This is a genomic window from Chlorobium sp. KB01, from assembly GCF_001975465.1.
Lineage (GTDB): Bacteria > Bacteroidota > Chlorobiia > Chlorobiales > Chlorobiaceae > Chlorobium.
Map to the genome: position 1 here is coordinate 1 of NZ_MPJE01000068.1, position 57,671 is coordinate 57,671.

Sequence of the window (57,671 nt, forward strand, 5' to 3'; positions counted from 1 at the left end):
CTAGCAGCCTGTCGGACTAACGATAGAGAAGCTTACAGCAAACCAGCCGTCGAACTCCCTTTTTATGTGCATTTTGGTCATAGAAAACCATTGTTGGTACATATTACGCCAAAATGCGGACAATTGGTTGCCTTGTACTCCTGATTTTGCTTTACATGCGGCCATTACTGGCATTTTTATGCGTGGCTTCGCCAAGACATGCATCCTTTTCAGATTCCAGGCAAGGCTTATCAGCGTCCATTCTGCATGGGCATTTTCCAACCCTCGGCGCTTAAATTGTCGATACCCCAGCACTGATTTGATAATTCCAAATACTGGCTCTACGGTGCTCTTGCGCTGGCCATAAATGGCTTTCCCTTCCGGGGTTTTCAATCGGTATTTCATTTTGGTAACACTGTCTGCATCTTCCGCTACGGGTGCCGGTTTATTGAATCGAACTTCGAGGCTTTGATTATGCTTGTCTCTGCCAACTGCTATAAGCGGATTGATTCCCGCCTCTTCACATGCATCCACGTTTGCTTTACTGAAATATCCGGTATCCGCTATGATTTCATTGACTTGACCGAGTTTTTCGGGCAGCTTTTCCAGTGCTTCAATTGCCGTTTCTATTTGCTGCTTATCATTGGGCTGTTGGGTCGTATGAACGGCGACAATGAGCATGGTTGCGATATCGACGCAGGCCTGAGCATTGAACGCCTGCACGAATCCGCCTCCGCTTGTCGGCATGATCCGTGATTCTTCATCGGTCAGGTTTATCTGGTCGTGCGGTTTTGGACCTGGTTCCGGTGGTTTTGGCGGTTTGCCTCCTGGTTTTTTGCCACTTTCCTTTGCTTTCTTTTCCCGTTCGGCAAGCTTGTTTTCGTAGGTTTGCTTTTCCTGATCATACCGTTCTGCTGCTCTTGCTTCAATTTTTTTCTTGGCTTCCGCTATGGTTGCAAGACGTTTTTCTCGCCGCTCAAGTTCTTCTGGAATCTTCATTCCATCAGGTATTATTGCTTGATCGGCTTGATCTGCCAGCAGCCATAATTGCTTGACTTCTTCTTTGAGTTGCGTTTCGATTTTACACGCGTACTGCCAGCTTAACGCCTGATGCTTCGAGGCATTGGCCTTGATTTTCGTACCATCAAGGCTCACGGTTTCAAGCTTCAGTATCCCCATTTCATGGGCAATGGTTAGTATCTGAACAAACAGTCCTTGTAACTCCTCAGAAAACCGTTTCCTGAACGTTGCTATGGTATCGTGATCCGGATGTTGATTGCCGGTAATGTAGCGGAATGCAACAGAATCATAGCTCGCCTGTTCAAGTTTTCTGCTTGAAAACACTCCCGTTGAATATCCGTAAAAAAGCATACTCAGCAGGATCGTCGGATCATAAGCCCTTGAGCCTTTACCGGTATAGGTTCCCCTCAGGGATGATAAGTCGAGTTGGCTCACCATATCTACCACAAATCGGGCCAGATGGTCTTTTGGCAACCACTCCTGTACTGACGGTGGAAAAAGAAACGGGGTATCACGATCTGCTATGATAAAGTCGATGTTCATAGTGTGAAATCAGGAAATGAATGCTGCGGCTCCAGCCTCTGAAATAAGTAATTATCTTACGCTAAGATAATGCTTTACAGACATTTTTCCAATGTATTACGCGGCTTTGTTAGTCCGACAGGCTGCTAGACGAACAGTGTGTGCGTCGTATCCTTGGGCAAGAAGTTCTGCAGCTGCCGCTTTTCCGGCTTGTTCGTCCCGCGCCGAGAGAACCACCGTATATCCAAGCGCGCCCAATTGCCTCCCAATCTCCTTACCCAACCCTTTGTTCGCCCCTGTGATGAGCACCACCTTACCGTTTTTTGTTGCCATGGAATATCTCCTGAATGCCGCCTAAAATTGTTTCCCCGTCGGGCGAGAAGTGGCAGCAACCCTCACGCACGGGTCTGGAATATGGGTACAAAGCTAGTCCGCCTAACGGCAAGGTAACCTGCGCTGCGCGGCTTTATCGCGCAGCGACTGAAAGGAGCGAGGTTGAGCGCCGGGTTAGCCGTCATTGGTGACTAACTCCCCCAAGCCAGCAACCAACACTTCAACTTGATGATCGTCGAGGATGAACCTTGGTGTATAGATCATGCCGCTGGCTTCTAAACTACCGGGCCTATCAATAAGTACGCCGCGGCCACTACCAAAAGTAGACAGCACAAAGGACTTGAGATGACTCGGACCTTGAATTGAATATGCCGTGCGGAAGATCGATACGTCTCCAACATAGCCATCAATTTCTATCCAGCAATGCCCGTCCCATTCGTGAGTTGTAACCTGCCCCGCGGCGCCGTTGGTAGGAACGTTGCTCTCGCACTTGAACACAAGAACCCCGTTTACCTGTAGGTCACCAGCAACGACTACAGCGGGAACGTCGTGATGATTTCTCAGATAAGACACCCAGCCGGCACTGAGCATTGCACATGCGCCAAACGAACGTGGGACATACTTTAGAAGATCAATGGCCGTATCGGCAAGCACCTTTGTATCAACCAGGGAGAAACCGGCGTATGCCTGAGCTTCTGCTTCCCCACGATGGATAGCGATTAGCGGCAAGATGGGGCGTGAAGGCATAAATGGCTGCTAACAATAATCAGATGGATCCGCCTAAACTGCGGATTTTTGAGTTGTAATCCATGTAAGACGCAACATACCAACAGTTTAAAATGCCGCTAACTTCACGTATGAAATGCAGTTGTTGCATATAGTCATCAACCTCTGGTTTGTCACTGTTTTGCAGCTCCATCAACCAGTGTTCCATTAATGAACTTGTGAATAATACTTGCTACATAAGTCTGGTAAGGCAAACCTTCTTTGATGGCCTTTCTTTGTAACTCAGTGAGGTCTCTTTCAGAAATCCGAATATTCAGCCTCTTATCCTTTTTTAAAGAATTACCAGCGTACTCGGCCAACTCTTTTCTTCTTTTTGAAAGGTCGGAAACAGGAACCCATTCACCTTTTTCAAAACTATCCAGTATTTCCTTCTCTTCTTTGGTCAGTTTAGCTTTCATGTTTTTCTCCAAAATATTGCTGAGTGGCCTTCCTGCTCGGGATAATGGTTTTCAGAAACAACTCTTCCTCATTCTCTATGTAAGGTACGAGATATGCGTAATTGGCCATACCGATGACCATGATTCGTTGTCCAGGGTATACCTCCTGGTTTGGATGGAGATAATCGTCCAATATTTCACCCCTTTCAACAAAAAAAACTACATCTTCGAAACAGATTCCCCGTGATGCTTTGAGTACCACGCTCTTTTCCGTGTTCCAATTGATTCTTTTCATCTCGACAATTTATCACAATGTGTGCATTTTGGCAATGGCACACAACTTGTATTTGCATGTGGTAACGTTCAAATTGAGTGTGCAAACTTGGCAAACTTGGGGACGTTGTTTTGCAACACAAGTAAATTAAAAGAGGAGATACCTGTCTCTCTATGCAACCTATTTCGAACGCACTCATCAACATGCGAAACCAGAGGAAAAACGGGGGTTGGCGGTGCATTTTTTTTGCTACCGATATCGCGTCCCCACGGGACTTGAAAATATTGGTGTGCAACAGCCTCCCTCTTTTCTCTGTCCTGTAAATCACATAAAAGGGGGAAAAAGATTCCTCACCCGAGAGGTCCCTCTGCCGACAGATCGGCGTCGGGATGCATTCGGCAATGACATGCGAAGAGATGGATGCAAAAACATCAGCATTGAGTGGCTTTCTGTTTTTTGACAGCTCTGGCTATCAGTGGGGCATTTTCTTCAAGACCCTCAATGCTCAACCGCCCGTTCAGATACATGTTGTACCATGCCTGACGTTGCCTGATGATAGTTTCACTGTCGCGAAGGTGCAGAACGATTTAGGGTATATTCTGCAAGTTGTCGTTGTTCAGAAGAAACTGTAGTAGTGAGCACTAGCTGGAGTGATGGCAGAATAATCTCAAACCAGCCGTCCTGAACCTGAAATGGATCAAGCTCTTCAGCACTTTTTTTACTGCTATTTATCCAGGCTGAAGCATAACGGTAGTTACTCCATTCATAAACCAAATGAGGATGGGTGCTTTGACTGTGAAAATGATCGACAGTGCCAACCAGATCAAGCATTGCTGAATAGGCGCAAAGATTACGGAATCCGGCGGCCAAATCAGATTTGCAATCGTTCCAGTAATCTGGTGCTCTGCCAGCGGAGCCGCCAGAAAACCATGTTCCACCTCGTCTACGGACTTTGCATTCAAAATCATGCGGTTCCGAAGGGGGAATAAAATGTATCACTTTGTTTCCTCCATACCTTCAACAATCCATCTCGGCCAGAAGGGATCATGGCCAGCGAGTAAGCGCAAGAGTTCGTGATGAATCTGATCTTTGGTCTTGAGATTGCCGGGTAAGTTCTGCGTATCAAATCTCATGAATGCTTCAGCGGCTTCGATAGCGATCTCTGCTTCTTTCGATCTTGCCTGTTTAAGTTCGAAAACTTCGGAAGTTAACCAGCCAACAACATCGCCCTGCTTTGCCCATAAAATCTCGTCAAGCTTGACGCTGGTACCATCAAGAGTAAAGAGGAAAAGCTTGTCTTTGTTTTCATCGAAGAACGGCTCTATGGAGGCCAGAGCAAGAGGGGAATGCGTGGAAGCAATGACCTGGGTTTTGATCTTCTCATTCAACCCTGTTGCAACATTGAGCATTGCGGGCAGGATTGTCCTTTGCCATTGTGGATGGAGATGGGACTCGACCTCGTCCATCAGCAGGATAATAGTATCGGTAGGAGGCTGATTCAGCAGGATTGAAGCCTGGGAATGCTCGTACCATGTCCACACAAGGAGATAGGCTAATCCAAGAATGCGCTTCATGCCCGCCGAGGCCTGGGTCACAGGAATACTTCCATATGGCAACTCTACGGTGGGAATATCGCGAACATCTTCAATTGATACACGAGTTGGTTTACCCGGCCTCATCCATTCCGACGGATGCGGGGAAAGCTTCTCAATTACTTTAGAAAGGAGATTGAATGGCGAAGAGTCATCCTGTTCTGGTTGATTCTGCCATGACACCCAGTCACGAATCAAACCATTACAGAGCACTTTTCTCTCTTCTTCAAGGCCATTCCAGATATTTTCCGGCTTAAAATGGTAAGCACTTGGCCGATCAGGTTGGTCAACACCCTTGACTTGCATCGCTTTCCAGTAGTTACGCGCCGGATCCCATACAGAAAAACTGCCATCAACCCGCACGTAAATAACAAGCCCTGGCATAACTGGACGAGCTTTGGAGCGTGGCCAGACCTGATGAGCAAAATCGAAACGACTGATTGTTGGCTCTTTGGTCAAACCTGTTTTCCCTTCCAGGTGGTAGCTGATTTCGGATGGCACGCCGTTACCTCGTTGGGGCCAGGCGGGATCTCCAGCCCATGTATTTGTGAGCGCCCACCAGGCAATGTCAAGCAGGAACGTCTTTCCAAGTCCGTTGTCACCGGTAAACAAATTCAACCTGTCGGCAAATTCAACGTTAAATTCCGGGGCAGGTCCAACTCTTTTAAGGTGAAGTTCTCGAATCATAATGGGCGTTGTTGGCTGTCGGAATGCTCTTTATTGAAACTTATACAATAAACTGATTATTTCGTCTTTCCTCAAACAAACGTTATGTCTGACTGTTGAGTAAAGTTATCCTGTTCGACATTTGCGTTCAGATGCGCAAACAGTATCTGGATACATAGTCTTTGAGCTTCTTGTCCCGATCAGTCAGGATTGGCTCAAATGCAGGATAGAGAGATTCCTCACCCGAGAGGTACCTCTACCGACAGATCGGCGTCGGGATGCATTCGGCAATGACACGAATAATAGGGGGCATAAAAAAAGGGTGACCGCAGTCACCCTTTTGTATTGCTGTTCAAACCGAAAAATGGAGTTTAGCTAACCTGATGCGCTTCTTTAGCGAGGCGGGCTTTTTCGATGTAGGTTTTCTGGATGTCGCGTGAAACGTTGTATGCCTTCGAGAGGCTGTCGGAGCTCCAGAGCCTTGCGTCAAATGCCATGCAGATGTTGCGGAGGAAGGGTATGCCGACCTCGGTGACGCGAACGCTTTTATCACCCAGCACAACCAGACCGTCGTTCTCCATATCTTCAAGGCGGTAGAGGGCGATATCAAGTTCCCCGGTGTAGAGCTTCGGATCAGCCCATGAGGTCTCCTGTTTGCACATCAGATTGAGGATGTGACGGCGGAGTACCAGATCCTCGTCAGTCAGAAGATGACCACGGTGGAGCGGGAAACGACCTTCGTTCACAGCCTTGATGTAGGAAGTGTCGTCACGCTCGTTCTGCGCAAAGGCATACCAGGTATCGCTGATGGATGATGAGCCGAGCGCAAGCATCATCTGGGTTGTGTTTTCGGTATAGCCCATGAAGTTACGGTGCAGGGTGCCGTTTCTGGCCGCCAAGTAGAGCGCATCACCCTCAATGGCGAAGTGGTCCATACCAATCTCATGGTAACCGATGGACTCAAGCATCGCACTTCCCTTGTCGTAAAGCTCCTGCTTGACGTCGCCAACCGGCAGATCCTCCTCCTTGAACTTCCGCTGGCCTTCGTACATGTGCGGGTTGTGGCCGTATGCATAAAAGGCAAGGCGATCAGGCTTCAGCTGCATAACCTTCTGGATGGTATCAGTAATGGTGGCAAGTGTCTGCTTTGGAAGGCCGTAGACAAGGTCAAAATTGATTGAGGTGAATCCGATTTCACGAGCCAGGTCGATCTTCTCCTTGACCAGTTCAAATGACTGGAGACGGTTGATCTCTTGCTGTACAATCGGGTCAAAATCCTGAATTCCGAAACTCATGCGGCGGAAGCCGACACTGTAGAGTGCTTCAAGATGCTCCCTTGTCGTTGACTTGGGATTGGTCTCAAAGCTGAACATGTAGTTGTCCATCTTGTTGACGTTCTTGCAGATACCGTCAATAAGGCGAATGAGGTTCTCGGGGCTGAAAAAGGTGGGTGTACCGCCGCCGATGTGCAGCTCCTTGACGTTAAGGCGTCCGGGAAAAACATCGGTGTACATCTGCCACTCCTTGAGCAGGGCCTCAAGGTAGGGTGTTTCGTAGGAGTGATCCTGGGTGCGGTGGGCATTGCAGCCGCAGAAATAACAGTGGTTCTCACAGTAGGGAATATGAATATACAGACTGATTCCTGTGGTCTCGTTGCTGTCATTGAACCCTTTTACCATCGCCTCTTTCCACTCTTCCTGGGTTACACCGTCGGTGCTCCATGAGGGAATGGTTGGATAACTGGTGTAACGGGGACCGGGATTGCTGTATTTTACTGCGAGATTAGTTGCCATTGTTATCTTCCTCAACAAGTATTATTTTTTTAAATTCACTCTCGTGAAAATACATAAAACTCGGCAATTTCATAAATCAATAGCCATCATTTGGCCTATAAAACAGGCGGCACAGGACCGGTCGTCAACTATCCTTTTTTTATGACTATAGATCCAGCAAAATATTCTTCAGCCCCGGTTGTCGGCATATTGATGGGTTCGGACTCCGATTTCGAAATCATGAGGGAGGCCTCACTGGTTTTTGACGAGTTCGAAGTCTCTTCGGAGATCTCCGTCATTTCAGCCCACCGCACTCCCCACGACCTCGAGGAGTATGCAACCTCTGCCATGGAGCGCGGCCTGAAAGTCATTATTGCCGGAGCCAGCGGCGCAGCGCACCTGCCCGGTGTAACGGCTGCCATGACCGTACTTCCGGTAATCGGAGTGCCGATTTTCAGCAAAAAGCTGAACGGACAGGACTCACTCTACTCTATCGTGCAGATGCCTGCCGGCATTCCGGTTGCAACTGTCGGGATCGACAATGCCCGTAACGCCGCACTGCTTGCCATCCAGATTCTGGCACTCTCCGATGCATCGCTTATGGCAGCACTGACTGCGTTCCGCAATAAACTTGCCGATGCTTCGCGCCAGAAAACCGCGAAAATCAGGGAAAAACTGCATGCAAAAGGCTGAGTACTGGATAGATCGCCTTCAGCTTCTCCCCCACCCTGAAGGCGGTTTCTACCGCGAAACCTACCGGAGCAGCGCCTCTTACTCCTTCACCGGTAACGCCCCGTTCGAGGGTTCCCGCTTCTTTGCGACGGCAATCTACTATCTGCTGAGAAACAGCGAGTGCTCAAAGCTGCACCGGATTCACTCCGATGAGCTCTGGTTCTTCCATGCCGGTGATCCGCTGAAGGTGCATCTGTTTCCCGAAAGAGGAGAGCCCTCCTCGTTTACGCTTGGCACTTCTGCTGATGAAGGTCAGGTATTTCAGGAGTTTGTCCCGGCCGGAATCTGGTTCGGAGCCGCTCTTGCCCACCCTGAAAAAGAAAGCTATGCGCTGGTAAGCTGCGTTGTAGCACCCGGATTTGATTTCCGTGACTTCTCATTTGCTGACAGAGCGGCACTGCTGCAGCAATTCCCCGGCAACAAACCGCTCATCGAACGCCTCACCTGACCACGCTACCAGCTTTTGCGCAAGGCAACGTTCAACTGGTACTCCCGCGATCCCGAGTTGCCAATACCGGCCATCATGCCTGTCTTTACAGAATACTCGATACCACTCCGCTTTGCATTCCGGCTGATGATTCCTATAGCTCCCCCGACATGAACCCGTTCAGCATCCACCCTCAGGCTTCGGCCGCTCTCTTTATAAGTAACTTGTGAGGATGCACCGGAATTCCGCTCGGTATTGATCTCGAAAAATGGAGAGAATGAGAGCCCTTCGGGTTCGAATTTCCCTGTCAAACCTGCGCGGGCAAGCAAGCTACTCTCTTCATGAAGCTGCACTCCCCCTGAAGGTGTTTGCATCTCGAAGCCGCCAAGACGCATCCAGATCAGCTGAGCCTGGGGCTCAAGAAAAAATGATCCGGCAATGCCAATCCTTAACCCGCTTTCAAGCGAGGCACTAAACCCCCAGAATCTCCCGCTGCTCTTTGCTTCCCCTTTGAAGGACGCATCAATATCATATCTGGTCGCCTGCACAACCCCTTCAAGAAACATTGTTCCGGAGAGTTCAACACACGAATATCCGCCAATATTCATCGTAAACGCATCGACTCTTCCGGCACTCACTCCACCCTCTTCCATGATATCCGACTTCACATACCCGGTTCCGGCATAGAGACCGTGTCGCATCATACCGTTACTGAATCTGAACGCCTTAAGATCGCTGCCTATCTGCATGGCACTGCGATAGCCACCCGTCTCTGCTGGCTGACCGCCGCTCTCTGCACGAAAGAGAAATCGGCTTCCGGTTGTGCGAATCCACCATGATTCCTGCCCTCCATGATCCCCCCGAGACCAGTAATAGAGCTGACGGTCACGGAACCGTGGAACCGACTCCGCTCCATGACGCTCAAGCATCGGGAGAATTGTCTGGAGTACCCGGTGCTCTTCCGGAATCCCGGAACTCTCGATAGCCTCAACAGAGGTGTCAAGGGAATAATCGGATACCTCTTCATCTGAAAGATCGGTGGTCGTATCAACACTCGGAGCACTCAGAATCTGCAGATACCAGTCTCTGCCGACCTTAACCACTCTTACATTGGCACCGCGAAAAACCGGGGATGAACCATCCACATAAAAGGCATTCGAACTGCTTGTTCCATAGACCTTTGCAACAAGAATACCATTGCCTCCTGTTGTTGTTTTTATTTTTCCTTTCCCGGAGATATTTCGCACCAGAAGAGCGGTTGTACCAAGTACCGTTCCGCTTCCAGCCACACTCACCCGGCCAACCGAGAGCAGATCAAGCGCATCCTGGTTGTTCTGGCTTCCGCCTCCCAATGCCAGATCAAGCCCAAGCGAACCTCCACCTCCGGTATAGGTTGCACTTACCGTCACCCGATCATTAGCCTCACCATCGCGCAGATCGAGCAGTCCGCTGTTTTCAAGATTACCGACAATCTCATACCTTCCCGGGGAGTTTCCGGTAGCCATTACGGTTGAACCGGCTTCGATCATAAAGGTAAGCTGCTGACCGTAAGAGGGTGCAAGACGCAGAAGATCATCAAGGTCCAGATTGACACAGGATGCTCCAGCCACTTCAATCCGTTCCCATCCTTTGAACGCATCGGTGATAACCCCGTTCCAGGAGGAGAGCACAATCCTGTCACCTGCGGACTCATCTCCGCTCCCGCCATCGATGAGTGGTGATCGGGAAATATCGACATCACCGCTCAGTTCAATCCTGTCATCCCCTTTGTCGAACCTGACCGTTGAAGCCAGAACAGTGCCATTGTCCAGCCTCAGCGTATCATCTCCTGTCCCGAAATCAATATCCCCCGTTACCCTTGCGTTCTCCATAAGATGCAGCAGATCACTGTCTGCGCCGAAATTGATCGCTCCGTTTACCATTGAGCCTCCCGTCATGATCAGGGAATCACTGCCTGACCCCATAACAATACTCCCCGTTACTGAAGAGAAGCCGCTCATCAGCAAAGCATCATCGTTCTCCCCAAAATCCAGATCCCCCATTACACTTCCCGAATCACGCATCGTCATCATATCACTTCCCGCACCAAGAGCGATGTTACCAACAAGCATACCGCTTTCAGCCACAACAACGCGGTCGTCAGAAGCAATGGAGTCCGAAAACTCCCCGCTTCCGGCAAACCCTCCCGAATAGATGGCATACCCGAGAGTCCCGTTTTTGTTATCGACACCGGAGAGTGTACCGGAGACAAAAATATTCATCGGACCTTCACTCATAATACCCGCAGCAGCTCCTTTTGCCACAGCCGTCACCATCCCTGAAACGGTCAATGCATCGCTTTCTGTTGCTCCATAAATACCTGCTTTTGCATAGATCCCGGCGGCATTATTACTGCCGGTTGTCGCACTCACTTCGCCTGAAACCACTCCTCTGACTGAAATTGCGCCGCTACCGGCGTAAAGAGCATAGGCTTCTGTCGTGGCTGCTGAAGCAATGATCTTTGCAGATTCGGCGATATTGCCGGTAATGATCAGTGATGAACCTGCATGCAGGGCATGTGCTTTTGATCCTTTCCTGGAAAAAACATCGATCCTGCCGGAGAGATCACCGGCAAGGGTGAGCGATGAGCCGGAATAGATACCATAGGCTCCCGAGGTGCCTGCTGTGGCACACAGCTCTCCTCCGACTGATCCCCTGATTGTCAGATCACCTCCCTCAGCATAGAGAGCAGCCGCTTTCGTTGTCCCTGTTGAAGCTGAAATTGAGGATGAAGCAGCAATATCTCCATTGACTTCAAGGGTGGAGGCTGAATAGATACCCCTGGCTCCCGACTCTGCCGCATCAGCTCTTATACTTCCTGTCGCGCCTACTCCTCCGTAGAGTGTAACCGCATTCCCGCTGATTCCGTACGCATCGTCCAGGGCCGCCTCCGCAACTATCGATCCGCTGACTCCTGTCGTACCGCCACTCCGGCCTATCGTCACGCTTCCTGCTGAATAAATACCACAGGCTGTCGATCCGCTGAGACCCACAGCCATGATACTTCCGCTTTCAGCGATTCCTCCAATTATGGTGAGGCTGTTCCCCTCATCACTCCCCCCATACAATCCGTATACCCGGCCGCCGCTCTTCGTTGTTTTCGCAATAACCTCACCGCCGATTCCACCACCAATCGTCAATCCTGCAGCGCCATGCAGACCATACGCGATACCGGTTCCTGCACTCGCCGCCACGGTCGAACCTACCGATATATCTCCCGTGATATCGAGTGAAGAGCCCGCAGAGATACCATACGCACTTGTCGTCCCTGTTGTAGCTGAGAGCGTACCGATCACGGATCCGTTTATAACAACCGGACCATCCTCAGCAAAGATCGCATACGCTTTTGAACTCCCGGCTGAGGCTGTAACAGTTGATGATGCCGCAATATCGCCGGTAATGGTGAGCGCACTCCCGGCATAAAGGGCATAAGCTGTTCCACCGGTCATGGCCGTAGCACTGATATCGCCACATAGATCACCGACCATATCAAGCGTTGTGGTAGCATCCAGAGCAAAAGCATTATTCCGGCCCGCCGATGCGGTTATTCTGCCCGTCCGGGTGACTCCTCCATGAACGGTAACCGTATTACCCCGAACTCCATAAGCCGTATCATATCCTGCCGTTGCAGATACCACACCACTGATTCCTGTTGTTTGGCCACGTTGACCGATAGTGATCGTGCCACCGGAATAGAGACCATAAACAGTGCTGTCCGTATTATTTACGGTGTTGACTGCCGTTGCCGTAATAGTGGCTGATGAGGTGACTCCGCCGCCGAGATGCATCGTTGTTGTTTTCGACATTCCGCTCCTGATCCCGTAAGCGGTTCCGCCGCTCGTTGCGTTTGCCGAGACAGAACCGGAAAGCTCGCCACTTACTGAAATATTTCCAACCGAATAGAGCGCGTAGACGCTGCCGGCGGCTTGTGAAGAGATCGTTGTTTGTGCAGAAACCGCCCCGGATACTGAGAGTGATCCACCGGCATATACTCCATAAGCCGAACTGCCGGTTGATGTGTTGAGCAGATTACTGCCAAGATTTCCTGAAATGATGAGATTGTCGGCAGAGTAGAGTGTGACACTTCCGGTACTACTGCTCTGCATACCAAGGGTCAACAGCTCATCCGCCAGAGAAACCTGCACGTTCGTAGTCACCTTCAGGGTTCTGGCATTTGCTGTCGAAGTCACGTGGTTTACCTGTAAGGGAGCCCCGCCATTGTTGGTCATGATCACCGCCGGTTTTTTTATAAATTCCGGCGTTGAAAAAAGAGTTATTTCAGGATCAGCTGCAGTAAATTCGATTGCATTCGCTCCGGCCCCGGCACTGTTCAGCTCAAGAATCGCCTGGTTAAAGGTTCCGTATCCGCTGTCACCGGAATTACTGACCGTAAAAACCGCCCCGTCAGCACTCGTATCGGAGATCACAGCAAGAAGCAGTATAATCGACAAGTTTCGCTTGTTCATGGGTGTGCCGCTCTGCCGAAATTGTTTGCGCTCCCCGAACGACAGGCTCGCAGAGAGATATACTTTTATCACGTATATTTTACATTATTTATCACAAAAACAGGCACAGAAAACCGAATATTTTGCGTAATACCGTAGATTCAGACACCTCCCGTACCGATGTAAAAAGTCCGATAGCTGCCGTAACTGACGACGAAATCGGGAAATCGTGGAGTTTTATCTCTTTTTTATTACTTTCAAACGGGTTATAGAATTGAGCAGAATAGAGACTAACAGAAGAAACAGGCGTTCATGAAAAAGCATGTTGTCATAGTAGGCGGTGGATTTGCAGGGATCAATGCGGCCAGGGTGCTCGGCAACAAGCCGGATATCGAGATCACCATCATTGACCGGAAAAACTACCACCTCTTCCAGCCGCTCCTCTACCAGGTAGCGATGGCCGCCCTTGGTGAGGGCGATATCGCCGCGCCCCTGCGAAACATGCTGGCGAACTACCGGAACATTACAGTCTTCAAGGGCATCGTCAGAAGCGTCGATATCGAAAAAAAAACCATCGTTACCGATTTCCGTGAGATCACCTACGACTACCTCATTCTTGCCTGCGGTGTACAGCACCACTATTTCGGCAACAACCAGTGGGAGGAGTTTGCGCCTGGACTGAAGACCCTTGCGCAGGCAAAGGAGATACGGCGCCGGGTCATGGAGGCCTATGAGCGGGCGGAACGGACAACCGATTTCGTTGAACGCAAAAAGCTGCTCACCTTCATCATTGTTGGCGGAGGCCCGACCGGAGTCGAGCTGGCCGGTTCAATAGGAGAGATGAGCCGCTACACTCTCTCAAAATTTTACCGCAACATCGACCCGAAACTCACCCGGATTTTCATCGTCGAAGCTGCACCACGCATTCTCGGCTCTTTTTCCCCTGATCTGGCCAGCAAGGCAACCCGCTCACTTGAGAAACTCGGCGTGCAGGTATGGACCAACAGCATGGTCAGCAACGTCGATGAAAACGGCGTACAGATCGGCAATGAACGCATAGAAGCCGCTACCGTGCTCTGGGCCGCAGGCGTTACGGCGACCGGTATCGGCAAAACCATGGATGTTGACACTGACCGTATCGGACGGATTATTGTTGATGAAGATCTCAGCATTCCGCAGCATCCGGAAATATTTGTCGGCGGTGACCTGGCCAATTTTCAGCTTGAGGATGGCAGAACACTGCCTGGTCTTGCTCCTGTTGCACTGCAGCAGGGACGCGCCATCGGCAAAAATATCCTGCTCGACCTGAAAGGCAGAACAAGAAAGCTCTTCCGGTACCGTGACAAGGGTCAGATGGCAACCATCGGAAAAAACAAGGCGATCGTTGAATTCGGCAGTCTGAAATTTGACGGCATTTTAGCCTGGTTTACCTGGCTGCTGGTCCACATCTACTTTCTCACCAGCTTCCGCCACCGGGTCTTTGTGCTCCTGCAGTGGGGATGGTCATACTTCACCTTCAGCTATGGCGCCCGACTGATCGTCAACAGGGAGTGGAGATTCTATCCGGAAGCCTGTTCAAGCAGCTCCGTTAAAGATGAAGGGGAGTGAGCAGGCCCCTCCCGGTAACGATGATCGTCGGCACACTGCTGGCGTTATGCTTTATCGGCATAGCCGCCTGGCTCCTCTTTTTTCCCGGAACCATTCCTCTGGCATCAAGGGAGGATCTCCGGCTGTATGCACTCCTCACCGGAGCCTACGGCATCTGGCGGCTTGTGCGGGTATGGTTGGTGTGGAAACAAGCCGAAGAAAATGTTTGAAAGCATCGGAATTGATCCTTATAATCAACCAATCAACTGAAAAAGACACCTCTCATCTTTTGAGTACCAGAGCATGAAACAACTGCCCATCACACGGGAAACCGAACAGCAACTTTTTTTTCATAACTATGCCCGGCTGCCGATAGCGGTATCGCATGGCGAAGGGGTGTGGCTGGTCGGTGATGACGGCACCCGTTATCTCGATATGCTCTCGGGTATCGGCGTCAATGCCCTTGGCTACGCGGACAAACGGCTTGTGGAGGCAATAAGCACGCAGGCGGCAAAACTTATCCATGCATCAAACCTCTTCATGATGCAGTCCCAGTTCGAACTGGCCGCAAAACTTCTTGAACTGTCAGGACTCTCTAAGGTTTTTTTTGCCAACAGCGGCACGGAAGCCATCGAAGCGGCGATCAAAATGGCAAGGAAGTGGGCCGCCCAATCGGGTGACCAGCATAAAAAAGAGGTACTCTCGTTGAGCAACTGTTTTCACGGCAGAACCTACGGGGCCCTGTCGCTTACGGCAAAAGCGAAATACAGTGACGGCTTCGAGCCGCTGCTCCCCGAAACAGGGATGATCACCTTCAATGATATTGCAGATCTGGAAACAAAGGTTTCCGCCAGAACCGCCGCTGTTTTCATTGAAGTGGTACAGGGCGAAGGCGGAATTCACCGGATTTCACAGCCGTTTATTGACCGGCTCAAAGAGCTGCGGCAGCAGTACAACTTTCTCATTGTTGCCGATGAAATTCAGGCGGGATGCGGCAGGACAGGAACGTTTTTCAGCTATTCGCCGCTCAATGCCGACCCTGATCTGGTCTGCCTTGCCAAACCTCTTGGCGGCGGACTGCCGCTCTCGGCCGTGATCGGCAGCGAAAAGGTAGCCGATGTCCTCTCATACGGCAATCACGGCACCACCTTCGGAGGCAATCCGGTCGCCTGTGCTGCGGGAATTGCCATGATCAATGCCATTGATGAGGACAAGCTCATGGAAAATGCTTCAACAATCGGCAGCTATATTCACGACAGGCTGCAGCTACTGGCCGCAAAACACCCGCAAATCCTTGAAATACGGCAGTATGGGCTGATGATCGGCATAACGGTTGACAAGGAGGCTAAATATTATGTTGAACAGGCCCTGCAGAAAGGGGTGCTTGTCAACGCCACGAGCGTGAACGTCATAAGGCTTCTCCCCCCGCTCTGTATCACCAGGGAGGAAGCTCAAAAATGTATAAACACACTTGATGAAATCTTCAGCGAAGAGAGAGCAGGGTAAATCCCCTGCCGCAAAAACAGCCGCAATGCCCCTCGGGAGAGTCAACTATATCCTGATTGCTCTCGGAACGCTCGTTATTGCTGCCAGCTTTGGAATAATGTTCCTTGAAAAGGATGTGGACGGGGTTTTCTCACTCTTCGTCAGCCCCGTCACCCTGACGGCAGCCTATGCAGGCATTGCCTTTGCCGTGCTCTACCGGCCTGAACCGAAAAAAAACCGCTGAAAAATCGCCGCTATTACCTGTCGTGAGCGGTTTGATGTTCAAGCCCCTGCGGGGCGCGATATTTATAACGCAGTCCCGACGAAGTCTGGGCCTGGATGAGGATTTTGAGCACCGCCCAAGAAAACAATCGAACCGCGGAACAAATTAATAGCGGTGAGTCAGTCGAGCTGGAACTTTATCGGCACGGTAAACCACACCTTGATGGGGCTGCCGTTCTGTATTCCGGGGTAATATCTCGACTCCATGGCAGACTTGATGGCAACCGCATCAAATACTGTACAGTCAGCCGGAAGGCGTTTCATAACCTTGGCTTTGATTGGTCTGCCATCTTCACCGATAAGGACGCTGACAAAAACTTTACCCGTAATCCCCGCAATTCTGGCCATTTCGGGATAGAGCGGTTTTTTCTGGTCAAGAAAACCCGGCATCTTCTCGCAGGGAATAAACATCGGAACCTCATCACCTGAACCGGCGCCGGATCCGGAACCTGACCCCGTAGTCTGTATCGCCTGCTTCAGCTCCTTCTGAGTCGCCACTGTCTGCTGAAGAGGCACTTCCGACTCACTCACCTGTTTGATTTTACCAACATTCGGAGGGGCTGGAACCGCCGCTGATGGGGTGACAGGAGTCGGTTCGGGAGCATTGAGCGGTGGAGGAGGAGGAAGCTGGGTAACACTGGTAACCACTTCATAGCACTCAACCATAGGTGCCTTGTCATTGTCAAACCAGCCGGTAATAGAAGAGATGGTTTTCCAGTTAGCCGTAACGATCCAGAAAACCGAAAGCAGCACCATGGCGGTAATAACTCCGTGGCTCAGAAAAAGATGGGCCTGCCGACGGAGAACAAGATTGCCGTATTGCAGCTTTCGCAGAGTTTCAGTATCAAGAAACTCATCACCGAAAGACCAGGTGAGCGCTTTACGCTGATAGGTCTCCTGATGGACTTTTTTTAACTTTGAAGACACCTGAATGAACTCCTTTGCTGATTACTCGCTTAAACCGCTCTTTTGATTTCCAGCGCATCCTGCTCGGTAAAGTCATCAAGACTGAACCGGTCTATTTTCATAAGGTTCAGCTCATCGATAATATCAACAAGCTGTTGATACTTCGCCTTGTCACTGATTTTAACGACAATGACCGTCTTCTCGTTGGCTTTCGCCTGCTGTTTGATCAGTTGACGCAACGGCGTGCTCAGTACATGCCGATGGGTGTCCTGGGTATCGTAAAGGGGAATACGCCGGGGAGCCTCATTGCCCAGAGAACAGTATGCCATGGAGTCATCAGCAATTCTGAGTGTCATGACATTATTTTCGGCAACCTTCACTTCGGTCATTTCCGGAGGAAGGTTGATCTCCATCGTATTTGATTTCGAAAAAGTCGTTGTCAGCATGAAAAAAGTCAACAGCAGAAACGCCACGTCCACCATCGGGGTCATATCGAGATGAAACCCTATTCGTTTTGAATGCCGCTTCTTTTTACCGGGACCCCTGCGGCCATTTGGAGAATCAACAACACCCATTGTCAGCGGCCCTCCTTTTCAAATACCGTAACCAGATTGAAGGTCAAAAGATTTGCCTTTTTATAAACCTTGATCACCTGGTTTACCGCATCAAAACTTGCATCTGAATCCGCCCGGACAACCGGTCGAAGTTTCTGGTCGGCAAAACGTGCCATAACCACAAACCGGTCAAGTTCATCGCGCTCGACAGGAAAGCTGTCGGCAAGTTTGAACTGTTTCAGTGAATCCTGTACAGCCGCTGATGAAAACTTTGCAGCTATCAGCTTCTGCTTCACAACGGAGTTGAAAATTTTCTCCCTCGACTGCTGGGATGAGACCCCCATAAAAAAGGTATTATCTCCGCTCACCGTCACGGTCAGCACATCCGACTCGGGAAGCTTCAGATCCGAATGAGATGAGGGGAGGTCAATCCGGACAACTTCCGGAGGACGGAATTTGGTTGTCAGCATAAAAAACGTCAGGAGGAGAAACGCAACATCCACCATCGGCGTCATATCAAGTCGAAAACCAACCCGTTTAGCCTTGATTCTCGACATCAGTTATCCGATTTTCCGGTTCCGAGAGTATGAATGATATAAAAGGCCGCTTCATCAATCGTATAGTTGAAACGATCCACCCTGCTGGTAAAGATATTGTAGGCCACAATACCCATGATACCGCCGCAAATACCAAGCGCGGTATTGAAGAGAGCCTCGGAGATACCAAGAGAGAGCTGAACCGCATCAGGAGCGCCGCTTGTAGCCATGGCGGCAAAGGCGCGAATCATGCCAAGCGTTGTTCCAAGAAGTCCGACCATGGTGGAAATCGATGCAATCGTGGAGATCGCGACAAGATTTTTCTCCAGAAGCGGCATCTCCATAATCGTAGCCTCCTCCACAGCCTTCTCCATCTCGCTGATCTTTTTCTCCCGATCAGTCACATTGAACAGGGCAAGTTTTTTATAGCGCTCAAGCACTGAACGAAGCACCGCAGCCAGTGAGCTTTGATGATCATCACATTTCAGAATTGCCTGATCAATATCCCCGTTGTCAATATCCTGTTTAAGCAGATGCACAAACTCGGGAATATTGCCTTTTCCGGAAGCCTTGTTGAGCGCAATAATCCGTTCTACAACGTAGGCAATAACCATAAGAATAAGCGCCATAAGCACCGATACAACCGGTCCGCCCTTCCATACGGCATGAAACATCGACTCAGGAGGGTTCGTGCCCATCCAGACATAAAACCCTAAAGAAACCAAGTAGGTTACGACAATAAGTAAACCCGTAAATAAACCCTGTTTCATAGACTGTTTTTTATTTTTGTCTCTCCGGCAAATAACACCGGTGTGATAAACCACTCTGTAATTTGCTATACTGTGGTGGAAATCGACGCAAAAAATCTACTACAGTAGAGCTGAATTTAGTAAATAAGCTTGCGATTTTTAAATACTAATCGATCCGGAAAAGAGAAATAGACGTATTCCAGCAATAATTTTTATAACCGGGTACCGATAGATGATCCCTCATACAGCCATTGATGATGTCCGTCAGGCTGCAGACATTGTCGATATTATCTCCGATTACCTGACCCTTCAGCCTTCGGGAAGAAACTACAAGGCCCTCTCCCCTTTTACCAGGGAGAAAACCCCCTCTTTTGTGGTTTCACCCGAAAAACAGATCTACAAATGTTTTTCAACCGGCAAGGGCGGCAATGTCTTCTCCTTCATCATGGAGATGGAAAAAGTCTCATTTCCTGAAGCGGTCGAACTGGTTGCCAAGCGAGCCGGGGTGGATATCAGCCGATTTACCGAAAAAAAAGAGCGTGAAAAGCCGGGAGAAGAGAGCCGGACTGAAACACTCCGCTGGGCGGCAAAGTTTTTTCATCAGACGCTTCAGGGCAGTGAAGGAAAAACCGCCTCTGCCTATCTCGGAACAGAGAGAGGGCTTTCGGAAAAAACCATCCGGAGCTTCGGCCTCGGTTATGCGCCTGAATCCTGGGAGCATCTCTTCAACGCAGCCAAACGTTCGGCAATTCCCCAGGAGCACCTGGTTGATCTCGGACTTATAACCCACAACAAGCAGAGAAACTCCTGGTATGACACCTTCCGTAACCGGGTGATTTTTCCGGTCTTTTCGGTTGGAGGGCAGGTTGTCGGTTTCGGCGGACGCACGCTCGGCAATGACCCGCATGCGCCAAAATACCTGAACTCTCCGGAGAGTGCGCTGTTTGAAAAGTCAAAACTGCTCTATGGTCTTCACGCCGCCAAAAACGAGATCCGCCGGATGGAGAGTGCCATCCTTGTTGAAGGCTATATGGATGTGCTTGCCCTTCACCAGGCCGGTATAACCAATACTGTCGCTTCATGCGGCACCTCACTGACACGCTATCAGGCGAAAATCCTGCAACGCTACACCCGACGGGTACTCTTTATCTATGATGCTGATCCTGCAGGCCTGAAGTCCATGATAACGGGTATCGAAACCCTTCTTGCAGAGGGCATCACCCCCTTTGTTGTCATGCTTCCTTCGGGAGACGATCCCGACAGTTTTATTCGCCGGGAAGGGCGGGAAAAGTTCCTGCAATTTACTGAATCGGAAAAACTCCAATTTCTGGAGTTTCAAATCCGTTTTTTCTCGGAATCCGGCGACTTCGAACAACCGGAGGAAAAATCAAGGTCCATACGCTCAATGGTGCATACGATAGCGCTGATTCCCGACCGTATACAGCAGGAGCTCTACCTTCAGGAGCTGGCAGAAAAACTCTCCATCAGTCACTCGGCACTCCTTGAACTGCTCGGAAAGCAACTTGAGGCGGAAGGGAAAAAAAGCGTTTCACAAGAGCGGCGAACAGAGGTAACCGTACCGAAAAAGGTGAATAAAGAGCTCTCCGTGCTTGAAAAAACTTTTTTAAAAGCATTGCTTGAAAGCACCGGATACGGCAATGCGGTTCTTGAATTTGCCGCTTCTCATGAAGAGATGCTTGAGCTTTCACATCCGGCTGCACAGCAGATCTTCACCCATATGATCCGCCGCTACCACGATATCGAAGGGAATCCGGAAGAGCGGATCGACATCGCATCCGAGATCAGTCAGTTCAGCACTCCCGAGTCGAGAGATCTTGCTTCAGGACTGATGATGGACCAGCCGGTGAGCAATAAATGGCACGAGCTCTCCGATGTCCATGCTGAAAGCGCCAAACGGTGCCTGGCCATGTTTCTTGATGCATTCAAAAACCTTATTCTTGAGCCGCTGATCCGTCAGAAAACCGCCATTACGGAAAAAATCCGGATAGAGAACAATACCGAGAAGGAAAAAGAGCTCTTGATGGAGAAGGTGGCAATGGATAATAAAATCGGAAAAACCACGAAAGAGTTGAAAACCATGATCGACAACATTGTCAGGAACCTCTGAGCCACGCCTTCTCTATGCTAACAAAAAAAAGCCCGTCAGATGGTTTTGACGGGCTTTGAAACAGATAAACAGGCACAGGAGGTTTTTACACATAGCCCACAAGCGGGTTGCGAAGGCAGAGTGCCTTGATCTCCTCTCTGACACCCTGACAGACCTTCGCCACTTCAGGCTTTTCAGCCTCAGTAATAACCCGGTCAATCAGTTCAGCGACAGCGATACTGTCCGCTTCAACCATGCCTCTGGTCGTCATGGCCGGTGTACCGATACGGATGCCGCTGGTGACAAAGGGTGACTTGTCATCAAAAGGAACCATATTCTTGTTGACCGTAATACCGGCATCGTGCAGCAGGTTCTCGGCAACCTTGCCGGTAACGTTCTTGTTGCGCAAGTCAAGCAGCATGAGGTGGTTTTTGGTACCGCCGCTGACAATGTTATAACCGAGTGAGGTGAACTTCTCCGCCATCGCAGCAGCATTCTTTCTGACCTGAATGGCATACTCCCTGAACTCCGGCTTCAGTGCCTCACCGAACGCTACAGCCTTGCCGGCAATGACATGCATAAGCGGGCCGCCCTGGATACCGGGCATAACCTCTGCATCCATCACTTCGGACATCATTTTCACGCGCGAGCCGGTTTTGGTTTTGATGGTAATTCCCATGGGATTCTCGAAATCACTGCCCATCATGATCATACCGCCTCTGGGTCCTCGAAGGGTTTTATGCGTCGTAGTGGTCACAAAATGACAGTGCGGCATGGGATCACCCAGGAGACCTGCGGCAATGAGTCCGGCAGGATGAGCGATATCGGCCATCAGAAAAGCTCCGACCTTGTCGGCAATCGCCCTGAACGCCTTCAGATCAAACCCCTGCGAATAGGCGCTGGCTCCGGCAATAATCAGTTTAGGTCTGACCTTGAGGGCAAGCTCCTCAACCCTGTTCATATCAATCAAGCCGCTCTCGCGATCCACACCATAGGAGTGGGCATCATACATCTGGCCAGAAAAGTTGACCGAGCTGCCGTGCGTGAGATGGCCCCCATGCGAGAGGTCGAGCCCCATGATGGTGTCGCCGGGCTTCAGTACTGAAAAAAGAACCGCCATGTTGGCGCTTGAACCGGAATGAGGCTGTACATTGACATAGTCACATTTAAAGAGCTTTTTAGCCCGGTCGCGGGCGAGATTTTCGGCAACATCAACAAATTCGCATCCGCCATAGTAGCGCTTGCCGGGGTACCCTTCGGCATATTTATTGGTCATTACCGAGCCGCATGCCTGCATGACGGCACGGCTGGTAAAATTTTCCGAAGCAATGAGTTCAAGTGTTTCAGTCTGCCGGGTCGTCTCATTGGCTATAGCTTCAAAGACCTCTCTATCCTGCAGTTGAAGGATGTCGGTATCCATCGCGAGTCGTTCCTTTTCCTTATGGAAGTTTACTTGTTGTGATTTTGTTCTCTCTCTTCTCTCAGCGGTTCGTACGCCCCTCGGAGCCGCATGAACATCCGATCATATGACCGAGCTTGTCACGCTTGGTATCCAGATAGCTCTGATTCATGGGATTCGGAGCGATTTCAAGCGGAATACGTTCGACAATTTCCAGACCGTACCCTTCAAGACCAACCACTTTTTTGGGATTGTTGGTCATGAGCTTCATTTTCCTGACACCAAGATCCTTCAGAATCTGGGCTCCGATACCATAGTCGCGCAGATCAGCCTTGAAACCGAGCTTCTCATTGGCTTCGACGGTATCAAACCCCTCATCCTGAAGATTATAGGCTTTGAGTTTATTGATAAGACCGATACCCCGACCCTCCTGCATCAGATAGATCAGTACACCGCGACCCTCCTTTTCAATCTTGGAAAGGGCCGAGGCAAGCTGGTTGCCGCAATCGCAGCGAAGAGAGGCAAAGGTATCACCGGTAGCGCACTGCGAATGAACCCTGACCAGCACCGGTTCGTCACTGGTGATATCCCCTTTCACAATCGCCATATGGTTCTGCTGGTCGGCAAACGTTTCATAGGCGATCAGCCTGAACTCGCCGTATGCTGTCGGAAGTCTTGATTCTACCGCCCGGTTCACCAGCTTGTTGCGCTGCATCTGATAGGCAACAAGCTCTTTGATGGTAATAAGTTTCAGCCCGAATTTTTTCTTCAGTTTGATCAGCTCGGGAAGCCGCGCCATGCTGCCATCTTCATGCAGGATTTCACAAAGCAGACCGACAGGGCTGCACCCGGCAAGACGGGCAAGATCAACGGCGGCTTCGGTATGACCTACCCGGCGAAGCACTCCGCCATCCATGGCACGGAGGGGGAAAATATGGCCGGGACGGGAAAAATCATCGGCACTCGAGGATGGATCTCCAAGCATTTTGATGGTTGTTGCCCGGTCAAAAACCGAAATACCGGTCGTCACACCTTCGGCAATGGCATCGACAGAGACGGTAAAATTGGTTTCGTGCTGGGAGGTATTTCTCTGAACCATCGGATCAAGCTGCAGCTCCTTTGCCCTCGCCATGGTTATGGCCACGCAAAGCAGGCCCCGCGCCTCTCTGGTGATAAAATTGACCATCTCGGTGGTCACCAGATCAGCCGCGGCAATAAAATCGCCTTCGTCCTCACGATCCTCGTCATCAATAACAATCACCAGTTTACCCTGGCGGATATCCTCAAGAGCAGCTTCGATTGAGTCAAAATTCGACTTATCCATACGTTTTGTTACACCGTTTTTCGAAAGCAGATATTACACGAAAACATTGTAATGTAAAAAAATTCCCGTTCCATTTTCAGGCCGCAGAAAAAGAAGCGAAGGAACCTCAAACGGGCGGCTTTGAGAAGCATGGGCATTTTTGTATAATGCACCGGTTTTTATATAAAGAGGTGAATTGTTACCTTTACACTGTCGAATCCTGAAGCTTTTCAAAACTACTGAGACTGCATGACCACTCAAGCTTCCGACCTGCCGCAGGAGGTTACTGACCTTTCCCGCAAATTCCCGAAAGAGCAGCTTCTGAAAGCAAAACAGCACGGCTTTTCCGATTTTCAACTTGCCAATATCTTCAACAGTTCCGAACCCGCAATCCGGGCTCTCAGAAAACATTACCATGTTGAATCCGTCTTCAAAACCGTCGATACCTGCGCGGCTGAATTCGATGCAAAAACACCCTACCACTACTCAACCTACGAGGAGGAAAACGAATCAATCTCCTCTGACAGGAAGAAAGTCATCATCCTCGGAGGCGGCCCAAACCGGATCGGCCAGGGTATCGAGTTTGACTACTGTTGTGTCCAGGCTGTTTTTGCTCTCAGGGAGGCCGGTTATGAGACCATCATGGTGAACTGTAACCCTGAAACCGTTTCAACAGATTACGATATTGCCGATAAACTCTACTTTGAGCCCCTCACCTTTGAAGATACCATCCGTATCATAGAGCATGAACAGCCGCTCGGCGTTATTGTGAGCTTTGGCGGCCAGACACCCCTCAAACTCTCGACCAAGCTGCATGAAGCCGGTGTAACCATTCTCGGAACCTCTTCAAAAGGGATAGACCTTGCTGAAGACCGCAAAAAATTCGGCGCACTCCTCGAAGAGCTTGAGATTCCCCATCCGGAATACGGCACGGCCATCAGTTTTGAGGAAGCAAAGGAGATTACCCGCAGAATAGGCTACCCTGCTCTCGTTCGCCCGAGTTACGTTCTCGGCGGACGGGCAATGAAGATTGTCTACAATGACGACTCGCTCAAGGAGTATATCGATCAGGCGCTCTTCATTTCCGAAAAATATCCGCTCCTGATCGACCGTTTTCTGGAAACAGCGGTTGAGTTCGACATAGATGCCATTGCCGACAGCTCGGACTGCGTCATCAGCGGCATCATGCAGCATGTTGAAGCGGCCGGCATACACAGCGGTGACTCCACCTCGATTCTCCCCTATCACAATATCAGCCCGAAGGCCATAGAGACCATGAAGGGATATACCCGCACCCTTGCCAAAAACCTCAAGGTTGTGGGACTGATGAACATTCAGTATGCTGTTCAGAATGAGAGTGTCTATGTCATTGAAGTAAATCCGAGAGCAAGCCGTACGGTTCCTTTTGTCGGCAAGGCTACCGCCATTCCGGTTGTAAAAATTGCCACCCGCGTCATGCTCGGAGAAAAGCTCAGCGATCTGCGACAGGAGTATGACCTGAAAGATTGCGATGAACTCGGTATGACCCACATCTCGATCAAGGAGCCGGTTTTTCCATTCTCAAAGTTTGCGAAATCAGGGGTTTATCTCGGCCCTGAAATGCGTTCAACCGGTGAAGCCATGAGCCTTGCTGACAACTTCCCTGAAGCCTTTGCAAAGGCCTATCAGGCGGCAAACATGCACCTCCCCCTCTCCGGAGCAGTCTTCATCAGCGTCAATGACCAGGATAAAAACCAGAGGATCATCGCTATTGCCAAAGCGCTCTACCGCATGGATTTCGATCTTGTTGCCACTGCCGGAACCTACAGCTTCCTGAGAGAGAATGGCATTGAGTGCAAAAAGGTGTTCAAGGTGGGAGAAGAGGGACGACCGAACATCTTCGACATTATCAAGCACGGCAAGATCAACTTTGTCATCAACACGCCGAGAGGCGAAAAAGCGCTGCATGATGAGGAGGCGATCGGCGCTGCATCAGTGCTGAACAATGTTCCGTTTGTCACAACCATTGAGGCAGCCGAAGCATCGGTACAGGCGATAGACTGTATCCGCCATCAGGAGTTCGGCGTCAAAAGCCTCCAGGAGTACGCCGCCTACCGCAACAAGTAACTCCACGTTATACGCAAAGAAGCCCGCACATCGCGGGCTTTTTTGTTTCAGAATCCGGAAAATCTTTCAAGCAGCGCCTCCCTGACCGAAACCATCACACGCGCCCATTCACCGGGCGACTCCTGGCGGAAAAGACGGGCGGTGGGGTACCACGGGCTGTCATCTCGCTTAAGCAGCCATCGCCAGTCGGGATTGAACGGCAGAAGGATCCAGACCGGTCGGCCCATCGCTCCTGCCAGATGCGCCACACTTGTATCAACACTCACCACCAGATCGACCAGCTCACAGAGAGCCGCTGTATCAGTAAAATCAGCAAGCTGTTCACCAAATAGCACTATTCCGGAATGCTCCCGCAGTACCTCCATATCACTCTCGCGCACCTCTTTCTGGAGGCCTATATAGTCGAATTCTTCCGGCAGCAGGCTGACGAATTCAGAGAGCGGAATGCTCCGGTTATGATCATTGCCGTGGGTCGTGCTGCCACTCCATACCACACCGACCCTGGGCTTTGACGGAATTCCAAGCCTCTCCCTCCAAATCCTCACCTTTGCTGCATCCGCCCTGATGTAACCATTTTTATCGGCAGGAATAGTTTCCTCCACCGTACAAAAAACCCCTGGGAGACTCATGAGTGAGAGATGGAGATCAAAGGATGGAACTTCCGCTTCTTCACTGATAATCGTTACCCCTTCAAGAGTGCCTGCTAACAGCGGTGCAAGTGCATCCTGCACCTGAAGCGTGACCGTTGCCCCCCTATCCCTGACAACTCCTGCATAGCGGCAGAACTGGATCGTATCGCCAAGCCCCTGCTCACTGTAGAGCAGAATGGTTCGGCCATCCAGTGCATCCTTTCCATTCCATTCGGGCTGAGAAAACTTCCGGACATAGCCCTTCATCTCTCTCTTTTTCCAGCGCCACTCATAGTTCTGCCACCCCTCCCGGAAATTACCGACAAGAAGCTGATTGAAACCGATGTTCCAGCAAGCATCAATACTATCAGGCTCTTTTTCAAATGCCATGCTATAGCATGCAACGGCTTCGTTATAGCGTCCAAGCCCGTTCAGTGCGTTACCGCTGTTGATATACGCCCCGCTGTAGTCCGGATTCAGTGCAATAGCTTTCGTGCAGCTTGAAAGAGCCTCCGGGAAACGGTTCAGGCCATTCAACGCCACCGACAAATTGTTGTATACCTTTGCATTTCCGGGCTTCAACCGCAAAGCACGTTCATGAGCTTCAATCGCCTCCCCGTAGCGCTTCAGATTGTTCAACGCCACGCCAAGAAGCGTCCAGGCTTCAGCACTCCCCTGCTCAAGCTGGATCGCCTTCATGCAACTTGCAAGTGCCTCCTCGTGACGATCAAGGCCCATCAGGGAGATTGCCCTGTTATTCCAGGCGGGAACATCCCCTGCATGCAGAGCAAGAGCCTGCTCACAGCTTCTCAGCCCTTCGGCAAACCGTTCGAGATCGTTCAAGGCAACCCCCCTGTTGTTATGGGCAGCAGCAGTTGACGGGTTCAGTGCAATCGACCGCTCATAACACTCCAGAGCTTCCTCATGACGCTTCAGAGCATTGAGAGCCGCCCCGAGCATATTCCATGCATCAGCGAAGTCCGGCTTCAGGGAGAGTGCCTTCCGGAAGCTCCCGACAGCCTCTTCAAAGCGGGCGAGATCATGGAGGGCAAGAGCGCGGTTATACCAGTGATCTGCATGTGCAGGTTCGATCAGAAGTGCCCTGTCATGCAGTTCGATCGCCGATTCCATGCGACCAAGCCCCCTGAGCACATAGCCGAGGTTGTTCAAGGCATTGATATGCCGGGGATCTATTTCCAATGCCCGTTTGATCAACTCTGCTGCCCGAAGGAGGTCACCGGTCTGGGCGGCAATTACTCCCGAGAGATGCAACGCATCGAAATGAAGGGGATCCCGACTCAGTACACTCTGGTAAAGCGCAAATGCATCCTCAAAACGGCCCTGCATGTGGAGAGCACAGGCTCTGTCAAATTCTGCTTCCATTACGGCAAACGTTTTCCGGTTTAATCGTGTTCATCAATGGCAAGCACAAGCACTAAAAAAAATCATGTAAGCCGAGAACTTTTTCCCGCTACAGGAAAATAATGGCCTGAAGGAAAAAATATCTCGGTTATATTTAGGTTTAAAAAGATTGTTCCTATGCCAGAGCAGCAGTTCGCCTGCACTAAAATCAATACCAAACGTTTTTACCCATGCCTGCCACACTTCTGCAGCACCTTGACGAGTCCATAAAACTTGAGCTGAGCCTTGCAAAACTCTACACGCTGTTGCATGATCAGCTCTCCGAAGACGAGGATTTCTGGTGGCAGCTCGCCATGGAGGAGAGAGGGCACGCATCACTGCTTCAACAGGAAAAAAAGCAGCCTCAGCCGATGGAATTCTTTCCTGACAATCTGCTCTCCAAAGACCTTCAGTCCCTTATTGATACCAACGAAAAAATTTCAGCTCTCATAGCAGCCTATTCGGCCGTACCGCCTTCAAGAAAGGCTGCATTTCAGGCCGCACTTGACATTGAACTGGCCGCAGGAGAGTCCCATTTTCAGCACTTTCTCGACAGCCCGACACACTCCTACTCCTCAAATATTTTCAAGCAGCTCAACCAGGAGGATCGCGATCATGCCGAAAGAATCCGCGACTACATGAAGACAAACCGGATAGGCTGATCACAGTAATTGCGAATCTCCGGGAACGGCAGCAGAGTCCGGAATCGTTGAGATAGGTGTCACGGCAGCATGATAAAACGCTGAGTGAATCCCCCATTCCCGTCCACGATCAGCTCACTGTACTGCTTTGGAATGATGCGAAAACTTCCCCCGTTAATAAAGGTCAGATCTTTAACCACATAGGACTGAAAACGGTGAAAATGGCCGTGCAGCACCACTCTTGCATGCAGGGAAATCATCAGATCGAGAAACGCTTCCCGGTTTTTCAGCTCCATGGTCCAGTCAAAAGCCTGATCAATCAGCGAATCGGTCCCGTATACCCTGTAGGCATGATGGCAGAGCCCGATCACAAAACACTCCCGGAGCGTGGATAGCAGGCTCTCCGAGGAAAATGCATCAAGCTGCTTCTGATCAACTTCACCTCTCGCCCCTAAAGGATTATCAGCCGGATACCAGGGGAACACTGAATTGAATGCGGTAATGGCAATTCTCACGGAAGGATAGTTGATGATCTTGACAAACGGATAGATCGGAGAGCCACCCTCTTCTCCGGTAATCAACTCCCGGAAATACCGGCAAAAATCAGCGAGCTTGCGATCAAATGCTTTTTTTCTGAGAAGCGGCAAGGGATTCAGTGCGTTATAAAAACGCATCTCCTCTTCAAGATTGATCAAATCATGATTACCGGCAATAACGGTGGTCTTCTCCCAATGGTAGCGACCATGCTTCTCCAGTTTCTCTTTCACCACCCCCCAGTCACCGGAATTTGCTGTATTGCTGAGGTCCCCGGAAATGACCAGATGATCAAAGCCTGCGGTGTTGAGATGATCGAGCATACGATCAAGATCTTCGAGCTGGCGGTGGTCCTTTCTGCCGGAAACATGAAGGTCCGACAGGTGCGCTATTTTCACCTCTCCTGTATTCAAATCGTTATGTTTGCGGTTTTTTATTCTAAAACAGTAAATTGAGCCATATTTTCATTCACAAGGGCAAACGTCAAAAGCCGCAAAAGTCTCTTAATGCTGTAAGATTCTGCCTCTCATTCAACCTGCTGCAGCAAAGCAAAGCATTTCATAATCCATTATGCAAAAAAAAATAGTCTCTCTTAACGAACTCACAAGAAATCTCTGGTGGTCCTGGGATACAGAAGCAAAACAGATTTTTGAGGAGCTCTCTCCTCTGCTCTGGGAACGGAACAACCACAATCCGGTAGAACTGCTTCGGCATATCTCCCAGGATGAACTGGAAGCTCGCAGTTATGGCGATTTCGGCAAAAAAATAGATGCCGCCCACGACCGCTTTACCGCCTACATGAACGAAAAAGAGACCTGGGCGGCAAAAAACGCTCCGGAACTTGTTGAGCGTCCTGTAGCCTACTTCAGCGCGGAGTTCGGTATCCATGAAAGTGTCAGAATCTATTCCGGAGGACTCGGGGTTCTTGCCGGAGATCACATCAAATCGGCCAGTGACCTTGGCATCAACTTTATCGGCATCACCCTGTTCTACAGGGAGGGATACTTCCGCCAGTACCTCAATCACGATGGATGGCAGATGGAAGACTACCCGCTTCAGCACCCTGAACATCTTCCGGTAGAAAAAGTAAAACGGGCTGACGGCAGTGATCTTGTCATCTCCGTTAATATAGCACAAAGCGAAGTTTTTGCACAGGCATGGCGTTTAAAGGTCGGCCGGGCAACACTCTATCTGCTTGACACCAATATTGCGGAGAATGAATCCCACTACCGCGATATCTGCTGTCGAGTCTATGGCGGTGACCAGAACATGCGTATCAACCAGGAGATCGTCCTCGGAATCGGCGGCGTCAAGCTGCTTGAAGAGCTTGGTGAAAAACCCGCAGTCTATCACATGAACGAAGGGCACTCCGCATTTCTCACCCTTGAGCTGCTGGCCATGGAGCATGCAAAAGGAGCTACACAAGAGGAGGCAAAGGCAAGTGTCCGTTCGCGTTGCGTCTTCACTACGCACACACCTGTTCCTGCCGGTCATGACCGATTCTCAAGAGAGATGATGCACTACACTTTCGACAAGTACCTGGCAACTACAGGCATTACGTTCGATGATCTTATGCTGCTTGGCTCCGAAGACCGGAATAATATCTACGGACTCTTCACCATGACGGTGCTTGCACTCAATCTGTCGAGGGCGGCAAACGGAGTATCAAAACTGCATGGAGAGGTCTCTCGCACCATGTGGCAGCACCTCTACAAAGACAAAGAGGTTGCAGAAGTGCCGATCGGTCATATCACCAACGGCGTGCACGCCAGCAGCTGGACATGCGGTTTGACCGACAGTTTCTGGAAAAACCATGCCGGCAGTATCGACGAGATGACCCTTTCACGTGAAGCGGCTGAAGCTGCGCTTGCAACAGTCTCCGATTCCGAACTCTGGTCTCTGCGTTACAGCCTGAAGCGCAATCTGTTCGACTTTATCGACCGCTACCTGGCAAACCAGCTGTTTCACCAGCACTCCAATACCTTCTACAACGAGTATGACGTGATGCGCTCTCCGAAAAACACCTTCTCTCCGGACGTGCTGACCATCGGTTTTGCAAGGCGATTTGCGACGTACAAGCGAGCACCGCTGATTTTCAGTGATCTTGACCGTCTCGACCGGATCATCAATAATACGGATATGCCGCTGCAGATCGTCTTTGCAGGAAAAGCCCATCCGCACGATGACGCAGGAAAGGACTATATCCGCCAGATTGTTCATCATTCGCGCCGTCCGCAGTTTACCGGCAAGGTTATCTTCCTGGAGAACTACAATCTCGGTGTGGCAAAACGGATGGTTTCCGGCGTTGATATCTGGCTGAACACCCCGGTCAGGCCGATGGAGGCAAGCGGAACATCGGGCGAGAAAACCGTACTGCATGGCGGGCTGAATTTCAGTGTGCTGGACGGCTGGTGGCCTGAAGCCTATAACGGCGAGAACGGCTTTGCAATAGGCAACGGTGAATTCTTCGAAAATCATGAGGAACAGGACCGTTTCGATGCCGAAAAGATGTACTCGACACTGGAAAACCAGATCATCCCGACATTCTACAAACGCAACGCAGAGAATATTCCGACCGAGTGGATCAAAAAAATCCGGAACGCCATTGCCACCATTGCACCGGAATACAACACCCACAGAATGGTCAGGGATTACGCAACCCGCTACTATCTGAACAAGTAACATAAAAGTAAACGATACTCATTCTGCGCTTCCTGAACCGGACTGATACCATCATCATCAAGTCCGGTTCAGGAGAGTGCCGAAACAAGCACTGACCATCATGAGCCAACACGGTAGCGCCAAGCCGGCCACAAGCGCATCGGTCTCCCTTGGCCGGGGACTGGAGTTGAAATCTCCGGTGCTCCTTGCATCGGGTACCGTATCCTACGGCGAAGAGCTCAGTCGGCTCTGTGACCTCTCTACAATAGGCGGCATCGTTACCAAGGCCATCTCCCTTGAACCCCGGGCAGGCAACCGCCCTCGACGGATTGCAGAGACCCCTTCGGGCATGATCAATGCCATCGGACTGGCCAATGTCGGCATTGAACGGTTCATAGAGGAGAAGGTTCCGTTTCTCAGAACCCTTGATACGTCCGTTATTGTCAATATTGCCGGCCGCTCGATCGATGAGTACGGTGAAGTTGTCTCGAAACTGGACCGGGTAGATGGACTTGACGGCTATGAAATCAATCTTTCATGCCCGAACGTCAAGGGGGAGTGCATGATTATGGGTGTCAGCCCGAACGCGACCTTTGAAATCGTTTCGGAACTGCGAAAAATAACCCACCGTCACCTTATGATCAAGCTGACACCAAATGTCACCTCGATCAGCTCTATCGCCCTTGCTGCAGAAGAGGCCGGTGCAGACTCGGTTTCACTCATCAATACCGTTGTCGGCATGGCGGTGGACTACAAAACCCGCAAGCCGCTCTTGAAAAACATCACCGGAGGGCTCTCCGGACCGGCTATCAAGCCGATCGCACTCGCAAAAGTTTGGGAGGTCTATAATGCCGTCAAAATTCCGGTGGTCGGTATGGGTGGTATTGCCGGATTTGAAGACGCGATGGAGTTCCTCGTCACCGGAGCGCGGGCGGTACAGATCGGCACCATGAACTTTGTCTACCCGGACATCAGCGAAAAGGTGGCGGCAGCCATAGAGCAGCACTTCTCGGCGCCGGGAGCGATACCCATCAGAGAGTACAGCGGAAGTCTTGTTACCGGTTAGCCGGCGCTCTCTTTCTACCACCTCTTGTTGGAGAGATACCGCTTTGCCCGCCGCCCCCCTTTTTTGGAGCCTGGAGTCCGGTACTCGCGGACAATCCGGGTGCGTGACAGAAATGTGCTGCTGGTCAACTGCGAAATAATTCTGGACTCCGACTCCCTGATATCCACATCAGAAGGTCCGATATCGGAGAGCAGCTTGACAATGAGCGGCGCACATTCGAAGGCGATAAAGAGCAGGGTGATAAAGGTAACTGCATTTGCCGAAGAGCGGCTCACATCGTTTGCCGAGTGGGTCAACTCGCCCAGTGCCCAGTTTCTGTCGGCAAAACCGGCAACAGCGATGGCCTGATCCATCTCTTTTTCATTCTGTATCGATTGGGCGTTGATCCCCTCAGCGGCTTTCTGGCGGTTCATATACTCCTGAAGTCCGGCAAGCTGAGCCGCAAGAAATTCAAGTCTTGTCTGTTTGGCCTTCACAACAAGCTCCTTGTTTCTCGCATAGGTACCATATCCCTCCACACCGGAAGTCGTGGCGGTATGGGAACCGAACACCTCAGCTTTCAGCTCCTCCCGTAACCGGTTCACGTCGCTGCTCAGACTGTCATACTCTTTCTGATAGGCAGCAATCTGGCCGAGTTCAAGAGCATATTTCTCCCTGAATGAGCCCTGCACCTTTACAATCATCTCCCTCTGATCGGAGAGATAACGAAGACGAAGCTGCTCGCGGATCTCCTTGTCAAATATTTTCAGTTCGAGGGGTCGGGCAATAACCAGGGCAATCAGTACGGCAAATATCAGACGGGGGGATGCCTGGTAGAACTGTTTCAGCCCTTTGGAGCTTTTGTTGATGCCTGAAACAATGTACCGGTCGAGATTGAAAATTGCCAGCCCCCAGATGAGGCCGAAGAGAAGAGCCCACAACCCGGCAAAAGCAGAACCGGCAAAAACAAAATAGAGTGCGTATCCACCGGAAAGACCGGCAAAAAACGCGGTAAAAAATATGGTTGCCCCGATACCGATATATTTGCTGTGCTCGGTCGGATATTTTTCAATCACTGAAACCGGAGTTCCGGAGCAGATCCAGAAAAAACGCTGTAATCGGGAAAAGGTCATGGTACTCATATGCACGCTCATTGATCTCTCTGGCGCCACTTGTTACGGAAATTTCCGGAATATCTTATTCATTTCATAGAAAAGGGGCGGTAAAAGTGCAAATCAGGCGAAATCAACGCTGTTTTCAGGCTTTACTGCGCCTCAACAAGCCTCCCTGTTCCAAATATTCATGATTTATTCTATCTTTAGACCCTGCTGACATAACCCTTTAAACTCTCTATGACCATGCGTATTGGAATCGGTATTGATGTACACCCCTTTGCAGAGGGCCGGAAACTGGTTATCGGCGGTGTTGAAATTGCTGCTGAAAAAGGACTTGAAGGCCACAGCGATGCCGATGTTTTACTCCATGCGGTCAGTGACGCACTGCTTGGTGCTGCGGCACTGGGAGATATCGGTCTGCACTTCCCCAACACCAGCATGGAATTCAAGGATATCGACAGCATGATCCTTTTGAAGCATGTGGGAAAACTGCTTGAAAAAAACGGATACCGGACGGTCAATGTTGATGCCATGCTGCTGCTTGAAGCGCCAAAAATCGCTCCCTACATCACCGACATGCGTAAAAACATTGCACGATGTCTCAATATGGAGATCGGAACGGTCTCGGTCAAAGCCACAACAAACGAAAAACTCGGCTATATCGGACGCGAAGAGGGTGCGGCCGCACATGCTGTCTGCATCATCCAAAAAATCTGAGTACACTGCTCCTGAGCATCCGGACTCCCGGTCATAACCCTAAGCGCCTACCTCGCCCCTGAGAATACGGACCGGCTGATAACGTGTTGCCTTTCGCGCCGGGCTCATGGATGAGAGCACGGCAATCAGGATGCCGAAAACAATCACAATAAGGTGCGCATCCGGCGTTTCTATCAGATTGATCCGGTCACTTTTCAGCACGCCTGCCGTACTGGCCTCAAAGCGGATGGAAGATACAAAGTGGCAAATCACATGACCCACCGGGCTTCCGATGAGCACCCCGAGAATCCCGATCATCAACCCTTCAAGCATGAATATCCGGGTTATGTTCCCCGCAGGCATACCCATTGAGCGCATGATGGCAATATCCTTCACCTTCTGCAGTACCACGGTGGTCATAACCGAAGAGACGCCGAGGCCTGCAACAATAAAGACAAAACCGACAAGCACAAGGGTAATCAGGGCATTCCGGTTATAGAACTCAATGACATTCCGGTTGGTCTCATCCCAGCTCTCACTTTTATAACCGCTCAGCGTCTGCACCTCTGCGGCTGTCTCATTTGCGCGCTCAACATGCGCTGTTCTCATCCCGATACCGGTCACCGAGTTCGATGCGATTCCCTCCATTCTCTGGGCAAGGGCAAGATTAACATAGGCTTCCCGCTCATCCTTGGCATTGAATCCGCTGCTGAAGCGGCCCACCAGCGTTACCGGGAACTCCTCGCTGTTTTTAGTCACCAGCACAACTCTTGAGTGATAGCCTGCATTGAGTTTTTTCGCCAGAAGATCTCCCACAAGAATACCATTCGGCGTATAGGAGAGCTCCTCAAGAGCATTTTTTTCAATCAGATTCTTTTTAAGACCGGCAATCTCCCCTTCAAGCTGCGGTACAACCCCGCGGGCAACGCAGGGTGTAAATCGTGTCTTGTTGCGGGCAAGGAGTTTGCTGAGAACAAACGGTGAAATACTCTGCAGCTCCTTGACTGAACGAATACTCTCAACAACCCCGGCATAATTCTTGATAACCTCCTGCTTGTCCGGTGTGATATTTTTCGTCACCATGGCAATCCGCCGGGAGTTCTGACCGATGATATTGTCCGGAATAAGCGGCACCACTCTCTCGGCTGTCACCATAACATGCGGCATGGTATCAATGACCTTGGCTATGACATTCGACGAAGAACCCCGAGCCACCGAAATAGTGGTCACAAGCATGGCTGAACCGACAGCAACACCAAGAGCGGTCAGGAGTGTCTGGCGCTTTCTCTCCCTGAGATGCACGAAAGCAATCCTTGCCTGGTCCAGATAATTCATGAAATAATGAGTAATTCTGACATTAAGGGATGCATCCTCACCTATTTAAATTTTGCAGCTTTGCGTTGAAAAATCAGACAAAAAATCTATCTTGATTGCCAGAAGCAGGAACAACAAGTTCCTCAGTTAAATAACTAAATTCAGCCATTAAAAACTAACCCGGGCATTGAAAGGAGAGCATAACTGTGAAAAAAATAGGCATACTGACCAGCGGAGGAGATTGTGGTGGACTCAATGCAGTGCTTAAGGGCGCAGCAATGATGGCTCTGTCAAAAGACCTCGAACTCTATATCATTCCAAACGGCTACGCCGGACTCTACAACCTCATTGATCAGCCATCTATTGTCCGTCTTGACCAGAGTCGACTTGACCTGTTCGATGCCAGTTTTGCCGGATCCGAAGCCGGTCATTCGAGAGTTAAAATCAAGGCAATAAGCAATCCTGAAAAATACAACCGCATCAAGGCCGGCATGAAAAAATTTGACCTTGACGCTCTTGTCATCAGCGGTGGTGACGACTCCGGAAGCGTTATGGTTGACCTCAACCAGAATGGCATACAGTGCATCCATGCGCCGAAAACCATGGATCTCGACCTCCAGACTTACTCGGTCGGCGGAGACTCCACGATCAACCGCATTGCGCAGTTTGTCCATGACCTGAAAACCACCGGCAGAACCCACAACCGTGTACTCGTAACCGAGGTATTCGGCCGGTATGCCGGACATACCGCTTTCCGCAGCGGTGTTGCAGCTGAAGCCGACTGTATTCTCATACCGGAAATTCCGGCAGACTGGGATGTTGTCTACGAACACCTCAAGGAGCGCTTTACCCGCAGAATCAGGGAGAGCGACGTCAACAGCGGTACCTATACCATAGTGGTTGCCGAAGGCATAAAAAATGCCGATGGCAGCGACATTGTTGATGAATCAGCCGGCGTTGATGCTTTCGGCCACAAGAAACTTGCCGGTGCAGGCAAATTCACCTGCCAGCAGATCCAGAAAAGAATGAAAACCGACCCGGCCATGCCGATTTTCATGAAAGAGACCGGTATGTTCGTTGAAGGAATCTACGAGATTCCCGAAGTGCGTGAGGTGCATCCCGGCCACCTTGTCCGTTCAGGCAGCTCTTCGGCTTACGATGTCAACTTCGGCTTCGAAGCCGGAGCGGCGGCTATTCTGCTCCTTCTTGACGGCAAAACAGGAGTGACGATATCCAAAGTCAGGGGTCGTAAAATCGAATACATTGAATCGAGCAAAGCTATTGTCCAGCGCCATGTCGATCTTGACCATGTCGCCATGTATGAAGCGCTCGGCATCTGCTTCGGACGAAAAGCCAGCCTCTATGAGCCGATTCTTCGTGAAGTGGACGGCGTTTACGAAAGAATCTATTGAGCGTTACCAATTCAAGAACAGCAGACCCGCAATACCATGCGGGTTTGCTGTTTCCTCTCGCACCTCTTCCGTATCACATCCGGCTGCATGAACCGGATGATAAAGTAGATTATCTACCCGTACACTACAGAAAAACAGCTCCATTTACTTTCAAAAAACTCAAAACAATATATCTTTGAGTTTTAGACCGGTAACGATTTAACATCCAATACCCGCATCATGAACAAGTCTGCAAAAATCTGGATGAACGGCGAACTGATTGACTGGAATGACGCCAAAATCCACATCCTGTCACATGTTGTCCACTACGGTTCATCCACTTTTGAAGGGATCCGCTGCTATGAGACCCTCAAAGGCTCGGCGGTGCTCTTTCTTGACGAACATATCAAACGGCTCAGGGACTCGTCGAAAATATACCGTATTGAAATTCCATACTCCGAAAAGGAGCTGAAAGATGCGGTCATCAGCACCATCCACGCCAACAGTCAGAAAGCCTGCTACATCCGTCCGCTGGTCTACCGCGGACAGGGGGCAGTCGGAGTCAACCCTCACCGTGCATCCATCGAAGTTGCCATTGCCACCTGGGAGTGGGGCACCTATCTTGGAGAGGATGTTCTTGAAACCGGTGTTGACGTCCGGGTTTCATCCTGGACCCGTCCGGCTCCGAACACCTTGCCTTCTTGGGCCAAGGCCGGAGGAAACTATCTGAACTCGCAGCTCATCAAAATGGAAGCCCTGATGGATGACTATGCCGAAGGCCTTGCGCTTGACGTTAACGGCTATGTTTCCGAAGGAAGCGGTGAAAATATCTTCGTTGTCCGCGATGGCATTATCTATACCCCCATGTCCGGTCAGTCAATCCTGCCCGGCTTTACCCGCTTCGCCGTGATGCACATCGCAAAAGAGCTTGGCTACGAGGTTCGTGAAACCCTTATTCCCCGTGAAGCGCTCTATGTTGCCGATGAGGTCTTTCTGACCGGTACGGCGGCAGAGATCACCCCGGTCAGAAGCATCGACAAATATCCGATCGGTAATGAACGGCGCGGTCCGATTACCGAAGCCCTGCAGCACCACTACCTGAAAATCGTTCAGACCGGCGAAGATCCCTACAACTGGCTGACCTTTATATGACGGTGACAGAGAAGGCATGAGCTGGAAAAACATTATCGGTCAGAAACAGCAGATCCGTGTTCTGCAGAAAGCTCTTGAAACAGACCGCTTTGCTCATGCCTACCTTTTTACCGGCCCGGAAGGGTCGGGAAAAGAGTCCGTTGCCTTTGAACTCGCCTCAATTCTCAACTGCCGCACTGCTTCACTTCAGAACGGCGAGGGCTCATGTCAAACCTGCCCTGACTGTATGCAGGTTCGCTCCTTCATGCACCAGAATATTGAGTATCTCTTTCCTGTCGAATCAGCCCTGCTTGACCCCGGGGAGGGGGCAAAAAAAGAGAACAAAAAGTTTACCGAGGCCAGGGAACGCTACGAAGCGCTGCTTGAACAAAAAAAAGAGAATCCCTACTTCTCTCCCGCCATGGAGCGCTCCATGGGCATTCTGACCGAACAGATTATCGCGCTTCAGCATAAAGCATCCTTTATGCCGGGTGAGGGAAGCAAAAAGATCTTCATTATTTCGCAGGCTGACCGGTTGCACCCCTCGGCAGCAAACAAGCTGCTGAAACTGCTTGAGGAACCACCTGCTCATGTGCTGTTTATTCTGGTAACCTCAAGGCCGGACGGGCTCCTTCCGACCATACGCTCACGATGCCAGACTGTCCGGTTCTCAAAAGTAACCGCCCGGGAACTGCGCCTCTGGCTGATGGAAAACCGCCCCGAAATTTTGGAGCCCGAACTGAGCTTTATTGTCAGTTTTTCAAGGGGAAACCTCCGGCTTGCATGGGAGCTGATCAACAACCGTGACAGCAATGGAGCTGAGACGCCAACCATGCTCCTGCGTAACCAGGCGCTCGACTATTTGCGCAAGGTGCTCACGCCGAACCGCTTCCATGAAGCTGTTATGGCCGCTGAAGAGAGTGCCCGAAACCTGACGCGCAGTGAGCTGACGCTCTTTCTTGGTGCGCTCCTGCTCTTCTTTCAGGACATCAACCACCGCAAGATTGTGCCTGAGTTTGCGGAACTCAACAACCCCGACATTACCGACTCGATTGACCGTTTTGCCCGGAACTTCCCCCATGCGGATTTCTTCACCATCTCAACCCTCACCGAAGAGGCGATCCGCACCATCGAACGCAATGCCAGTCCGCTCCTCGTCATGGCATCCTACACCTCCGAAATCCGCCGCCTGCTCCAAAAGATTTAACACTGATAACTCTGCCAGGCAAAAAGTCTCTCATAAAATAAATGTGACAGAAAACAACTGCGTGTTTCAATTCAGGAAATGTGCTGGCAAAAGAAATACCTGATCTGTCGATTCAGCAAAAAGAAGAGGATTGCGTCAATGAAATAACTAACGTACCTTTACAAAGAGAAAAGCACTGATTAAACCGGGTTTAGAAGTAAAGAATCACATCCTGTCAAGCGTCAGAAACAAGAGTACAAGAAACAATCTTTTCATCTTGCCACCAGATACGCTGCATATTTCTCCATGATTACTTTTATATGACTCCTGAATTATCTGAAACGCGGCGAATTATTGCTATCGGTGATATTCACGGGTGCCTGCTTTCTTTAAAAAAACTGATAGAAAGAGTCCATCCGGAACATGATGATCAATTAGTTTTTTTAGGTGATCTGATTGATCGGGGTAATCTTTCAAAAGCAGTTATCGACTATCTTATCGACCTTCAGACCCGCTTTACCTGTCACTTTATCATGGGTAATCATGAGCTGATGTACCTTGAATACCGTGAAAAACAAAACAAACTCAGATGGCCGAATAACAGAATACTCAAAATAGTGCGCTCCCGAAACCGTCCGGAAAATTTTACTCTTTCAGAAAAGCACCTGGCTTTTTTGCATACCTTCCGATTTTTCATTGAAACAGAGAACTACTTCTTTACCCATGGAGGTCTTGACCCTGAACTTTCCGTCAAAGACAACCTCAGATATTACCAGCAGGAGGAGTTCTGCTGGCAACGGGTACATATGCGCACCACTTTCAGGGATAGCCCTTTCGACAAGTGGGAAAAAACCATTGTCTGCGCACACACCGCTATTACAAACCCAATAATGACCGACCGTCTCATCGCCATTGATACAGGATGTGTCTATAAAGAAAAGTCAGGTTTCGGTAAACTCACTGCTGTTATTCTTCCTGAGCGACATCTGGTTCAGGTTCAAAATTGTGATTAAAAAACGACTATTCACTCCCCTGCTTCTCATTGCCTGTGGTCGAATCCAGCCAGTTGAGATAACCGGGTAACCCTCCGGTTACCTGAAGCTTGATAATTTCAGGAACATCGTAGGGGTGAAACTCAAGAATATAGGCTTCGAGCTCACTGTAGCGTGCTTCCGTGGTTTTAATAGAGAGCACAACTTCATCCTCTTTCTGCATTGCGCCTTCCCACAGAAAAAAACTCCGGATGTCAGCCATCTGTATGCAGGCCGCAAGACGGTTCTCCAGAATACCCTCTGCAAGATGTTCGGCTTCCTCCCTGTCCGGGGTAGTAGTGATAACCATGCAATAATCGATTTTCATCCTCTCGCAGGTAAAAAAAAGTTACAGTTCCATAAGCTCCTTGCTGAAACGCTGAAGCGGCTCGGCGCCTTGCGGCCCCAGTACCACCGTATCCTCGATACGCACTCCGAATCTGCCAGGCAGGTAAATTCCCGGTTCAATGGTAAAGACCATATTTTCCTGAAGCACCAGCTCCCCTTTCGGGCTGATTCTCGGCTCTTCGTGCACTTCAAAACCTACACCGTGACCGAGACCGTGGCCAAACTCCTCCGGATAACCGTGGCCTGCAATATATTCCCGCACAATCGAGTCAAGCTCCCTTCCGGTCATGCCGCACTTCGCAGAGGCTATACCAAGCTCCTGGGCTCCCTGGACAATACGATATATTTTTCGGGCCTCTTCCGACACCTGGCCAAGAGCGACAGTCCTTGTCTGATCGGAAGCATACCCCTCATAGACACATCCCATATCAATAACAATCAGCTCACCCGGCTGGAACCGGAGAGATGAAGGTTTTGCATGGGGCATTGCAGAGCGCGGCCCGCTGGCAACAATCGGGTCAAAAGAGTCTTTTTCCGCTCCAAGTTTTTTATGCTGATATGAAATTTCAGCCGCAATATCAAGCTCCGTAGCCTCAGGAGTAATAAGAGGCAGGAGCCCTTCAAACACCGATTCACTGATCTCTGCCGCTCGTCGCATTTTCATCAGTTCGCTCTCATGTTTGACCATTCTGAATTCATCAAAAAAAGCATGAACCGGTATAACCCGATGCCGACCATGAAGCCGCTCAATCAGTCGAGTAGCTTCATGCCAGGTAATAGTATCAGACTGCAGGGCAACACTCTCGCCAAACAAGTAACGTCCGGAAGCAAGCTCGGCATCAAATCCATCGGCAGAAATAACCGTTTCAGCAACACTCACCTCTCGGGAGGCCTGTTCTTTGTAGCGAAAATCGGTAAAAAGCCAGCTTTTTTCCCTTGTAACAATCATCCTGGCGCTGGAGCCACTGAAACCGGTAAGCCACCTGATAACAGAAAGATCGGTTATAATACAGGCATCAAGAGCCTGAGCCATCATTTTGCCGAGAACCATCTTCAGGGAAGCCTCCCTGTATATTTTATCCATAGCCCCTGAATCCGCTCTGATTATTTAGATTTACCCCAATTCTCATTAGATTTACGAATATTCGAACTCATTTGCCAACCAATCCGATTTATGCCGCAAAAGAAGTTACTGCAAAAGCTGCTTACAGGGGAAGATTTTTCACAGGAAGAGATGACCTACTGCATGAACAGCATCATGGACGGACTGTTTTCTGATGTTGTCATTGCTGCACTGCTTGCCCTTCTTCAAAAAAAGGGAGTGAGCGCTGCAGAAGCGGTCGGGGCCTACCACAGCCTCATGAAGAAAGCCAACTCTATATCCCTCGATAAAGATGCTGTCGATACCTGCGGAACCGGTGGAGACCATGCCGGAACCTTTAATATCTCGACAACCGCCTCAATTATTGCCAACAGTGCCGGAGTCCCCGTCGCCAAGCATGGAAACCGTTCAGTAACAAGCAGTTGTGGAAGTGCTGATGTTCTTGAAGCGCTCGGATTTTCAATTGATCTGCCGCCCGAAGCGACAAAGGAGCTTTTTGACGCCACAGGCTTTGCCTTCCTCTTTGCCCCGCTCTATCACCCCTCCATGAAACGGGTGGCTGCGATTCGCAGGGAGATGGGTATCAGAACGATATTCAATATTCTCGGTCCCCTGATCAATCCTGCAAAGGCAAAACGGCAGCTTGTCGGTGTATTCAACCAGGAGCTTATGGAACTCTATACCGAAGTGCTTCTGCAGACCGGGACGCGCCATGCGCTTGTGGTTCACTCCATGACTGAAGAGGGCACTCCTCTCGATGAACCGAGCCTTGACGGGCCAACCTTCATCATTGAAATTCAGCACCATTCAGTCCGGCGAAAAACCATCTATCCTGAAGATTTCGGTCTTGGCCGACATCCCCTGTCGGAGATCAAGGGCGGAACCAAAGAGGAAAACGCGTTGATTATCCGGAATATTCTTGACGGTTCAGCACCACAGGCACATATTGATGCAAGCATCTTCACCGCCGCCATGGCCTGCTTTGTTTCGGGAAAAGCAGCAAGCATTGATGATGGGTTTATTATGGCCGCAGATGCCCTGAAAAGCGGAGTGACTGAGAAAAAATTCAATGAGATTCTGAAAATAAACGGTGAGCTGACCGAGAAATACAGGTCGGGCGAAAACTAAATGCTTATCTTTGTGCCAAAAAACTTGTATACTGTTTCCCTTGTTTTTAAGCCGAAGCGAGAATCATTACACTCATGAACGGACGTAATACGCTAAATCCTGAGATGCCGCACAGCATCAATGAAAAGCTTCGTCAGTCAGGAGTGAGCGACGACCGTCAGAAGATCATCCGGCAGGCACTTGAAAACGTTAACAAGCCTGGATTCAGGATTGATCCTGCCGCCATCCTGCCGCTCATGAAGCCTGTCACCTGGTTCCCGCCAATGTGGGCCTTTGCCTGCGGCGTGGTCTCAACAGGCGAAGGTGTTGCTGCAAACTGGTCCATCCTTCTGCGGGGTGTTCTCCTTGCCGGTCCGCTTATGTGCGCCATGTCTCAGACGATGAACGACTACTTCGACCGTGAAGTGGACGCTATCAATGAACCGGAAAGGCCTATCCCGGCAGGAAAAATATCAAAATCAGCAAGCTGGCTGATTACCTTCTCGCTTATCGTTATCGGCTTTCTGGTGGCCCTCTCCATCCACCCATATGTCGTAGCCATCGCTTTTGTGGGGGTACTTATGTCACACGCCTACTCCGGCCCGCCAATACGGGCGAAAAGGAACGGCTGGTTCGGCAATCTCATCGTCGGTCTGGCATATGAAGGTGTGGCATGGCTGACCGGCAGTTTTGCCATTACACAGGGCGTTCCATCAACGGAGACCATTGCCCTCGCCATTATTTTTTCACTTGGGGCACACGGCATCATGACACTGAACGACTTTAAATCGGTTGTCGGTGACAATATCCGCAAGGTTGCCTCGATCCCCGTCCAGCTCGGCGAGAAAAAAGCAGCAATTCTTGCGGCGATTCTTATGGATCTTGCCCAGCTTGCAGCCATTATGATTCTGGTCTACAAAGGCTCCATGACCACAACAGTAATTGCCCTTGTTCTTCTTGTAGCCCAGTTGCCGATGCAGAAAGTCCTGATTGACAAACCGCTTGAAAAAGCCGTTTGGTATAATGCGTTCGGAACCCTGCTCTATGTGCTGTCAATGATGGTGTGCGCCGTCGGCATCCGCCCGTAACGAGCATACCGGAAATCCGTTCCGCAAGTTGATTGCTTCGTTGTTCCGACGATTTATTGACCTGCCGGTGCTACAATAATCGGTTTCGGGATTACAAAACTATTGTTATATTCCAGTTCGTTTTTTTAACACCAATTGATTGTACCATGCCAAAAGTCTGTCTACTGACCGGTAAAAAACCTATATATGGTAACACGGTTTCCCACGCGAACAACCATGTCCGCACCCGTTTTGAGCCGAACCTCCATACAAAAAAGGTATGGATCGAAGAGGAAAAGCGCTTTGTAAAGGTCAAGCTTTCAGCCAAAGCCATGAGAATTATTGCTAAAACCGGTACGGCCGAGCTCGCCAAACTGGTATAATTAAGCTCCGACCCTTAAAGGATAAGGCTTACAAAAAATTTCAATGTCTCATAAAGGCTCAATCTGCAAAGATTGAGCCTTTTTTTTGTCGATGCAAAAAAAACTGATCATATACACCGACGGAGCATGCAGCGGAAATCCCGGGCCCGGTGGCTGGGGTGCGCTGCTGATGTACGGCCCTTCAACCCGCGAACTATCAGGATACTCTCCGGCGACAACCAATAACCGCATGGAGCTTACTGCGGCAATAGAAGCGCTCGAAGCACTCAAGGAGCCCTGCAAGGTTGATCTCTACAGCGACTCAAGCTATCTCGTCAACGCCATCAATGAGGGGTGGCTGAAACGATGGGTTGTCAATAACTGGAAGACTGCTGCAAAAAAAAATGTCGAGAATCCGGATCTGTGGCAAAAAATCCTGAAGTTGATTAGATTGCATGAGGTTACCTTTCACAAGGTGAAGGGCCACAGCGACAATCCCTACAACAATCGCTGCGACGTGTTGGCACGGGAAGCCATAAAAAAACATCCATAACCAGTTGCTGTATGCCGAGCAAAACCGGACCTGACACAAGAGAGAAAAAACGCTCCTTTAAAAAGGGGGCGGGGCTCCTCCTGTTGATCAGCACATTCAGCATGATCTGCTTTCTTGCCATAGTAGTCTGGATCAACTGGCCGAAAACAAGAGTGCAGCCGGAACCGTTAAACCCGGAGATCAAGGGTCTGGTTGACAGGATTCCCGGAAAATCCGATGCCCTTATCTACATTGGACTGAAAGATATCCGCCAGAGCCGTATCTGGAAGGAGATCATTCCGGATTCGCTGAAAAAGGCGCCGCTCTTCCAGCCAAAAGGAAGGGTCGATGCAATCATAAAAGCTTCAGGGATCAACCCCACTGAGGATATAGACACCCTCCTGATCAGTTTCAGGCGAAGAGGGTACAAAGAGCAGCACTTTCTGGGCGTTGTCTGGGGCCCATTTTCAAAAAAGCTTCCCGAATCATTTCTCAAATCAAACAGCACTCTCTCTGAAAAAATAGGGAGCCGGCAGTGTTATGCTCTCGACAGTACACTCTGGATCTGTCAGCTTGATCCGAAACGTATAGCTTTTGCCAACAGCAGGAATATGCTTCAGGAGTTCCTCGTCCCATCCGGAAGCTTTTACCAGAGGGACTCACTCACAACAACCCTGATCGACAAGGCTGTATACAAATCACATCTCTGGTTTGCGCTGCCTTCCGCATCATGGACCACAGGCGCACTGCAAAGCCTCACGTCGGCTAACCGGGACATGAAAACCCTCGGAAACCTGAACCGTATCCGGAGTATGGCTCTCTCCCTGAAACTCAGTGACGGAATTGAAGCTGAGAGCGAATGGGTCTATACAACCAGACGGGCTGCCTATTTCTCCTCAACCTTTCTCTGGGGGGCAATCAAGCTTTCGGAGCTCGCCGGTACAAGAACATCCGACCAGGCGAAAAAACTGCTTGAAAAGCTTGATATTCAGCAGAACTATGAATCAGTGATTATTCATACGAAGCTTCCCATAGAACTCTTCCAGCAGGCCAAAGAGAAAAAGTAAAAGCCCGGTTACCTCTCCAGAGCGTCCGGGCTGCCAGGAGAGGAGAGCGGATCCCGCAGAAAACAGAGCACTCTGCCTTTCCAGAGCACCTGCAACCCTCTGCCGGCCATCACCACTTTTCCCGGTCGTGAGTTCAGTAGATCAACCAGCTTCTGCAGTGCCTGCGCGTCAACCGGTGCATCCATTTCGCGCAGAGCTCTTTTGAAAATCTCTTTCTGTTCGAAAACCGTCAGCTTCCTGAGCGCACCGACTTCAAGCCTGCCCTCAACAAGTGAAAGTCCGGGCTCGCATTCAGCAAGGTTTTCAAAATAGAGTTCAAGAAACTCTTCAAGCTCCCCTGCCTGTTCCGACACTCTCTGGAGCGATGGCATCAGTTTATGGGCAAACCGCTCCTCGATCAGCGGAATGACACGGTTCCTGATAAAATTCCGGTCGTAGTCATCGGAACTGTTACTGCTGTCAATCCGGCTCGCAATGCCCTTCTCCTTCAGGTAGCCTTTGATTTCAGCCTTATGGAGCAGCAGCATCGGCCGGATGATCCGGTCATTTCGGGCCCTGATCCCCTTGAGAGCGGGAAGAGAAGCTCCCCTGAAGAGGTTAAAAAGAATAGTCTCGGCATTATCACTGACATGATGAGCGGTGGCAACCTTCGAGAACCCCTGCTCCTCAAGCACCTTGTCAAAAAAACCGTAACGGAGAATGCGGGCGGTTTCTTCAAGAGACTTTTTCAGCTGCGTGGCATGAAGCCGGGTATCAAATCGCTCCACAAAGCACTCCATACCGAGCCTGAGAGCCGCCTCACGCACGAAATCCTCATCACCGTCACTCTCTCTGCCGCGGAGCAGGAAGTTGCAGTGAGCTACAGCAAGCTGAAGATGCAGCACAGGACGCAGTGCCGTGAAGAGGGAGAGCATGGCCATTGAATCCGGCCCTCCGGAGAGAGCAACAAGAATCCTTTCACCCTTGTCAACCAGCCTTCTTGCCTTTATCTGACTGAGAAACTTTTTCTCTAAAGCATTCACTTTTCCCCGCTCATTATCGTTTTTCCCGCAAGAAGCAACCCGTACTTCGTTTTCACGACAACGGGATGTGAGTGCGCCTGATCAGGCTCGCTAACCATTACAACGAACAATAGTTGCAAAACAAACCGAAAATCTTTACCCTGTTTTTTCAGGTACAAGATAAATAATTATCATGTTTGGTACGCTTACCATCACTAACCGCCTCTCGACAATAACCTATGTTTACTCCCTACGGCTACAGCACCATGATAAAAGCTTTACTGATCTGTATGCTCTGCAGCGGTGCCGCCCTGTTTTTTCCACCGGGAGTCAAAATCACACTGCTCATTGCCACAACCTCCTTCAGCCTCTTTACCCTCTACTTTTTCCGAGACCCTGAACGAAAAGCCCCGAATGAACAGCGCATAATCCTCGCACCGGCAGACGGCAGAATCCTTCTTGTTCAGAAGCAGAAAGGGAGTACGCTGGTCAGCATATTCATGTCACCCTTTAATGTCCATGTCAACCGGATCCCCATCAGCGGCAGAGTGACAAAAGTAAACTACAAACCCGGTCACTTCCTTATGGCATTTGACAACCGGAGCATGGAGAGCAATGAAAAAATGGAGATCGGTATTGACAATGGTGAGATCAGTGTACTCTTCAGCCAGATATCAGGATTTCTTGCCCGAAGAATTGTCTGTCCGCTTCAAAGAGATGAGCAGGTTACCATAGGCAACCGGTTCGGCATGATAAAGTTCGGCTCAAGAGTGGATATCACCCTTCCTCCCGGGGCAGCCGTTGAGGTTCAGGTTGGCCAGAAATCCGTCGCAGGCCGGACCATCCTGGCGAGATACTGAAAAATGTTGGTTTCGGAATGCTTATTCCTTATATAATTATCATTGAGTAGCATTATATCATTTTATCATCTCCGGAGGAGTTGCGATGTTTGGATTAGGTGGACAGGAGCTCATTCTTATTCTGCTGATCATTCTGCTGTTGTTCGGTGCAAAAAAACTTCCCGAGCTGGCAAAAGGTCTGGGCAAGGGAATGAGAGAGTTCAAGAAGGCCCAGAATGATATCGAGGAGGAGTTCAACAAAGCTGCCGATGAAGCCCCGAAAAAGGATAAATCGACAACCGTTTGACTCGCTGCCAGCCATAACCCTCTTATCAAAAAGCCCTTGTCAGGGCTTTTTGAGCATCCACAAGAGCCTTCACTCCCCTGATCTGACAAAAAACGGCATGGCAAGAGCGCTGCTGTAAAATGGACAGGATAGTACCTTTTTCTTTTTTTAGCGTTATCTTTGCAGTTGACTGCACACATCAAGAAACGCCAGCCATGCTATTCAGCCTTTATATTAAAAATTTCGCCCTGATCCAGGAGCTGGCGGTCGAGTTCATACCGGGACTGACCATCATCACCGGTGAAACAGGAGCTGGCAAATCCATTCTCATGGGAGCCCTGAACATCGTTCTTGGTGAACGGGCCAGCAGTGACCTTGTCCGCTCGGGCGCTAACAAAGCTGTTATAGAAGCGGTTCTGAAAGAGGCAGGAAGTGAGAAAATTGACACCCTTCTGCATGACGCCGAGATCGAACCGGCCGGGGAGCTTATTCTCCGCAGGGAGCTCTCTTCAACCGGTCAATCGCGCTGCTTCATCAATGATACACCCTGCACTGCAGGGCTGCTCAAGCAGATCGGGGAGCTGCTGATCGATCTGCACGGCCAGCATGAACACCAGCTTCTTTTGCGCGCCGATACCCACGAAACGCTTCTTGATGACTTTGCAGGGAGCCTGCCGGAGGTGACCGCCTACAGAACAACCCGCACACGGCTCCGGAATTTCCAGCTTGAGATAGCTCGACTCAATAAAGAGGTGTCAGAAATTCGTGATAAAAAGGAGCTGCTTGACTTCCAGCTCAACGAGCTTAATATGCTCGGCCTTAAACGGGGTGAAGAAGAGTCTGCCGAAACTGAAATCACGCTTCTGGAAAACGCAGAAACCCTCTTTACCCTCAGCACAGCACTCAGTGACCTGCTCTATGAGTGCGAGCATTCGGCATACTCCGTCCTGAGCACGGCGATCCATACCCTTGAGAAGCTTGCTGATATTGACAAACAGTTTGCTGTTCATCTTGAGGAGACCCGGACGGCAAAAAGCATTGTTGACGAACTTGCCCGGTTCAGCCGCAGCTACTCTGCTGCTATTGATTTCAACCCCTCGCGACTGGAGGAACTTCGTGAACGCCAGCTCCAGCTCCAGCGTATCAGCAAAAAATATGGTCGAACGCTGCCGGAGCTTATTGAACTGAGGGATGAACTTGACTCAAGAATAGCTCTTGAAAACAATCTTGAAGAGGAGATCTCGCGAATCGAGAGTGAGATCGCGCAGCAAAAAGAGAGACTCTCCGCTGATGCAGAGCGTCTCTCCCTCAAACGGCAGAAGGAGGCCTGCCGCCTTGAAAGCATCATTCAGGGAGAACTCGCAGATCTCGGCATACCGAATGCCACCTTCATCGTGAGCATGGTGCATGAGGAGCAGGAGAATGGCGAGATTGCACTTGAAGGGAAAACATATGCCGCACTGCCGAACGGTTATGACCGGATAGAGTTCCTGATCTCTACCAATCCGGGTGAAAAACCAAGACCGCTCGTCAAGGTGGCATCCGGTGGCGAGATCTCAAGAATCATGCTCGCCCTTAAAAGTGCGCTCGCAGCATCCGCTGATCTGCCGATTCTTGTTTTTGATGAAATTGATACCGGTATCAGCGGTCGTATTGCCGATGCCGTCGGAAAAAGCCTGAAAACCCTCTCCCGGCTTCACCAGATTATTGCCATCACCCACCTCCCGCAGATAGCCGCTATGGCCGATCTGCACCTCTCTGTAGAGAAATCTGTGCTGGGAGAGAGAACCGTAACCGAGGTAACCGTTCTCGACCGGGAGAGCCGTCTTCAGGCCATTGCCGCACTCATCAGCGGAAACCGGATTTCAGCATCCTCACTCACTCTTGCCGCCGAGCTGGTTGCCGGCGCGGAATCAGCGCTTCGTCCCTGAAGTGCTCCTGCACATCCATTACATGATTTGGTCGAAAAAACAGTTACCATCATGCATCATCCTGCATTGACCGTAGTTCTGGTCACCGGTGCATCAGGATAGAAAAAGGGATTCATGCTCCACCGCCATCACGCTATCTGCCCTACCGCTTTGTCTATCTGCTTGCAGGAGCAATGGAGTCACTCTACCGGATGATCAAACATGCAAAACGGCCCCTCCTTACCCGTCAGGCAGTTGTGTTGCTTGCCTCCCGAGCAGTTATTGATGCATCAAAAGCCCGCAGGATGCTTGGCTGGTCGCCACAGATCGCTCCGGACGAAGGGATCAGAAGGACACTCAACTGGCTGATAACGGTTGACCCCGCCGAATGGAAACAGAAGTAGCCGCTCCGGAAGCTCTGCGCTGCATGAGGGCAAAAAAGAGAGCGTATCAAGAGTACCGGATACTGAAAATATTTCTGAAAGAGCAAATTTGGTTTCTTTATTTATCTTCTATCTTTTGAAGAGTGAATCCAGGGAAAAACCGGAAACTGATGTTCCCGGAAAACCTGTTAAAACAGAGGGCGTTTTCAGGCAGTTCGTTTTCAGCTCTACTCTTTTAGATTATAGTATCAGCACAATATAACCATTAGTACTAACAAGAGGATTTTAACTAGTATGTCAACACGATACCTTTCAGGATCTGCCGTTGCGCTGGTCACTCCATTCCGGCACGACCGATCCGTCGATACCGATGCGTTAAGGCGGCTTGTGCAGTTTCATATTGCGGCGGGAACCGATATTATCATACCCTGCGGAACAACCGGTGAGTCACCGACACTCTCCGGAGCAGAGCAGTTTGCCATCATCCGCACGGTAAAGGAAGAGGCTGAGGGAAAGATCATTGTGGCGGCCGGTGCAGGCACCAACTCAACCGAGCACGCGGTCGAACTTGCACAACACGCTGAAAAGGCCGGTGCTGAAGCAATTCTATCCGTTGCACCCTACTACAACAAACCTTCGCAGGAGGGTATCTACCAGCACTACCGCCATATAGCGCAGGCGGTCTCTGTGCCGGTCATTATCTACAATGTTCCCGGAAGAACCGGATGCAATGTAGCTGCGTCAACCATACTCAGACTTGCGCGCGAGTTCGGAAACATCACCGCTGTCAAGGAGGCATCGGAAAATATCGGACAGATCATGGAGCTTATAGAGGAGCGCCCGGAAAACCTGTCGGTTCTCACGGGAGAGGACTCCATGATACTTCCATTTATTGCCATGGGAGGGGACGGAGTGATTTCCGTAGCGGCAAACCAGGTGCCGTTACAGGTCAAAAGTCTGGTCAATGCGGTCAAGTCGGGGAATCTTGATGAGGCCCGAACGCTGAACAGTACCTACAGAAAGCTGTTTAAACTGAACTTTGTTGAGAGCAACCCGGTACCGGTAAAATATGCTCTCGCACGGATGGGAATGATTGAGGAGATCTACCGGCTGCCGCTTGTACCCATGAGCGCAGAGAACAAGGTAATCATGGATGCCGAACTCGCCTCTCTCGGCCTCATTTAGCGCTCTATTCAAATCAAAAGGGCTGCATGATGATCATGCAGCCCTTTTGATTTATAACTCCCTTCTTCCAGTTTACGCAACAAAAGCCTCAAGGCTCTCCACAAACCGGTCAAGCTCCTCTTTGGTCCGCTTTTCGGTGACAGCTATCAACAAACCTGTTTCATGGTGCGCTGCAAGGTCATAACCGGCAAACACCCTCTTTTCAAGCATAGCGCTGATGATGTCTGCTGCCGGAACCGGGGTTTCAACAACAAACTCCTTGAAAAACGGTGACTGATACTTCAGTGAAAAACCTGGCAGAGCATCAATTTTTGAAGCAAGATAGTGCGCATTCCGGGTGGATTGTGCGGCAACCTGCCGGATCCCCTCTTTACCGAGCAGCGAAAGGTAAACGGCGGCCTGCAAGGCATTGAGCGCCTGGTTGCTGCAAATATTGGAGGTTGCTTTTTCCCTTCGGATATGCTGCTCACGGGTCTGAAGGGTAAGAATAAAGCCATCCTCGCCATCACGATCTTTGGTCATACCGACCAGTCGGCCGGGAATCTTGCGGACAAGCTCCTGCCTGACCGTAAAGATACCAAGGTAGGGACCGCCGAAATTCTGCGGGTTACCGAGCGGCTGACCCTCTCCGACTGCGATATCCGCGCCGTAACTGCCGGGTGCTGCAAGCACGCCGAGCGAGAGCGGATCGGCTGAAACTATAAAAAGTGCGCCTTTTGCATGTGCGATATCCCGTATAGCTTCAACATCTTCAAGGCAGCCGTAGAAATTCGGCTGCTGAACAACAACGGCCGCGACACTCTCATTGACCAATGCAGCAAGTGAAGCGAGCGATCCGGCACCATCTGCAAGATCATTCTGGATGACCGCATTATGACCGGAGGCTTCGAGATAGGTTTTCAGAACAGCGCTGTTGTAGGGGTGCAGCTTGCCGGCAACCACAACCTGCGAGCGACCGGTGACGTTCATGGCCATCAGCACCGCTTCAGCAAGTGCTGTAGCTCCGTCATACATGGAGGCATTGGCTACATCCATCTCATAGAGACGGCAAATCAGGCTCTGGTATTCGTAGATCGCCTGCAGGGTACCCTGGGAAACCTCCGCCTGGTAGGGGGTATAGGCGGTATAGAATTCGCTGCGTGAAACAATAGTCTTGATCGCGGCAGGAATAAAGTGATCGTATGCTCCTCCGCCAAGAAAACTCGTATAGTCGGAAGTGCTCCGGTTTGCAGAAGCAAGGGTTTCGAGCAGTTTGCGCACCTGGGGTTCATCTGAAGCCGCAAAAAGATCAAGGGTTTTTTTAAGCCGGATCTCTTCAGGAATATCCTTGATAAGATCCTCAAAGGAGCCTGCGCCTGTCGCCCGGAGCATCTCCTCCCTCTCTTCCGGAGTATTGATAATGAAGGGCATACGTTACTCTCCTGTCAACTGACGGTATGCCGCAGCGTCAAGAAGTCCCTCAATAGCCGAAGGACCTGCAACTTTCAGCTTGATCAGCCACCCTTCACCATAAGCATCCTGATTGACAACTTCAGCACTGTCGAGCGACGGGTTCAGTTCAAGAATCTCGCCGGCAACCGGAGCAAAAAGATCAGCAACCGTCTTTACCGCCTCAACCGTACCGAACACCTCATGCTGCCTGAGTACCGTTCCGGCAGACTTCAGTTCCACAAAAACAATATCACCAAGTTCATGCTGGGCAAAATCAGTAATGCCGACCAGGGCGGTGCTGCCGTCTGCAAGCAGTTTGATCCATTCATGGTCTTTGGTATAAAGAAGATCTTCAGGAATAGTCATGATAGCGCGTATGAGTGTTGTTGGAGTTTTCCGGAGCAGAAACTTTTTATGAAGAGCAAGGTAATATTTTTTTGAAAGTGCTGAAACAACAGGGAAAAAGAATCCCGGTTAAATGAATCAAAAAAAAGATGCTACAACAATCTCTGGCGCATCGACTCGTAGAGCAGTACCCCTGCCGTCACACTCACATTCAGGGATTCAACGCAGCCGGCCATGGGAATGCGGACAACCCGGTCACAGAATTTGAGGGCTTCGGGGGCAATCCCGCTCCCCTCCATGCCAAGCACAATTGCTGTGGCCTTTTTCAGATCGGCATCGGTATAGTTCACTTCCGCGTCCATATCGGCCGCTATCACCTGAATATCCTTTTCATGCAGATACTCAAGGGCACGCACAAGACTTTTCACCTTGCAGATTCTCATATGGGAGAGCGCTCCGGCCGATGCCTTGTGAACCACTGCATTGACAGGAGAACCCTTGCCTTCAACCAGCACCACAGCGTCAGCCGCCACAGCTTCGGCCGTTCTGATGATGGCTCCGATATTATGCGGATCATCAAGCCCCTGAAGAACGACCAGCAGCGGATAACTGTTGCGCGGAGTTGCAAGTACCTCCTCCAGCGAGTAGTAGGTAACCGTGCTGATAAGCGCACACACACCCTGATGCTTGGTTGTGCCTGCAATCAAAGAGAGTTTTTCAAGCCTTGCCTTGCCGGTCACAATCTTCTGACGCCTCGCGCCAATGATAATCTCCTTGAGCTTCGGATGCGCAGTATTGAACTGGAAATAGATTTTCTCGATGCTCTCCGGCTTCTGCTGAAGCAGCTCAAGTACAGCGTTGCGGCCGTAAACAATATTTTCTGAATGTTCCACGTCCATACAAGTGTGTACTCTTCTATTGCTGATTAACAAGTTATGCGCCGGATTCCGGTCGAAAGAGAGAGTCTGACGGTTGCAAAGGGAAAGCAGAATGTAATTAAATTTATCAAAAATCGTTTTTTTTAATATCTTTCCAACCGCCTCGATTTTAATGCGTTTAATACGATCATAACGTTTTCAGCTCCTTCGGGGTTCTCTGATCGTGCTCTGTACATACCTTTCATCAATACAAATTCATTGAATGCCAGTATGAGCCGGACCTATAAAACAATGGAGGGAAATGAAGCTGTTGCTCATATCTCTTATCGGACCAGTGAAGTTATCTGCATATACCCGATCACTCCGGCCTCACCGATGGGCGAATATTCCGATGCCTGGGCGGCGGAGGGAAAAAAGAATATCTGGGGAACGGTACCAAAAATTGATGAACTGCAAAGTGAAGCCGGTGCGGCCGCAGCAGTTCACGGATCGTTGCAGACAGGATCTCTGACAACCACCTTTACCGCCTCACAGGGTCTGTTGCTGATGATCCCGAACATGTATAAAATTGCCGGTGAACTCACCCCCTGCGTTATTCACGTTTCGGCACGCGCTCTTGCCGGACAGGCGCTCTCGATCTTCGGCGACCATGGTGACGTCATGTCAGTTCGCGGAACAGGTTTTGCCATGCTCGCATCCAGCTCGGTTCAGGAGGCTATGGATATGGCTCTCATCTCTGCTGCAGCGACGCTTGAATCAAGAATTCCCTTCCTGCACTTCTTTGATGGATTCAGAACATCGCATGAAATCGCAAAAATCGAGGTCATTCCGGATACAACCATAAAAGCACTGGTGAGCGATGAGCTTGTCATAGCGCACCGCAACCGCCGCATGAGCCCTGATGCCCCGATTATCCGGGGAACATCGCAGAACCCGGATGTCTATTTCCAGGCCCGTGAGACCGTCAACAGCTACTACAATGACTGTGCGGATATCACCGAAAAGGTTATGGCGCAATTCGGTGAGCTGACCGGACGTCACTATAAACTCTACCAGTACTACGGCGCACCCGATGCCGACCGGGTTATTGTCATGATGGGTTCAGGCGTTGATACCGTGCGCGAAACTGTTGAATATCTCAACAACAGGGGCGAAAAAATCGGCGTCATCAATGCCCGCCTCTTCCGTCCGTTCGATATCGATCGTCTGGTCAAGGCACTGCCCGCCACGGTCAAATCAATCTCCATCCTTGACCGGATGAAAGAGCCCGGAAGCGCCGGCGAACCGCTCTACCTTGATATCGTCAATGCACTGTTCGAAGGATTACAGAAGGGTCTGCTGAAAAGCCTGCCTGCAATTACCGGCGGCAGATACGGTCTCTCATCAAAGGAGTTCACTCCTGCCATGGTCAAGGCCATTTACGACAACATGGCTTCAGCCGCACCGAAAAACCATTTCACGATCGGCATCAATGACGATGTCACTCACCTGAGTCTCGACTACGACCGTACCTTCTCGATTGAGCCGGACGAGATGTTCCGGGCACTCTTTTACGGCCTCGGATCGGACGGAACGGTAGGCGCCAATAAAAACAGCATCAAGATTATCGGCGAGAACACCGCGAACTTCGCCCAGGGGTACTTTGTCTATGACTCCAAAAAATCGGGTTCAATCACCACGTCACACTTGCGGTTCGGTCCTCATGAGATTCGTTCACAATACCTGATTACCGAAGCCCAGTTCATCGGTTGTCACCACTGGATCTTCCTTGACATGATTGATCTGGTTAAAAATCTGAAAAAGGGCGGAACACTGCTCCTGAACTCTCAATTCACTCCGGAAGAGATCTGGGATAAACTTCCGAAAACCGTCCAGGAACACCTGATCCGCAAAGAGGCAAAACTCTACACCATAGATGCCTACAAGGTTGCCAGTGCAAGCGGGATGGGCCAGCGCATCAACACCATCATGCAGGCCTGCTTTTTTGCCATCTCCGGAGTACTTCCCCGTGAAGAGGCGATTGAAAAAATCAAGAGTGCTATCAAATATACCTATGGCAAAAAGGGTGATGAGGTCGTCAGGCAGAACATACAGGCTGTAGATAATACCCTTGACAATCTGCACCAGGTTACGATCGGCACGATTGCCGACAGCAAACAGGATCTGCGCTCCTGTATTGTCGGAGAGGCAAGCGGATTCTTCTGTAATGTACTGGCAAAAGTTATTGCCGGTGACGGTGACGACATTCCTGTCAGCGATCTTCCTGATGACGGCACCTATCCAACCGGCACAGCTAAATTCGAAAAACGCAATCTTGCTGACGAAATCCCGGTATGGGAACCCCATCTCTGCATCCAGTGCGGCAAATGCGCCCTGGTCTGCCCTCATGCGGCTATCCGCGCCAAGGTCTATGACCCCAAATACATTGAGAACGCTCCCCGTACCTTCAAATCCATACAGGCAAAGGGTGCAAGCTGGGAGGGAATGAACTATACCATCCAGGTAGCGCCTGAGGATTGTACCGGCTGTATCGTCTGCGCTCATGTATGCCCCGGAAGAGACAAGAGCAATCCGGAACGCCATGCACTCAACATGGAGCCGCAGATTCCGCTTCGCGAGACCGAGATTGACAACTGGAACTACTATCTCAACATTCCGGAGTTTGATCGTAACAAAATCAATACCAAGCTTATCAAGGAGCAGCAGCTTCAGGAGCCGCTCTTCGAGTTTTCGGGAGCATGCGCAGGGTGCGGTGAAACACCCTACATCAAACTCATGACACAGCTCTTCGGAGACCGCCTTGTTATAGGCAATGCCACCGGCTGTTCATCGATTTATGGCGGCAATCTTCCGACAACACCCTACACCACCAATGCCCAGGGGCTCGGGCCGACATGGTCAAACTCTCTTTTCGAGGATACCGCAGAGTTTGCTCTCGGTTTCAGGATATCAATTGACAAGCAGCGTGAATACGCCAGTGAGATGCTGCTGAGAATCGGCTCCCAGATCGGAGAAACCCTGACACGGGAGATCCTTGAAGCAAAAGAGCTCACTGAACCCGAGATCTTCGAACAG

At 50.4% G+C, this 57,671-nt stretch carries 51 protein-coding genes and 1 pseudogene (1 of these 52 running past the window's edge); 27 read left to right on the plus strand and 25 right to left on the minus strand.

What is annotated here, in order from left to right; all coding sequences use genetic code 11:
• Positions 1-180 precede the first annotated feature (180 nt).
• The 8 genes and pseudogenes from BOO20_RS07255 to hemN all read right to left on the minus strand — a co-directional run.
• Positions 181-1,542 (minus strand): annotated as a pseudogene (locus tag BOO20_RS07255) (IS1182 family transposase); the annotation flags it as partial.
• A 96-nt stretch (positions 1,543-1,638) separates the two neighbouring features.
• Positions 1,639-1,854, minus strand: coding sequence for an SDR family NAD(P)-dependent oxidoreductase (locus BOO20_RS07260; protein ID WP_076791699.1), 216 nt, complete (start codon positions 1,852-1,854; stop codon positions 1,639-1,641).
• Between the two features lie 174 nt (positions 1,855-2,028).
• Complete coding sequence (locus BOO20_RS07265) at positions 2,029-2,601, minus strand: hypothetical protein (protein WP_076791701.1); 573 nt, start codon at positions 2,599-2,601, stop codon at positions 2,029-2,031.
• A 152-nt stretch (positions 2,602-2,753) separates the two neighbouring features.
• A complete protein-coding gene (locus BOO20_RS07270) occupies positions 2,754-3,038 on the minus strand; it encodes an antitoxin (protein ID WP_076791702.1) in 285 nt (94 codons plus the stop codon).
• Positions 3,028-3,312, minus strand: coding sequence for a toxin (locus BOO20_RS07275; RefSeq protein ID WP_076791704.1), 285 nt, complete (start codon positions 3,310-3,312; stop codon positions 3,028-3,030). Before BOO20_RS07275 ends, BOO20_RS07270 begins: the two co-directional genes overlap by 11 nt.
• Before the next feature lie 540 nt (positions 3,313-3,852).
• Positions 3,853-4,290 (minus strand): hypothetical protein, encoded by a 438-nt coding sequence (locus BOO20_RS07280; protein WP_198935432.1) that lies wholly within the window; start codon positions 4,288-4,290, stop codon positions 3,853-3,855.
• On the minus strand, positions 4,287-5,570 hold the full coding sequence (locus BOO20_RS07285; protein ID WP_076791705.1) for an AAA family ATPase: 1,284 nt from the start codon (positions 5,568-5,570) through the stop codon (positions 4,287-4,289). The genes BOO20_RS07280 and BOO20_RS07285 overlap by 4 nt, the downstream gene beginning before the upstream one ends.
• Before the next feature lie 350 nt (positions 5,571-5,920).
• Entirely contained in the window at positions 5,921-7,342 is a 1,422-nt protein-coding gene (gene hemN, locus BOO20_RS07290) for an oxygen-independent coproporphyrinogen III oxidase (RefSeq protein WP_076791707.1), read from the minus strand.
• 141 nt (positions 7,343-7,483) lie between these two features.
• Between hemN and purE the strand changes: the two genes are divergently transcribed.
• Complete coding sequence (gene purE / locus BOO20_RS07295; RefSeq protein ID WP_076791797.1) at positions 7,484-8,014, plus strand: 5-(carboxyamino)imidazole ribonucleotide mutase; 531 nt, start codon at positions 7,484-7,486, stop codon at positions 8,012-8,014.
• Positions 8,001-8,501, plus strand: coding sequence for a cupin domain-containing protein (locus BOO20_RS07300; RefSeq protein WP_076791708.1), 501 nt, complete (start codon positions 8,001-8,003; stop codon positions 8,499-8,501). Before purE ends, BOO20_RS07300 begins: the two co-directional genes overlap by 14 nt.
• Positions 8,502-8,506: 5 nt before the next feature.
• On the opposite strand, the gene BOO20_RS07305 is transcribed toward BOO20_RS07300, so the two are convergent.
• The gene (locus BOO20_RS07305; protein WP_076791710.1) at positions 8,507-12,985 is read right to left on the minus strand and encodes an autotransporter domain-containing protein; all 4,479 of its coding nucleotides are present in this window, start codon (positions 12,983-12,985) and stop codon (positions 8,507-8,509) included.
• A 291-nt stretch (positions 12,986-13,276) separates the two neighbouring features.
• Between BOO20_RS07305 and BOO20_RS07310 the strand changes: the two genes are divergently transcribed.
• The 4 genes from BOO20_RS07310 (at position 13,277) to BOO20_RS07325 (ending at position 16,280) form a co-directional block, all read left to right on the plus strand.
• Positions 13,277-14,572, plus strand: a complete 1,296-nt coding sequence (locus BOO20_RS07310) for an NAD(P)/FAD-dependent oxidoreductase (protein WP_076791712.1) — start codon at positions 13,277-13,279, stop codon at positions 14,570-14,572.
• Positions 14,569-14,781: a hypothetical protein gene (locus BOO20_RS07315; RefSeq protein ID WP_233120918.1), complete on the plus strand. Its 213-nt coding sequence runs from the start codon at positions 14,569-14,571 to the stop codon at positions 14,779-14,781. Before BOO20_RS07310 ends, BOO20_RS07315 begins: the two co-directional genes overlap by 4 nt.
• Before the next feature lie 73 nt (positions 14,782-14,854).
• Positions 14,855-16,057: an aspartate aminotransferase family protein gene (locus BOO20_RS07320; protein WP_076791715.1), complete on the plus strand. Its 1,203-nt coding sequence runs from the start codon at positions 14,855-14,857 to the stop codon at positions 16,055-16,057.
• Between the two features lie 25 nt (positions 16,058-16,082).
• On the plus strand, positions 16,083-16,280 hold the full coding sequence (locus tag BOO20_RS07325; protein WP_233120919.1) for a hypothetical protein: 198 nt from the start codon (positions 16,083-16,085) through the stop codon (positions 16,278-16,280).
• 158 nt (positions 16,281-16,438) lie between these two features.
• Here BOO20_RS07325 and BOO20_RS07330 read toward each other — a convergent pair whose 3' ends face one another.
• From BOO20_RS07330 to BOO20_RS07345, 4 genes are read right to left on the minus strand one after another with little or no spacing between them, the layout of a single operon-like run.
• Complete coding sequence (locus BOO20_RS07330; protein ID WP_076791718.1) at positions 16,439-17,245, minus strand: energy transducer TonB; 807 nt, start codon at positions 17,243-17,245, stop codon at positions 16,439-16,441.
• A gap of 29 nt (positions 17,246-17,274) precedes the next feature.
• Positions 17,275-17,799, minus strand: a complete 525-nt coding sequence (locus BOO20_RS07335) for a biopolymer transporter ExbD (RefSeq protein ID WP_076791720.1) — start codon at positions 17,797-17,799, stop codon at positions 17,275-17,277.
• Between the two features lie 2 nt (positions 17,800-17,801).
• Positions 17,802-18,335 carry a biopolymer transporter ExbD gene (locus BOO20_RS07340; protein ID WP_076791721.1) on the minus strand — a complete coding sequence of 178 codons (534 nt, stop codon included), beginning with the start codon at positions 18,333-18,335 and terminating at the stop codon, positions 17,802-17,804.
• Positions 18,335-19,084: a MotA/TolQ/ExbB proton channel family protein gene (locus BOO20_RS07345; RefSeq protein WP_076791723.1), complete on the minus strand. Its 750-nt coding sequence runs from the start codon at positions 19,082-19,084 to the stop codon at positions 18,335-18,337. The genes BOO20_RS07340 and BOO20_RS07345 overlap by 1 nt, the downstream gene beginning before the upstream one ends.
• 211 nt (positions 19,085-19,295) lie before the next feature.
• Here BOO20_RS07345 and dnaG point away from each other — a divergent pair, with 211 nt between their 5' ends.
• The gene (dnaG, locus tag BOO20_RS07350) at positions 19,296-21,191 is read left to right on the plus strand and encodes a DNA primase (protein ID WP_076791725.1); all 1,896 of its coding nucleotides are present in this window, start codon (positions 19,296-19,298) and stop codon (positions 21,189-21,191) included.
• Between the two features lie 85 nt (positions 21,192-21,276).
• Here the strand turns inward: dnaG and glyA are convergent, their stop codons facing one another.
• Positions 21,277-22,590 (minus strand): serine hydroxymethyltransferase, encoded by a 1,314-nt coding sequence (glyA, locus tag BOO20_RS07355; RefSeq protein ID WP_076791726.1) that lies wholly within the window; start codon positions 22,588-22,590, stop codon positions 21,277-21,279.
• 61 nt (positions 22,591-22,651) lie between these two features.
• Positions 22,652-23,893 (minus strand): bifunctional 3,4-dihydroxy-2-butanone-4-phosphate synthase/GTP cyclohydrolase II, encoded by a 1,242-nt coding sequence (locus tag BOO20_RS07360; RefSeq protein WP_006365451.1) that lies wholly within the window; start codon positions 23,891-23,893, stop codon positions 22,652-22,654.
• 228 nt (positions 23,894-24,121) lie between these two features.
• Between BOO20_RS07360 and carB the strand changes: the two genes are divergently transcribed.
• A complete protein-coding gene (gene carB, locus BOO20_RS07365) occupies positions 24,122-25,978 on the plus strand; it encodes a carbamoyl-phosphate synthase large subunit (RefSeq protein ID WP_076791728.1) in 1,857 nt (618 codons plus the stop codon).
• Positions 25,979-26,025: 47 nt separating this feature from the next.
• On the opposite strand, the gene BOO20_RS07370 is transcribed toward carB, so the two are convergent.
• Complete coding sequence (locus tag BOO20_RS07370; protein WP_076791730.1) at positions 26,026-27,990, minus strand: tetratricopeptide repeat protein; 1,965 nt, start codon at positions 27,988-27,990, stop codon at positions 26,026-26,028.
• Positions 27,991-28,199: 209 nt separating this feature from the next.
• On the opposite strand from BOO20_RS07370, the gene BOO20_RS07375 reads away from it, so the two are divergent.
• The gene (locus tag BOO20_RS07375) at positions 28,200-28,670 is read left to right on the plus strand and encodes a rubrerythrin family protein (RefSeq protein ID WP_076791731.1); all 471 of its coding nucleotides are present in this window, start codon (positions 28,200-28,202) and stop codon (positions 28,668-28,670) included.
• A gap of 59 nt (positions 28,671-28,729) precedes the next feature.
• On the opposite strand, the gene BOO20_RS07380 is transcribed toward BOO20_RS07375, so the two are convergent.
• Positions 28,730-29,596, minus strand: coding sequence for a metallophosphoesterase (locus BOO20_RS07380; protein ID WP_076791733.1), 867 nt, complete (start codon positions 29,594-29,596; stop codon positions 28,730-28,732).
• Positions 29,597-29,753: 157 nt separating this feature from the next.
• Between BOO20_RS07380 and glgP the strand changes: the two genes are divergently transcribed.
• Positions 29,754-31,865: an alpha-glucan family phosphorylase gene (glgP, locus tag BOO20_RS07385; RefSeq protein ID WP_076791734.1), complete on the plus strand. Its 2,112-nt coding sequence runs from the start codon at positions 29,754-29,756 to the stop codon at positions 31,863-31,865.
• Between the two features lie 100 nt (positions 31,866-31,965).
• Positions 31,966-32,910 (plus strand): dihydroorotate dehydrogenase, encoded by a 945-nt coding sequence (locus tag BOO20_RS07390; protein ID WP_076791736.1) that lies wholly within the window; start codon positions 31,966-31,968, stop codon positions 32,908-32,910.
• 14 nt (positions 32,911-32,924) lie between these two features.
• On the opposite strand, the gene BOO20_RS07395 is transcribed toward BOO20_RS07390, so the two are convergent.
• Entirely contained in the window at positions 32,925-34,022 is a 1,098-nt protein-coding gene (locus tag BOO20_RS07395) for a DUF4407 domain-containing protein (protein WP_076791798.1), read from the minus strand.
• A 225-nt stretch (positions 34,023-34,247) separates the two neighbouring features.
• Here BOO20_RS07395 and ispF point away from each other — a divergent pair, with 225 nt between their 5' ends.
• Positions 34,248-34,721 (plus strand): 2-C-methyl-D-erythritol 2,4-cyclodiphosphate synthase, encoded by a 474-nt coding sequence (ispF, locus tag BOO20_RS07400; protein ID WP_076791800.1) that lies wholly within the window; start codon positions 34,248-34,250, stop codon positions 34,719-34,721.
• A 39-nt stretch (positions 34,722-34,760) separates the two neighbouring features.
• On the opposite strand, the gene BOO20_RS07405 is transcribed toward ispF, so the two are convergent.
• Positions 34,761-36,035, minus strand: a complete 1,275-nt coding sequence (locus tag BOO20_RS07405; protein WP_076791737.1) for an ABC transporter permease — start codon at positions 36,033-36,035, stop codon at positions 34,761-34,763.
• Between the two features lie 185 nt (positions 36,036-36,220).
• On the opposite strand from BOO20_RS07405, the gene BOO20_RS07410 reads away from it, so the two are divergent.
• From BOO20_RS07410 to BOO20_RS07425, 4 genes are all read left to right on the plus strand, one after another.
• On the plus strand, positions 36,221-37,426 hold the full coding sequence (locus tag BOO20_RS07410; protein ID WP_006365461.1) for a 6-phosphofructokinase: 1,206 nt from the start codon (positions 36,221-36,223) through the stop codon (positions 37,424-37,426).
• 219 nt (positions 37,427-37,645) lie between these two features.
• Positions 37,646-38,557 (plus strand): branched-chain amino acid transaminase, encoded by a 912-nt coding sequence (locus BOO20_RS07415; RefSeq protein ID WP_006365463.1) that lies wholly within the window; start codon positions 37,646-37,648, stop codon positions 38,555-38,557.
• Positions 38,558-38,573: 16 nt separating this feature from the next.
• Entirely contained in the window at positions 38,574-39,743 is a 1,170-nt protein-coding gene (locus tag BOO20_RS07420) for an ATP-binding protein (protein ID WP_076791739.1), read from the plus strand.
• Between the two features lie 299 nt (positions 39,744-40,042).
• Positions 40,043-40,735, plus strand: a complete 693-nt coding sequence (locus BOO20_RS07425) for a metallophosphoesterase family protein (protein WP_076791740.1) — start codon at positions 40,043-40,045, stop codon at positions 40,733-40,735.
• A gap of 7 nt (positions 40,736-40,742) precedes the next feature.
• Here BOO20_RS07425 and cutA read toward each other — a convergent pair whose 3' ends face one another.
• Both cutA and BOO20_RS07435 read right to left on the minus strand, forming a co-directional pair.
• Complete coding sequence (gene cutA, locus BOO20_RS07430) at positions 40,743-41,081, minus strand: divalent-cation tolerance protein CutA (protein ID WP_076791742.1); 339 nt, start codon at positions 41,079-41,081, stop codon at positions 40,743-40,745.
• 21 nt (positions 41,082-41,102) lie between these two features.
• Positions 41,103-42,185 carry a Xaa-Pro peptidase family protein gene (locus BOO20_RS07435; RefSeq protein WP_076791743.1) on the minus strand — a complete coding sequence of 361 codons (1,083 nt, stop codon included), beginning with the start codon at positions 42,183-42,185 and terminating at the stop codon, positions 41,103-41,105.
• Positions 42,186-42,275: 90 nt separating this feature from the next.
• Between BOO20_RS07435 and trpD the strand changes: the two genes are divergently transcribed.
• From trpD to BOO20_RS07460, 5 genes are all read left to right on the plus strand, one after another.
• Positions 42,276-43,331 (plus strand): anthranilate phosphoribosyltransferase, encoded by a 1,056-nt coding sequence (trpD, locus tag BOO20_RS07440; protein ID WP_076791745.1) that lies wholly within the window; start codon positions 42,276-42,278, stop codon positions 43,329-43,331.
• A gap of 74 nt (positions 43,332-43,405) precedes the next feature.
• Positions 43,406-44,398 carry a chlorophyll synthase ChlG gene (gene chlG, locus BOO20_RS07445; RefSeq protein WP_076791747.1) on the plus strand — a complete coding sequence of 331 codons (993 nt, stop codon included), beginning with the start codon at positions 43,406-43,408 and terminating at the stop codon, positions 44,396-44,398.
• A gap of 146 nt (positions 44,399-44,544) precedes the next feature.
• Entirely contained in the window at positions 44,545-44,760 is a 216-nt protein-coding gene (rpmB, locus tag BOO20_RS07450) for a 50S ribosomal protein L28 (protein WP_006365473.1), read from the plus strand.
• A 91-nt stretch (positions 44,761-44,851) separates the two neighbouring features.
• Positions 44,852-45,292 (plus strand): ribonuclease HI, encoded by a 441-nt coding sequence (gene rnhA / locus BOO20_RS07455; RefSeq protein WP_076791748.1) that lies wholly within the window; start codon positions 44,852-44,854, stop codon positions 45,290-45,292.
• Between the two features lie 11 nt (positions 45,293-45,303).
• The gene (locus BOO20_RS07460; protein ID WP_076791750.1) at positions 45,304-46,338 is read left to right on the plus strand and encodes a hypothetical protein; all 1,035 of its coding nucleotides are present in this window, start codon (positions 45,304-45,306) and stop codon (positions 46,336-46,338) included.
• Positions 46,339-46,346: 8 nt separating this feature from the next.
• Here the strand turns inward: BOO20_RS07460 and tilS are convergent, their stop codons facing one another.
• Positions 46,347-47,360: a tRNA lysidine(34) synthetase TilS gene (tilS, locus tag BOO20_RS07465; protein WP_076791751.1), complete on the minus strand. Its 1,014-nt coding sequence runs from the start codon at positions 47,358-47,360 to the stop codon at positions 46,347-46,349.
• A 218-nt stretch (positions 47,361-47,578) separates the two neighbouring features.
• Between tilS and BOO20_RS07470 the strand changes: the two genes are divergently transcribed.
• From BOO20_RS07470 to dapA, 5 genes are all read left to right on the plus strand, one after another.
• Entirely contained in the window at positions 47,579-48,199 is a 621-nt protein-coding gene (locus tag BOO20_RS07470) for a phosphatidylserine decarboxylase (RefSeq protein ID WP_076791753.1), read from the plus strand.
• A gap of 85 nt (positions 48,200-48,284) precedes the next feature.
• Positions 48,285-48,485: a twin-arginine translocase TatA/TatE family subunit gene (locus BOO20_RS07475; protein WP_076791754.1), complete on the plus strand. Its 201-nt coding sequence runs from the start codon at positions 48,285-48,287 to the stop codon at positions 48,483-48,485.
• 194 nt (positions 48,486-48,679) lie between these two features.
• Complete coding sequence (recN, locus tag BOO20_RS07480; protein ID WP_076791756.1) at positions 48,680-50,395, plus strand: DNA repair protein RecN; 1,716 nt, start codon at positions 48,680-48,682, stop codon at positions 50,393-50,395.
• A gap of 173 nt (positions 50,396-50,568) precedes the next feature.
• Positions 50,569-50,778, plus strand: a complete 210-nt coding sequence (locus BOO20_RS07485) for a hypothetical protein (RefSeq protein ID WP_076791757.1) — start codon at positions 50,569-50,571, stop codon at positions 50,776-50,778.
• A gap of 273 nt (positions 50,779-51,051) precedes the next feature.
• Complete coding sequence (dapA, locus tag BOO20_RS07490; RefSeq protein ID WP_076791759.1) at positions 51,052-51,942, plus strand: 4-hydroxy-tetrahydrodipicolinate synthase; 891 nt, start codon at positions 51,052-51,054, stop codon at positions 51,940-51,942.
• A 72-nt stretch (positions 51,943-52,014) separates the two neighbouring features.
• Here the strand turns inward: dapA and gcvPA are convergent, their stop codons facing one another.
• The 3 genes from gcvPA to rlmB form a co-directional block, all read right to left on the minus strand.
• A complete protein-coding gene (gcvPA, locus tag BOO20_RS07495) occupies positions 52,015-53,352 on the minus strand; it encodes an aminomethyl-transferring glycine dehydrogenase subunit GcvPA (protein WP_076791761.1) in 1,338 nt (445 codons plus the stop codon).
• 3 nt (positions 53,353-53,355) lie between these two features.
• On the minus strand, positions 53,356-53,739 hold the full coding sequence (gcvH, locus tag BOO20_RS07500; protein ID WP_076791762.1) for a glycine cleavage system protein GcvH: 384 nt from the start codon (positions 53,737-53,739) through the stop codon (positions 53,356-53,358).
• Positions 53,740-53,870: 131 nt separating this feature from the next.
• The gene (rlmB, locus tag BOO20_RS07505; protein WP_076791764.1) at positions 53,871-54,617 is read right to left on the minus strand and encodes a 23S rRNA (guanosine(2251)-2'-O)-methyltransferase RlmB; all 747 of its coding nucleotides are present in this window, start codon (positions 54,615-54,617) and stop codon (positions 53,871-53,873) included.
• A 249-nt stretch (positions 54,618-54,866) separates the two neighbouring features.
• Between rlmB and nifJ the strand changes: the two genes are divergently transcribed.
• Positions 54,867-57,671: the 5' portion of a pyruvate:ferredoxin (flavodoxin) oxidoreductase gene (nifJ, locus tag BOO20_RS07510; RefSeq protein WP_076791765.1), read on the plus strand. The gene runs 759 nt beyond the window's last position; 2,805 of the gene's 3,564 nt are visible here — the first part of the coding sequence; the start codon lies at positions 54,867-54,869; its stop codon lies off the right edge, out of view.

Excerpts from the sequence above, each read along its gene's own strand:
- BOO20_RS07260 (WP_076791699.1), bottom strand. The coding sequence starts at position 1,854 with ATGGCAACAAAAAACGGTAAGGTGGTGCTCATCACAGGGGCGAACAAA.
- BOO20_RS07265 (WP_076791701.1), bottom strand. The coding sequence starts at position 2,601 with ATGCCTTCACGCCCCATCTTGCCGCTAATCGCTATCCATCGTGGGGAA.
- BOO20_RS07270 (WP_076791702.1), bottom strand. The coding sequence starts at position 3,038 with ATGAAAGCTAAACTGACCAAAGAAGAGAAGGAAATACTGGATAGTTTT.
- BOO20_RS07275 (WP_076791704.1), bottom strand. The coding sequence starts at position 3,312 with ATGAAAAGAATCAATTGGAACACGGAAAAGAGCGTGGTACTCAAAGCA.
- BOO20_RS07285 (WP_076791705.1), bottom strand. The coding sequence starts at position 5,570 with ATGATTCGAGAACTTCACCTTAAAAGAGTTGGACCTGCCCCGGAATTT.
- hemN (WP_076791707.1), bottom strand. The coding sequence starts at position 7,342 with ATGGCAACTAATCTCGCAGTAAAATACAGCAATCCCGGTCCCCGTTAC.
- purE (WP_076791797.1), top strand. The coding sequence starts at position 7,484 with ATGACTATAGATCCAGCAAAATATTCTTCAGCCCCGGTTGTCGGCATA.
- BOO20_RS07300 (WP_076791708.1), top strand. The coding sequence starts at position 8,001 with ATGCAAAAGGCTGAGTACTGGATAGATCGCCTTCAGCTTCTCCCCCAC.
- BOO20_RS07305 (WP_076791710.1), bottom strand. The coding sequence starts at position 12,985 with ATGAACAAGCGAAACTTGTCGATTATACTGCTTCTTGCTGTGATCTCC.
- BOO20_RS07310 (WP_076791712.1), top strand. The coding sequence starts at position 13,277 with ATGAAAAAGCATGTTGTCATAGTAGGCGGTGGATTTGCAGGGATCAAT.
- BOO20_RS07320 (WP_076791715.1), top strand. The coding sequence starts at position 14,855 with ATGAAACAACTGCCCATCACACGGGAAACCGAACAGCAACTTTTTTTT.
- BOO20_RS07325 (WP_233120919.1), top strand. The coding sequence starts at position 16,083 with ATGCCCCTCGGGAGAGTCAACTATATCCTGATTGCTCTCGGAACGCTC.
- BOO20_RS07335 (WP_076791720.1), bottom strand. The coding sequence starts at position 17,799 with ATGGGTGTTGTTGATTCTCCAAATGGCCGCAGGGGTCCCGGTAAAAAG.
- BOO20_RS07340 (WP_076791721.1), bottom strand. The coding sequence starts at position 18,335 with ATGTCGAGAATCAAGGCTAAACGGGTTGGTTTTCGACTTGATATGACG.
- BOO20_RS07345 (WP_076791723.1), bottom strand. The coding sequence starts at position 19,084 with ATGAAACAGGGTTTATTTACGGGTTTACTTATTGTCGTAACCTACTTG.
- dnaG (WP_076791725.1), top strand. The coding sequence starts at position 19,296 with ATGATCCCTCATACAGCCATTGATGATGTCCGTCAGGCTGCAGACATT.
- glyA (WP_076791726.1), bottom strand. The coding sequence starts at position 22,590 with ATGGATACCGACATCCTTCAACTGCAGGATAGAGAGGTCTTTGAAGCT.
- BOO20_RS07360 (WP_006365451.1), bottom strand. The coding sequence starts at position 23,893 with ATGGATAAGTCGAATTTTGACTCAATCGAAGCTGCTCTTGAGGATATC.
- carB (WP_076791728.1), top strand. The coding sequence starts at position 24,122 with ATGACCACTCAAGCTTCCGACCTGCCGCAGGAGGTTACTGACCTTTCC.
- BOO20_RS07370 (WP_076791730.1), bottom strand. The coding sequence starts at position 27,990 with ATGGAAGCAGAATTTGACAGAGCCTGTGCTCTCCACATGCAGGGCCGT.
- BOO20_RS07375 (WP_076791731.1), top strand. The coding sequence starts at position 28,200 with ATGCCTGCCACACTTCTGCAGCACCTTGACGAGTCCATAAAACTTGAG.
- glgP (WP_076791734.1), top strand. The coding sequence starts at position 29,754 with ATGCAAAAAAAAATAGTCTCTCTTAACGAACTCACAAGAAATCTCTGG.
- BOO20_RS07390 (WP_076791736.1), top strand. The coding sequence starts at position 31,966 with ATGAGCCAACACGGTAGCGCCAAGCCGGCCACAAGCGCATCGGTCTCC.
- BOO20_RS07395 (WP_076791798.1), bottom strand. The coding sequence starts at position 34,022 with ATGACCTTTTCCCGATTACAGCGTTTTTTCTGGATCTGCTCCGGAACT.
- ispF (WP_076791800.1), top strand. The coding sequence starts at position 34,248 with ATGCGTATTGGAATCGGTATTGATGTACACCCCTTTGCAGAGGGCCGG.
- BOO20_RS07405 (WP_076791737.1), bottom strand. The coding sequence starts at position 36,035 with ATGAATTATCTGGACCAGGCAAGGATTGCTTTCGTGCATCTCAGGGAG.
- BOO20_RS07415 (WP_006365463.1), top strand. The coding sequence starts at position 37,646 with ATGAACAAGTCTGCAAAAATCTGGATGAACGGCGAACTGATTGACTGG.
- BOO20_RS07420 (WP_076791739.1), top strand. The coding sequence starts at position 38,574 with ATGAGCTGGAAAAACATTATCGGTCAGAAACAGCAGATCCGTGTTCTG.
- BOO20_RS07425 (WP_076791740.1), top strand. The coding sequence starts at position 40,043 with ATGACTCCTGAATTATCTGAAACGCGGCGAATTATTGCTATCGGTGAT.
- cutA (WP_076791742.1), bottom strand. The coding sequence starts at position 41,081 with ATGAAAATCGATTATTGCATGGTTATCACTACTACCCCGGACAGGGAG.
- BOO20_RS07435 (WP_076791743.1), bottom strand. The coding sequence starts at position 42,185 with ATGGATAAAATATACAGGGAGGCTTCCCTGAAGATGGTTCTCGGCAAA.
- trpD (WP_076791745.1), top strand. The coding sequence starts at position 42,276 with ATGCCGCAAAAGAAGTTACTGCAAAAGCTGCTTACAGGGGAAGATTTT.
- chlG (WP_076791747.1), top strand. The coding sequence starts at position 43,406 with ATGAACGGACGTAATACGCTAAATCCTGAGATGCCGCACAGCATCAAT.
- rpmB (WP_006365473.1), top strand. The coding sequence starts at position 44,545 with ATGCCAAAAGTCTGTCTACTGACCGGTAAAAAACCTATATATGGTAAC.
- rnhA (WP_076791748.1), top strand. The coding sequence starts at position 44,852 with ATGCAAAAAAAACTGATCATATACACCGACGGAGCATGCAGCGGAAAT.
- BOO20_RS07460 (WP_076791750.1), top strand. The coding sequence starts at position 45,304 with ATGCCGAGCAAAACCGGACCTGACACAAGAGAGAAAAAACGCTCCTTT.
- BOO20_RS07470 (WP_076791753.1), top strand. The coding sequence starts at position 47,579 with ATGTTTACTCCCTACGGCTACAGCACCATGATAAAAGCTTTACTGATC.
- BOO20_RS07475 (WP_076791754.1), top strand. The coding sequence starts at position 48,285 with ATGTTTGGATTAGGTGGACAGGAGCTCATTCTTATTCTGCTGATCATT.
- recN (WP_076791756.1), top strand. The coding sequence starts at position 48,680 with ATGCTATTCAGCCTTTATATTAAAAATTTCGCCCTGATCCAGGAGCTG.
- BOO20_RS07485 (WP_076791757.1), top strand. The coding sequence starts at position 50,569 with ATGGAGTCACTCTACCGGATGATCAAACATGCAAAACGGCCCCTCCTT.
- dapA (WP_076791759.1), top strand. The coding sequence starts at position 51,052 with ATGTCAACACGATACCTTTCAGGATCTGCCGTTGCGCTGGTCACTCCA.
- gcvPA (WP_076791761.1), bottom strand. The coding sequence starts at position 53,352 with ATGCCCTTCATTATCAATACTCCGGAAGAGAGGGAGGAGATGCTCCGG.
- gcvH (WP_076791762.1), bottom strand. The coding sequence starts at position 53,739 with ATGACTATTCCTGAAGATCTTCTTTATACCAAAGACCATGAATGGATC.
- rlmB (WP_076791764.1), bottom strand. The coding sequence starts at position 54,617 with ATGGACGTGGAACATTCAGAAAATATTGTTTACGGCCGCAACGCTGTA.